This window comes from Acidovorax sp. 69 (genome assembly GCF_002797445.1).
In the GTDB taxonomy this organism is placed as follows: domain Bacteria; phylum Pseudomonadota; class Gammaproteobacteria; order Burkholderiales; family Burkholderiaceae_C; genus Acidovorax.
On record NZ_PGEP01000001.1, the window covers coordinates 1922501 to 1979611 of the forward strand.

Consider the following 57111-nt stretch of genomic DNA (forward strand, 5'->3'; position numbering starts at 1 on the left):
TGATGGCGATATCTTGAAAGAGATGTCAAAGTTATAGGGTCAAGTGACTAAGAGCATGTGGTGGATGCCTTGGCGATTACAGGCGACGAAAGACGTGATAGCCTGCGATAAGCTTCGGGGAGCTGGCAAATAAGCTTTGATCCGGAGATTTCTGAATGGGGAAACCCACCTCGCAAGAGGTATCGCATGATGAATACATAGTCATGCGAGGCGAACCGGGTGAACTGAAACATCTCAGTAGCTCGAGGAAAAGACATCAACCGAGATTCCGAAAGTAGTGGCGAGCGAAATCGGAAGAGCCTTCTAGTGATAGCACGACTGTTAGCAAAACGGAATGGAAAGTCCGGCCATAGCAGGTGATAGCCCTGTATGCGAAAACAGACGTGTGGTACTAAGTTAGAGACAAGTAGGGCGGGACACGAGAAATCCTGTCTGAATATGGGGGGACCATCCTCCAAGGCTAAATACTCGTAATCGACCGATAGTGAACCAGTACCGTGAGGGAAAGGCGAAAAGAACCCCGGGAGGGGAGTGAAATAGATCCTGAAACCGCATGCTTACAAAAAGTAGGAGCCCGCAAGGGTGACTGCGTACCTTTTGTATAATGGGTCAGCGACTTACATTCAGTGGCAAGGTTAACCGAATAGGGAAGCCGTAGAGAAATCGAGTCCGAATAGGGCGAATCAGTCGCTGGGTGTAGACCCGAAACCAAGTGATCTATCCATGGCCAGGATGAAGGTGCCGTAACAGGTACTGGAGGTCCGAACCCACTAGTGTTGCAAAACTAGGGGATGAGCTGTGGATAGGGGTGAAAGGCTAAACAAACTTGGAAATAGCTGGTTCTCTCCGAAAACTATTTAGGTAGTGCCTCAAGTATTACCGTCGGGGGTAGAGCACTGTTTAGGCTAGGGGGTCATGGCGACTTACCAAACCTATGCAAACTCCGAATACCGACGAGTACAGCTTGGGAGACAGAGCACCGGGTGCTAACGTCCGGACTCAAGAGGGAAACAACCCAGACCGCCAGCTAAGGTCCCTAAAATTGGCTAAGTGGGAAACGAAGTGGGAAGGCTAAAACAGTCAGGATGTTGGCTTAGAAGCAGCCATCATTTAAAGAAAGCGTAATAGCTCACTGATCGAGTCGTCCTGCGCGGAAGATGTAACGGGGCTAAGCCAGTTACCGAAGCTGCGGATTTGCAATTTATTGCAAGTGGTAGGAGAGCGTTCTGTAGGCCTGTGAAGGTGTCTGGTAACGGATGCTGGAGGTATCAGAAGTGCGAATGCTGACATGAGTAGCGTTAAAGGGGTGAAAAGCCCCCTCGCCGTAAGCGCAAGGTTTTCTACGCAACGTTCATCGGCGTAGAGTGAGTCGGCCCCTAAGGCGAGGCAGAGATGCGTAGCTGATGGGAAACAGGTCAATATTCCTGTACCGATCAATAGTGCGATGTGGGGACGGAGAAGGTTAGCTCAGCCAACTGTTGGATATGTTGGTTCAAGCCTGTAGTCGTGCTCGGTAGGCAAATCCGCCGGGCTTAGATGAGGGGTGATAACGAGTCTGCTTGCAGACGAAGTGAGTGATACCCTGCTTCCAGGAAAAGCCACTAAGCTTCAGCTATTGACGACCGTACCGCAAACCGACACTGGTGCGCGAGATGAGTATTCTAAGGCGCTTGAGAGAACTCAGGAGAAGGAACTCGGCAAATTGATACCGTAACTTCGGGAGAAGGTATGCCCCAAGTAGGTGAACCTGTACAAGGCGAGCCCAACGGGGTTGCAAAAAATCGGTGGCTGCGACTGTTTAATAAAAACACAGCACTCTGCAAACACGAAAGTGGACGTATAGGGTGTGACGCCTGCCCGGTGCTGGAAGATTAAATGATGGGGTGCAAGCTCTTGATTGAAGTCCCAGTAAACGGCGGCCGTAACTATAACGGTCCTAAGGTAGCGAAATTCCTTGTCGGGTAAGTTCCGACCTGCACGAATGGCGTAACGATGGCCACACTGTCTCCTCCTGAGACTCAGCGAAGTTGAAATGTTTGTGATGATGCAATCTCCCCGCGGAAAGACGGAAAGACCCCATGAACCTTTACTGTAGCTTTGTATTGGACTTTGAACAGATCTGTGTAGGATAGGTGGGAGGCTTTGAAGTGATGTCGCTAGATGTCATGGAGCCAACGTTGAAATACCACCCTGGTGTGTTTGAGGTTCTAACCTAGGTCCATTATCTGGATCGGGGACAGTGCATGGTAGGCAGTTTGACTGGGGCGGTCTCCTCCCAAAGCGTAACGGAGGAGTTCGAAGGTACGCTAGTTACGGTCGGACATCGTGACGATAGTGCAATGGCATAAGCGTGCTTAACTGCGAGACTGACAAGTCGAGCAGATGCGAAAGCAGGACATAGTGATCCGGTGGTTCTGTATGGAAGGGCCATCGCTCAACGGATAAAAGGTACTCTGGGGATAACAGGCTGATACCGCCCAAGAGTTCATATCGACGGCGGTGTTTGGCACCTCGATGTCGGCTCATCTCATCCTGGGGCTGTAGCCGGTCCCAAGGGTATGGCTGTTCGCCATTTAAAGAGGTACGTGAGCTGGGTTTAAAACGTCGTGAGACAGTTTGGTCCCTATCTTCCGTGGGCGCTGCAGATTTGAGGAAGCCTGCTCCTAGTACGAGAGGACCGGAGTGGACACACCTCTGGTGTATCGGTTGTCACGCCAGTGGCATTGCCGAGTAGCTAAGTGTGGAAGAGATAACCGCTGAAAGCATCTAAGCGGGAAACTCGTTTCAAGATGAGATCTGCCGGGGCCTTGAGCCCCCTAAAGAGTCGTTCAAGACCAGGACGTTGATAGGTCAGGTGTGGAAGCGCAGTAATGCGTTAAGCTAACTGATACTAATTGCTCGTGAGGCTTGACCCTATAACTTTGATAGCCAACACGCTGTGCGTGAAAGCTCAAAGATTGTTATGCCAAGTTGACGCAGTCAAAACACATAAAATCTGATTCCACTCTATGAATTCGTTGTCTTGCTCCAAGAGCAGGACGACTCCAAGTTATGCCTGATGACCATAGCAAGTTGGTACCACTCCTTCCCATCCCGAACAGGACAGTGAAACGACTTTGCGCCGATGATAGTGCGGGTTCCCGTGTGAAAGTAGGTCATCGTCAGGCTCTTATAGCCCCAAACCCCTCAGTCTCCAAAGGACTGGGGGGTTTTGCGTTTGGGGATAGGAAAATAATTGGTAGGTTGGTTCAATCCCATTTCCTTTATGCAGCTTCAAGATATTTTGTATTCGCAGGGCTTTGGTACGCGTCGGGTCTGTGCTGGACTGATTCAGCAAGGCTGGGTTTCTGTGTGTGAGTCGTCTTCGGCTGCCGAATACCTGCCCTGTACAGATGCCACTGCCGAGTACAAACCCGACGGCTTGCTTTTACGGGTGCAGGGCGTTGACTGGCCATACCATGCTAAGGCCTATGTGCTGTTGCACAAACCCGCTGGGACCGAGTGCTCTCAAAAGCCCTCTACGTATCCCAGCATCTACACCCTTTTGCCGGCTCCGTTGCGTCAACGGCCGACGAAAAGTGCTGTGCAAGGGGTGCAGGCGGTAGGGCGATTGGACCAGGACACGACGGGTCTGCTGCTTTTGAGTGATGACGGTCAGTTCATTCATCGAATGAGCTCACCAAAAAAACATGTTCCCAAGATTTACGAAGTTACCACCAAGCACCCCGTGGATGAATCCCAGGTGTCTAAATTGTTGGCTGGTGTTGTGCTTGACGATGACCCGAAACCGGTCCGCGCCGCTGCCTGCGAAGTGGTTTCGAACCATCGAATGGATCTGACCCTGACGGAAGGGAAATACCATCAGGTTAAGCGCATGCTCGCAGCCGTTGGCAATCGTGTCGAAGGCTTGCACCGCGCCCGCATCGGCGCGATGAATCTGCCGGCCGACTTGGCACCTGGATCCTGGAAGTGGCTGAGCGAGGATGATCTGTTGCTGTTGAATCGAATCCCCTAAAGGAAGATGTTCGTGGATTGGCAGCACCATGAACATGTCGGTTGTCTGCATGCGTGACCATGGGTATTTACGTGACTTTGGTCAATGTTCACGCCATATCCACGTTGTTACTTGTCCCGTATCGGGCAGTGGGCGGGTGCAGAGATACACTCGCAGGCTGTGTTGAAAGTGGTTCTGTGAAGATTTTCTCGATTGCGCGAGTGTGCGTTGCCCTCTGTGGGTTCTGGTTCTCTCTGGGAGGCGCTAGTGCAGCAGAGCCTCCTTTGTTCGTTCTCAATTCGCTGGAAGCCAATGTCAGCGTCATTGATCCGACGTCTTGGACCGAGACTGCCCGGATTCCAACAGGCAAAGAGCCACATCATCTCTACCTGACACCCGACGAAAAGTCGATCATTGTGGCCAATGCGCTTGGTGACACGCTGACTTTTGTCGACCCCCGTACTGCCCAGGTGCAGCGCACGGTGAGGGGTATTGTTGACCCCTATCACCTTCGATTCAGTCCCGACATGAAGTGGTTCATCACGGCTGCGAATCGGTTGAACCATGTGGATTTTTATCGCTGGGACGGGAAAGAACTGACCCTTGTGCAGCGAGTGGCCACATCGCGTACCCCTAGCCACTTGTGGATCGACAGTCGGAGCACCACGGTGTACTCGACCATGCAAGACAGTGACGAGCTAATTGCCATCGACATTGCCACCCAGACCATCAAGTGGCGGATCAAGACCGGTGCCATGCCCGCTGATGTCTATGGCAGCCCTGATGACAAGCGTATTTTTGTGGGCCTGACGGGCAGCGACAGTGTCGAAGTATTCGATGTCTCGGGGCGTGAGCCTGCCAGCATCAAGAAGATCAAGACGGGCAATGGAGCGCATGCCTTCCGTGCTGCGGGGGATGGTCGTCACCTTTATGTGAGCAACCGAGTAGCCAATTCCATCAGCAAGATCGACATGGTGACGCAACAGGTTGTGGAGTCGTATCCCGTGCCGGGCGGACCCGACTGTATGGATGTGTCAGCAGATGGCCGCTTCATCTACGTGAGCTCACGGTGGGCCCGCAAGCTTTCTGTGGTCGACACGGAAACCAAGAAGGTTGTCAGGCAAGTCGCGGTGGGCAAGTCACCCCACGGTGTCTGGACGCTTCATCACGCTCCGCGGTAACGGGTCGTGGCGGGTTTGGATCAGCAGAGGGGCGAGCGGCAGCTTATTGCAAAAAGCCGGCTGCGTTGGTTTGCTATATTATTTATAGCGTTGAATGCTTATGTTGCTTGCGCTATCGCCCAAAAAGACTGTAATAAGCCGCTGTATCTGACCTTTGACACTGGGCACATGGAGATCGCGCCTTTGGTTGCCGATGTGCTGAATCGGCAACAAGTCCGGGTGACGTTCTTTGCCGCGAACGAACGGACTAAGCAAGGGGACGGTAGCCTGGGTGAGCACTGGGCGCCTTGGTGGCACGCCCGTGCTGCGGAGGGGCATGAGTTTGCCTCGCACACCTGGAACCACACTTACTGGCGTGCCGATATGGGCAGTACCGAGAGCCCTTCATTTCGGGTGCGTCCTTCGGCTGGAATGCGCGAGGGGCAGGACTCTGTGATGTCGGCCGCCGACTATTGCGCAGAGATCAGTTTGGCATCAGATCGGCTCAAGATGGTGACAGGTAAATCCCCGTTGCCCTTGTTCCGTGCGCCAGGAGGCAAAACGTCCCCCCAGTTGATTGCCAGCGCCCGAGCGTGCGGGTACACCCACGTCGGATGGTCTCCCGCCGGTTTTTTGGGGGATGAGCTTCCTAGCGAGACGACCAGCAATGCCGCGTTGTTGCGCAAGGCACTGCGGGACGTGCGCAGTGGCGATATTCTCCTGGCGCACCTGGGGATCTGGTCGCGCAAAGATCCCTGGGCCCCTGCTGTGCTGGAGCCGCTGATTGTGGGGCTCAAGCAGCAAGGTTTTTGTTTCCGTACCTTGCGAGAGCATCCTCAATACGGCGCAGGCCGGTAGTACAGGTGTCACAGTGATGATCAGTCGCAAGGCAAGCGCATGGGGCGGCCCGGTTTTGTGCGTGTGTTGCAACCAAGGGAGCGCAATGTGATGGGATGGCTTGGCGGCTTGTTTGATGGTGTTCAGCAATGGCTTTTCGAGAGCGTGTTACAGCCGATGATGTTTTCGATGGGCCTGGCAAGTTTGCTGGAGAACGGCTACGAGGCCTCGGGCTGGCTGCTGGTGGGCTTGCTGCAACTGGCGGTGATCGTGGCTGTGATTGGGCCCCTGCAGCGCCTGTGGCCTGTGGAGCCGCTGACCCAGCGGGCAACCGTTCGCACGGACATTCTCTACACCCTGATTCACCGCTTGGGCGTGTTCCGGCTGGCTTTGTTTTTCACTGTCGATCCGCTGGCCGACTCCCTGTTTGGCGCTCTGCGTGTGGCGGGCGTCAGTACTTTTCAGTTGGATGGACTCTGGCCTGGCCTGACTGACCTCCCCTGGGTCAGCTTGTTGCTGTATCTGGTGGTGTTTGATTTTGTAGATTACTGGATTCACCGGGGGCAGCACCATTTTGAATGGTGGTGGCGGCTGCATTCTCTGCACCACGCGCAGCAGCAGATGACCATGTGGAGTGACAACCGCAACCACCTGCTCGACGACCTGCTCAGGGACGCGATTTTGGTGATCGTCGCGCAACTCATCGGTGTGGCGCCGGGCCAGTTCATCGCCATCTTGGCCATTACGCAGTTGAGCGAGAGCTTTCAGCACGCCAATGTTCGTTTGTGGTTTGGTCGCTGGGGTGAGCGCTTGTGGGTCAGTCCGCGTTTTCATCGCCTCCACCACAGCATCGGCATCGGCCACGAGACGATCAAGCCCTCTACAGGTGCGCCCTCTTCAGCCAAGGCAGGGGAACCCCACGTGGTGCTGGGTGGACACAACTTCGGCGTCTTGTTGCCCTGGTGGGACATGCTGATGCGGACGGCCAATTTCGAATTGCGCTTTGACCCTACCGGCGTGCGCGATCAGGTCGAGCCCGGTCCTGATGGCCAATTGCGTGACTACGGCACGGGCTTCTGGTCTCAGCAGTGGCGTGGCGTATTGCGGCTGTTTGGGAAGGCTTGACCCCTTGGGCGGGTGCTCGGGGTATGCTTGCTTCCATGGGATTACTGCTCGATTCTTTCTGGCGTGCAGCGGCGTATTGCCTGCGGCCTCGTGTCATTGTCCTGTCGCTGTTGCCGCTGTTGTTGATGGCGGCTTTGGCCCTGGGGCTGGGACATTTCTATTGGGATGCAGCAGTCCTGGGCATGCGCGCGCTACTGGATGCTTCTACGTTATTGGCCAGCATCTGGAGTTGGCTGCAGGGCTGGGGGATGGGGGATGTGACGGCCGTGATGGCTCCGTTGATGGTGGTTCTGGCAGTGGCTCCGGTGCTGGTGGTTGTCTCGCTGCTGATGGTGGCGGTGCTCATGACTCCGGCTTTGGTCGCCCTGGTGGCTGACCGGCGTTTCCCGAGCCTGGAGCGCAAGAAGGGGGGATCCTTCATTGCCAGTGTCGCTTGGTCGGTGGGTTCCACGGTTCTGGCGCTCATCGCCTTGGTGGTGTCGATTCCTTTGTGGCTCGTGCCGCCGCTCGTGCTTGTCCTCCCGCCTTTGATCTGGGGTTGGCTCACGTACCGTGTGATGGTGTTCGATGCTTTGGCAGACCATGCCAGCAAAGCAGAGCGCCAGGAGATATTCCGCCGCCACCGCAGTAGTCTGCTGAGCATTGGCATAGTCACGGGCTATCTGGGCGCTGCGCCCAGCATCGTGTGGGCCTCCGGGGTGGTCTTTGCGGCTGCGTTCTTTGTTCTCGTGCCGTTGGCCATCTGGATCTACACCCTGGTGTTTGCGTTCTCATCGTTGTGGTTTACCCACTATGGCCTGGCTGCGCTGCAACGATTGCGTGCCGAGTCTGTAGAGCCCGCTGGGCCTGGGGCCACACCCGCTGCCGTTGTGACGGGAGCTGCGCCCCCTGTAGCGTCTTTGCCCGTTTCTGAATCCCTTGCTAACGGAACCCCCACACCATGACCCCTTCTTTTGGCCTCATCATCGTGGGCGACGAAATCCTGTCGGGCAAGCGCGCTGACAAGCACATGCCCAAGGTGATTGAACTTCTCGCGGCACGTGGCCTTTCTCTCGCTTACGCTGACTATGTCGGGGACAACCCAGATCGGATCACTGCCACCTTGCAGCGAGCCTTCGCATCGGGCGATGTGGTGTTTTCATGCGGCGGCATAGGCGCCACCCCCGACGACCATACGCGCCAATGTGCAGCCCGGGCCCTTCAGCGCGAGCTTGCTCTGCACCCAGAGGCTGAAGCCTTGATCCGCGAGCGCATGCAGGATGTTGCCCAGGAGCAGGGCGTGCCGTACGAGGCCGATCGGCCCGACAACATTCACCGGCTCAACATGGGCATGTTTCCGGCCGGCGCCAGCATCATTTCGAACCCGTACAACAAGATACCCGGCTTCAGTTGCATAGGCGCAGGCGGCGGTGCGGTGCACTTTGTTCCGGGCTTTCCCGTCATGGCCTGGCCCATGATCGAAGGGGTGCTGGACCAGCGCTACACGGAGTTCTTCAATCGCACGCCTCAGACCGAACAGTCTGTGGTGGTCTATGGCGCGATGGAGGCTGCTTTGACGCCCCTCATGGAGCGCATCGAAAAAATGCATCCGCAAGTGCGGGTGTTCAGTCTGCCCAGCGTGGATCATCCACAATACGGGCGGCACATCGAATTGGGTGTCAAAGGGCCTGCTCCCTCGGTTCCTGCTGCTTGGCAGGAGCTGAAAAAGGGGTTGCACGATTTTGGTGCAAATTGTGGCCCTGAATTGGTGCGAAACCTGTGATGCCCTGTGTCGATTCATGAATTGCACTGTTTTGGTGCTTTTGAGCGGATGCCGTGCCAACCCATAGTCTGCGGCGCTCCTTCATAGTGCGGTAGTGCACTTGGCTGGCACGCAAACTGCTTTTATTTCGGCAAAATCTTTTTTCAACAAGCGCTTTACCCAGGAGAACCTGATGGCCAAGACCGTTGCAGACGTGATGAAGATGGTGAAGGAAAACGAAGTCAAATTCATTGACTTCCGTTTTACTGACACCCGTGGCAAACAACAGCACACCACGGTGCCCGTCTCTCACTTCGACGAAGACAAGTTCATTTCGGGCCATGCCTTTGATGGTTCGTCGATTGCCGGTTGGAAGGGCATCGAAGCCTCCGACATGCAGTTGATCCCCGATCCCAGCACGGCCAACATCGATCCTTTCTTTGAAGAAACGACGCTGATCCTGACCTGCGACGTGATTGAGCCCACCGACGGCAAGGCCTACGACCGCGACCCCCGCTCCATTGCCAAGCGCGCGGAAGCCTACCTGAAGGCGTCCGGCCTGGGTGATACCGCTTTCTTTGGTCCCGAGCCAGAATTCTTCATCTTCGACGGCGTTCGCTGGAGCACCGAGCCCAACAACACCTTCTACGAAATCGACGAGTACGAAGCGCCCTGGAACACCGGCGCCAAGCTTGAAGGCGGCAACCGTGGCCACCGTCCTACCGTCAAGGGCGGCTACTTCCCGGTGCCTCCGGTGGACAGCACACAAGACATGCGTGCTGAAATGTCCCTGATCCTCGAGTCGCTGGGTATTCCCGTCGAAGTGTTCCACCACGAAGTGGCGGGCGCTGGCCAGAACGAAATCGGTACCCGTTTCAGCACGCTGGTCGAACGCGCTGACTGGACGATTCTGCAAAAGTACGTGATCCACAACGTGGCCAATGCCTACGGCAAGACCGCGACATTCATGCCCAAGCCCTACCATGGTGACAACGGCTCCGGCATGCACGTGCACCAGTCGGTCTGGAAGGATGGCAAGAACCTGTTTGCAGGCGACGGCTACGCCGGTCTGAGCGACTTCGCGCTGTACTACATCGGAGGCATCATCAAGCACGCCCGTGCACTGAATGCCATCACCAACCCAGGCACCAACAGCTACAAGCGCCTGGTGCCTCACTTCGAAGCCCCGGTGAAGCTGGCCTACTCGGCCAAGAACCGCTCGGCCTCCATCCGTATCCCTTACGTGGCCAACCCCAAGGGTCGTCGCGTGGAAGCGCGCTTCCCCGATCCACTGATGAACCCCTACCTGGGTTTCGCAGCCCTGCTGATGGCGGGTCTGGACGGCGTGGAAAACAAGATCCATCCCGGCGAAGCCGCTACGAAGGATCTGTACCACCTGCCTCCAGAAGAAGACAAGCTGGTTCCTACCGTGTGCCACAGCCTGGACCAGGCCCTGGAACACCTGGACAAGGACCGCGCGTTCCTGACCAAGGGTGGTGTGTTCACCGACAGCATGATCGATGCCTACATTGATCTGAAGATGAATGAAGTGACCCGCTTCCGCATGGCTGTGCACCCTGTCGAGTACGACATGTACTACTCGCTGTAATCGTCTGCCTGCAGACTGTTACTCCAAAAAGGCGGCGCAAGCCGCCTTTTTTCATTGGGGCCCTGTGCGGCTTGTTGTCTGCGCGGAACCAAGGCCGCAGGTGTTGCATCCTTATATAAAGCCCCGCCAAGGTCAGCTATTGTCGGATTGGAGATGTGTAGTGATTGGGGGATACTCCTTGCTCCCCTGCATGTCAGTGCGAGGAAACCGAATGAAAAAAACGCTCATCACTCTGCTACTTATCGCTTCCACGGTTCCGGCCACCTGGGCGCAAGACCGTATTTACCGCTGCGGCAATGAATACACCAACAACGCCAGCCAAGCCAAGGAGCGTGGCTGCAAGCTGGTTGAAGGGGGTAACGTCACTGTCGTCCAAGGTAGCAGGCCCGCTTCGGGTGCTGCGCCTTCTGGTGCATCTGCTGCTACATCACCCGCCACGGCACCCAAGGTCAGCAACAATGACCAAAAAGCCCGCGACTCAGATGCCCGGGCCATCCTGGAGTCCGAGTTGCGCAAGGCAGAAGGGCGCCATGCCGACTTGGTGAAGGAATACAACGGCGGAGCCCCCGAGCGCAATGCGCTCGATCTGCGCAATCCCCAGCGCTACCTGGAGCGCACGGCCGAACTCAAGGCCAGTGTGGCCCGCAGTGAAAGCGACATCGCCGGGATCAAGCGCGAAATCGCCCGCCTGCCGGCGCCTGCCAACTAAATGTGGCCACTGCGTGTGAGTCTCCCGCATTCCCCCGATCTGCCTGGTACTGACACCGGGCGTTTTCATTCCCTGGACCTGATGTCCACCCTCGTGGCGGTGCTGCGTGCGGACGATGGTGCGGTGCAGTTTGCCAACGCAGCCCTGGAAAACACCCTGGGCCTGTCGCGGCGCACGCTCGAAGGTGCCGACTTCTCCACCTTTTTTACCGACCCGGCTCTGTTACAGACGGCCTTGGCGGGTGCGCGTGGCAAGGACTTTGCCGCGCTGCGCTACGAAGCCAGCTTGAAGCGCCTGCACCAGGACCCGGTGCCTGTGCATGTCAATGTGGCTGATGCCGAACAAGTGGGAGAAATCCTGGTGGAACTCTGGCCCCTGGAGCAGCAGGCACGCCAGGACCGCGAAGAGCGGCTGCGTGAACAGGCCCAGGCCAACAAGGAGCTGATCCGTAACCTGGCGCATGAAATCAAGAACCCGCTGGGTGGCATCCGGGGCGCGGCGCAGTTGCTGGAGATGGAGCTGGAAAGCCGCGAGCTGACCGAATACACGCAGGTCATCATCCATGAGGCCGACCGTCTGCAAAGTCTGGTCGATCGCCTGCTGGCGCCGCACCGTCACCCCCATCTGGTGGGCGACGTGAACATCCACGAGGTGTGTGAGCGCGTGAGATCACTCGTGCTGGTCGAGTATCCGCAGGGCCTCAAGGTCCAGCGCGACTACGACACCTCGATTCCGGAGTTCCGTGGCGACCGCGCACAGCTCATTCAGGCCTTGCTGAACATCGTGCAAAACGCTGCCCAGGCACTGACAGACCGCATTGCCGCAGGGGACGCCGTGATCACGTTGCGCACCCGCGTGGCCCGTCAGGTCACGTTTGGTCGCCAGCGTTATCGGCTGGCACTGGAATTGCATGTCATCGACAACGGACCGGGCGTACCCGATGCCATCAAAGAGCGGATTTTTTACCCGCTGGTGTCGGGACGGGACGGCGGATCAGGGCTGGGGCTGACGTTGGCACAAACCTTCGTACAGCGCCACCATGGGTTGATCGAATGCGACAGCGTACCGGGTCGCACCGACTTCCGAATCCTGATCCCCTTGCCTTAAAAGCGCACGATGGTCCCTGACACGCAACCACAGGGAAGGTAAGAAAAAGATATGAAGCCGATCTGGATAGTAGATGACGACCCCTCGATCCGCTTCGTCCTGGAGAAGGCGTTGGCCCGCGAGAACCTGCCCACGCGCAGTTTCACGCACCCCCGCGAAGTGCTCGACGCGCTCGCGGATGTCACCGCAGGTGACCCTGCCCGGCAGGGACCCCAGATTCTGGTAAGCGACATCCGCATGCCGGGTGGCTCCGGCTTGCAGTTGCTGGAAAAAGTCCGCGAGCTGCAACCGGGCCTGCCAGTCATCATCATGACGGCGTACTCCGATCTCGACAGTGCCGTCTCGGCCTTTCAGCGCGGAGCCTTCGAGTACCTGCCCAAGCCGTTCGACCTGCCCAAGGCGGTCGAGCTGATCCGTCGCGCGGTGGAAGAAAGCCAGCGCGAAGAAGTTACCGAAGAGCGCCAGACCGCTGCTCCGGAAATGCTGGGCCAGGCGCCCGCCATGCAGGACGTTTTTCGCGCCATCGGCCGGCTCAGTCAGAGCCAGGTCACGGTGCTGATCACGGGTGAATCGGGCTCGGGCAAGGAGCTGGTGGCGCGCGCGCTGCACAAGCACTCGCCCTGCGCGGATGGTCCCTTTGTGGCCATCAACACGGCGGCCATCCCCAAGGATTTGCTGGAATCCGAACTCTTCGGTCATGAGCGCGGCGCCTTCACCGGTGCGCAGACGCAGCGGCGTGGCCGCTTTGAACAGGCCGAAGGCGGGACGCTGTTTCTCGACGAAATTGGCGACATGCCGTTTGACCTGCAGACCCGCCTGCTGCGCGTGTTGTCGGACGGGCAGTTTTACCGCGTGGGTGGCCATGCTGCCGTCAAGGCCCATGTGCGCGTGATTGCTGCGACCCACCAAGACCTCGAAAGGCGCGTCAAGGACGGCGGCTTTCGCGAGGACTTGTTCCACCGCCTCAACGTGATCCGCCTGCGCCTGCCCGCGCTGCGCGAGCGCCACGAAGACGTGCCCATGCTCACGCGCCACTTTCTGCAGCAAAGCGCACGGCAGCTTGGGGTAGAGCCCAAGCGCATTGCCGATTCGGCGCTGGCGCGGCTGGAGCAGTTTGCGTTTCCGGGCAATGTGCGCCAGCTGGAGAACATCTGCCACTGGCTCACGGTGATGGCACCCGCGCAGGTGATCTCACTGCAGGACCTGCCGCCCGAGGTACTGGAAGCCCCTGTTTTTCAGCCGCCTGTGCGGGCGGCGGTGGCGGCGGGCGAGGCCCCGACCACCGTGACGTCCCTGCCCGTGGCCACGGTGGCCCCGTCGGCAGCCGCTACGGCAGCAACTGCCGCACTGGCACATCCTCCCGAGATGGTGGGAGGCATACACCCTGCTGTGGCATCGCCGGCAGCCTTGCCCTCCTGGTCTGCCGATGTGGCGGCAGCACCTGCCACGCCAGCCCACAGCTGGGAGCAGGCGCTGGAGGCTGAGGCACAAAAACTGTTGGCCGGTGGCCAGCCTGAGGTCTGGGATGCACTGACGCGGCGTTTTGAGTCACGGCTCATCCGCACCGCGCTCGTGGCCACCCACGGGCGCCGCATGGAGGCAGCGCAGCGCCTGGGTATTGGGCGCAACACCATCACGCGCAAGATCCAGGAGTTGGGACTCGATGCCCCGGATGAGGCATAAAAATGGCCGCTAGCGCATGATTTTATTGCGCTGGTAGCTATTTAATTGATAGCAATTTTTAGCGCCAACTTGCGCTGGTGCCTCCATCGGCGCCTGAGCGTGGGCGGGCCTTTGGTGGCCCGCCCGCGCTGGTCCATGTCCTACACGCAGGCCCTCCGTGGGCCGACCTGGCGCTCCGGTGGTCGCTTCAACAATGAAGTCACTGTCAACCAACCGGAGACTTCTTATGTCGGATTTCAACGATGCCAACCGTGACCCTTTGACCAACGAGCCAGGCGCTCATCCCGTCGGGACAGGCGTGGGAGCTGCCCTGGGAGGGGCCGCTGCCGGGGCAGCGGTCGGCGCTTTGGGCGGCCCTGTGGGGGCTGCCGTCGGGGGCGTGGCAGGGGCTGTTGCAGGCGGCCTGGCAGGCAAGGCCGCAGCCGAGGCCGTCAACCCCACCGAGGAGGACGCCTATTGGCGCGATACCTACCACCGCGAGCCCTACTACGTGGGTGGGCGCACCTATGAGCAGTACCGCCCCGCGTACGAGCTGGGTTGGTCGTCGGTGGGCCGCCACGATGGCAACTTTGACACCATTGAACCCCGCCTGGCCGACGACTGGCGGGCCCGCCATGGCGCCGATGGCCTGGCCTGGACCGATGTGCGCCCCGCCACGCGTGCCGCCTGGGAGCGTGCTGCAGACCGCCGCGCGCTGGCCGAGCAGCGCCCATTGGACCTGATTGACGCCGAAGACGTGGTCGATGTGCTCAATGACCTGCTGGAATCGGCGCGCGATGGCGAGTATGGGTTTCACGCCTGCGCCGAGCATGCCGAGTCAGGCCAGCTCAAGGGCATCTTCCAGCGTCACTCGCGTGAATGTGCGGCAGCGGCCATGGAGCTGGAGCATGAAATCCGCCGTCTTAACGGTGACCCTGTCCTGGGCGGCACCGTGGCGGGTGCGCTGCACCGGGGCTGGGTGTCGGTCAAGACGGCGCTGTCCACACAGGACGACAAGGCCGTGTTGGAGGAGTGTGAGCGGGGCGAGGATGCCGCTGTGGCCCGTTATCACAGGGCGCTGAAGACCCCCTTGCCGCTGGAGGTCCGCGCGCTGGTAGAGCGGCAATCCAGGGGCGCACAGCGCAATCACGATGAGGTGCGTGCGCTGCGCGAGGGTTTCTCCACGCAGCGCTGATGGTCCGCACTTGCGGCGCAGCGTGACCGCAGAATCTGGTGCGTGGCGGGGCTGGGTGGCACCGTCACCGCCTGCGGAGCACCCCTTGCGTAAAAAAGGCGCAAGGTTTTGCCTTGCAGCCTTTGGGTTTTGGCCACCGCTGTGCGGCGGGGGGCGCCCGATTCAGCCCAGCGTGACAACGACCGGTGTGTGATCGCTGGGCTGGGGGTTCTTGCGCGGGGCGCGGTCTACCACGCAGGCGGTCACGCCTTCGCGCAGCGCGTCGCTGACCAGGATGTGGTCGATGCGCAGCCCCCGGTTCTTCTGAAAACCCAGCATGCGGTAGTCCCACCAGGAGAAGCTTTTCTCAGGCTGCTCGAACATGCGGAACGCATCCGTCAGCCCCAGGGCCAGCAGGGCCTGGAAGTGGTTGCGCTCTTCGGTGGTGTGGTGGATGGTTTCGCGCAGGCCCACCGGGTCGTAGGAGTCACGGTCTTCCGGCGCCACGTTGAAATCGCCTACCAGCACCAGGCGGGGGTGGGCCGCCAACTCGGCGCGCACCATGTCCTGCAGTGCCTGCAGCCAGCGCATCTTGTAGGCGAACTTTTCCGACCCCGGCTCCTGCCCGTTCACGAAGTAGCCATTGAGCAGGCGCAATGGGCCTGCAGGCGTGTCCAGCGTGGCGGCGATGACGCGGGACTGCTCATCCCCGAAGCCCGGGATGTTGCGCACCACATCGCGCAGTGGGTGGCGGCTCAGGATCGCGACACCGTTGTAGGTTTTCTGACCGAAGGCCGCCGCTTCGTAGCCGGCCGCCTGGAGCGCATCGTGCGGAAATTTGTCGTCGGTGAGCTTGAGCTCCTGCAAGCACAGCGCATCGACCGGGTTGGCATCCAGCCAGGCCAGCACCTGGGGCAGGCGGACCGACAGGGAGTTCACGTTCCAGGTGGCGATTTGCATAGGTTTTTGGCCTGTAGCGCTTTTCTATAAAGCGCTGGAAGCTATCAATAAGTGAGTAAAAGACCCGGGTGCGCTCAGGGAGCGCGGACGTAGGTCACAAAACTGAAGGGCAGGCCATTGGTGCTGACATGGGGGCTGCGTGCGGACTCGGTCCATGCGGCGCCCAGCGCAGGGGCGTGGGCGTCACCGTCGAAGTCTTTGTCGATCTCGGTCACCTCCACACAGTCGGCCAGGGGCAGGGCCTCGGCATAGATCTGCGCGCCGCCGATCACCCACACCGTCTGGCCTGCGTCGCACTGCGCCATGGCCTCTGCCAGGCTGGCCGCGCGCAATGCGCCTGCGGCCTGCCATTCGCCCTGGCGTGTGACCACGATGTTGGTGCGTCCGGGCAGCGGGCGAAAACGCGGGGGCAACGAGTCCCAGGTCTTGCGCCCCATGATCACGGGGCAGCCTTGTGTGAGCCGTTTGAAGTGCGCCATGTCCTCAGGCAGGTGCCAGGGCAGGGCGTTGTCCTTGCCAATGACCCCATTGGCGGCGCGGGCGTAGATGAGGTGCAAAGGCATGGCGGGTGCTCAGTGGCTGGGCAGCAACTCAGATGTGCAGGAACGCCAGCGCGCCCACGCCCAGGCCCACAGCGGCCACACCATACATGCCGTATTCGAGCCACTTCTTCCTGGTCAGCAGGGCGATGGCCGCCAGTGCAATCGCTACCTGCAGTGCGGTGGTGGCCTGTGCCCAGCGGTGGTGCTGGTGCATCTGGCCTTCGCTTTGCTGGTCGAAGGCATGGGCATCGGCCTCCAGTTTTTCAGCCACCGTCTTGATGTCGTTCTTTTCTTTTTCGTAGCGGTCAATCTTGCCCTGGTACTTGGCTTTCTCGGGCTCGGCAGGGGTCAGGTCGCGGGCCAGCTCGGCCAGGGATTGTTTGGTGCTCTTGGCCTGGAAATAATTCCACTGGTTGGAGGCCTCGGTCTTCTTGATCGCTGCATCGTTCTTCATCAAGCCCGCAGTGGCCTGCGTGGCGCCACCCATGTACGAAAAGATGGCGCCCACCGTGGCCACGATGGCCGTGAACATGGCGATCTTGTTCATCGACGAGCCATTGCCGCCCTCGGTGCCGTGGTCCGATGCATGGTCGCCGTGGCCCTGGGTGGCATGTTCGACTGCGTGGTCGTGGGGGCCGTGTACGTGAAATCCGCCGGAAGACATGGATGAAAGTTCTCGATGTGGACTAAAAAAGGAGGAGGGGCGGGGCACCACGGCGGCACCATGCAGGTGGGCAGCCGGGGTCGCGTGGGGTCAGGGGTTCAGACCGCTACGGGGGCTTTGATGGCGGGGTGGCACTGGTAGTCCACCACGTCGAAGTCTTCGTACTGGTAGTCGAAGATGCTCTCGGGCCGGCGTTTGATGTGGAGCACCGGGTAGGGGTAGGGCGTACGCGCAAGTTGCGTTTGCACTTGCTCGCGGTGGTTGCTGTAAATATGGCAATCGCCGCCCGTCCAGATGAAATCGCCCACGTCCAGATCGCATTGCTGGGCCACCATGTGCGTGAGCAGCGCATAGCTGGCGATGTTGAACGGCACCCCCAGAAAAATGTCGGCGCTGCGCTGGTACAGCTGGCAGCTCAGCGTGCCACGTCCGCCCGCTTCTTGCGCAGGCGCCACGTAAAACTGGAAGAACGCATGGCAGGGCATGAGGGCCATCTTGTTCAGTTCGGCCACGTTCCAGGCACTCACGATGATGCGGCGGGAGTCGGGGTTGGTCTTCAGGGTCTGGATGACTTCGCTGATCTGGTCGATGTGTCCGCGGGGATTGTCTGGGGTGGGCGCGGGCCAGCTGCGCCACTGCACGCCATACACCGGGCCCAGGTCGCCGTCTTCGCGCGCCCATTCGTCCCAGATGCTGACGCCGCGCTCCTTGAGCCAGTTGTTGTTGCTGGAGCCCGTCAGAAACCACAACAGTTCCTGGATGATGGATTTGAGGTGCACCTTTTTGGTGGTGACCAGCGGGAAGCCTTCTTTCAGGTCAAACCGCATCTGGTGGCCAAACACGCTGTGGGTGCCCGTGCCGGTACGGTCCGATTTGTCCACGCCATGGGTGAACACGTGGCGCATGAAGTCCTCGTACTGAGAGCGCACGGGGCGGGCGGTGGCGGCAAGGGGCTGGTTCATGGCGAAAGAAAGAAGGCTCATCACAGGGGGCGGAGCGTGGCACATGCACGCGCACCACGCGCGAAGCCATCGGGGCTGTTGCAACGGTAGGCGTGCTGCTGGATTTTATGCGGCCCTGTGCCCGCGCCGACGGGTAGGTCGGCAATGGGCTTGGAGTGCTTGGTTTATCTATGCTGGTAGCTGCATATTTTGTAGCGACGCGGTGGCCTGGGTGACACCCACCGCGCCGGGATGGCATCGATAGATACCAAATTGATCTTTCTAGGTATAAATCCTGACCATCTGGTGCAAATTAGTATCTTTGTTGGCGGCTTGAGTACCAATCGAGCATTGCAGCATCGGTATCGTTCAGTCCGTCAGTGCCTGCGTGCTTGCACCGGCGTTGAACGGCAGATTCCCACACCTCATACCTATTACAGAGGAGACATTCCGATGCCACATTCCCACCGTGTCGCTGTGCCCAAGCGCCTGGCCCTGGCCGCTGCCCTGGCCGTTTCGCTGTGCGGCGCAGCCGCCCACGCGCAGACCGAGCTGGTGATCGCCACCGTGAACAACGGCCACATGATCGAGATGCAAAAGCTCGGCAAGAACTTCGAGCAGGCCAACCCCGACATCAAGCTCAAGTGGGTGACGCTGGAAGAGGGCGTGCTGCGCCAGCGCGTGACGACCGACATCGCCACCAAGGGCGGCCAGTTCGACGTGATGACCATCGGCCTGTATGAAGCGCCCATCTGGGGCAAGAAGGGCTGGCTGCAAGAGTTGAAGACCGACGCTGCCTACGACGCAGACGACCTGCTGCCCGCCGTGCGCAGCGGCCTGTCGGTGGACGGCAAGCTGTTTGCCGCGCCGTTCTATGCCGAAAGCTCCATGCTCATGTACCGCAAGGACCTGGCCGACAAGGCCGGCGTGCAGGTGCCCGAGCGCCCCACCTGGCCGCAGATCAAAGACCTGGCCGCCAAGATGCACGACCCCAAGAACGGCGTGTATGGCATCTGCCTGCGTGGCAAGCCTGGCTGGGGCGACAACATGGCCCTGATCACCACCATGGTCAACACGTTTGGCGGCCAGTGGTTTGACATGCAGTGGAAGCCCCAGCTCGAATCCAAGCCCTGGAAGGACGCCATCACGTTCTACGTCGACCTGCTCAAGACCTACGGCCCCCCCGGCTCGTCGTCCAACAGCTTCAATGAAATCCTGGCACTCACCAACTCCGGCAAGTGCGGCATGTGGATCGATGCGACCATTGCCGCCTCGTTCGTGAGCGACCCCAAGCAGTCCAAGGTGGCCGAGCACATGGCCTTTGCCCAGGCCCCCACCATGAACACGCCCAAGGGCGCCAACTGGCTGTGGTCGTGGAATCTGGCCATCCCTGCAGGCTCCAAGAAGGTCGATGCCGCGCAGAAGTTCATCACCTGGTCCACCAGCAAGGACTACATCCAGCTCGTGGCCAAGACCAATGGCTGGGCCAATGTGCCCACCGGCACGCGCAAGAGCACCTACGCGTCGCCTGAGTTCCAGAAAGCCGCCCGCTTTGCCGCCGCAGAAAAGACGGCCATCGACTCGGCCAACCCCACCGATTCGACCCTGCCCAAGAGCCCGTATGTGGGCGTGCAGTTTGCCGCCATCCCGGAGTTCCAGGCCATCGGCATCGCTGTGGGCCAGCAGATGAGTGCAGCCCTGGCGGGCAAGACCACGGTGGACGCGGCGCTCAAGGCCAGCCAGGTGACCGCAGAGCGTGAGATGAAAAAAGGTGGGTACTACAAGTAAATGGCCTGGAGCGGCCGAGCCACCAACGTGGTGAGGCCGCCATTGGATGGACTCACGGTCCCTCCACGAGGTTGCTTCATTCCATCCCCGTTCGCCCTGAGCCTGTCGAAGGGCTGGCCTTGGCTTCGACGGGCTCAGTCCGAACGGTGGCGGGATGGCCTGGAGTGACTTGTGGGTCGCCCCCGAGATCCGTGGGCTCGCCGCGCCCTTGTCAGTCTGTACCGGAAACCCCATGAACCGCCTGCTCCCCCGCCTGCTGCTCACGCCAGCCATGGCCACGCTCTTCCTGTGGATGATCGTGCCGCTGGTGATGACGATCTACTTCTCGCTCATCCGCTACAACCTCATGCAGCCCGACCAGTCGGGCTTTGCGGGGCTGGAGAACTTCGAGTATTTCGTCACCGACCCGTCGTTTGGCACTGCGGTGCTCAACACCATGTGGTTGCTGGGCAGCGTCATCCTCATCACGGTGGTGGTGGGCATTGCGATAGCGCTGCTGATCAACGATCCATTCCCGGGGCGCGGCATTGTGCGGGTGCTGCTGATTTCGCCTTTTTTCGTCATGCCCACGGTGAACGCGCTGATGTGGAAGAACATGATGATGAACCCCATCTACGGCGTGCTGGCGCAGGTGTGGATCTTCTTTGGTGCGCAGCCGGTGGATTGGCTCACCGACTTTCCGCTGTTCTCCGTCATCGTCATGGTGTCGTGGCAATGGCTGCCGTTTGCCACGCTGATCTTCATGACCGCGCTGCAGAGCATGAACCACGAGCAGCTCGAAGCCGCCCGCATGGACGGCGCCACCTACCTGCAGCAGCTGCGCTACCTGTACCTGCCGCACCTGGGTCGCTCGGTGGCGGTGGTCGTGATGATTGAGCTGATCTTTTTGCTCAGCATCTTTGCAGAGATCTACACCACCACAGGCGGTGGCCCGGGTGATGCGAGCACCAACGTCACCTTCCTCATCTTCAAGCAGGCACTGCTGAACTTTGACGCGGGCGTGGCCTCGGCCGGGGCGCTGTTTGCGGTGGTGCTGGCCAACATCGCGGCGGTGTTTTTGATCCGCATGGTTGGCAAGAACCTGGACAAATAAGAAAGAAAGCCCATGACTGCTCGCCGCCGTTCCAAATTCCCGCTCGGCCTCTTGGCCCTGCGCACCGCCGTGGCCTGGGCCGTGGCCTTGCTGCTGGTGTTTCCGCTGGCCTGGCTGTTCCTCACCGCCTTCAAGACCGAGCTGCAGGCCATTGCAGTGCCGCCGCAAATCCTGTTCACGCCCACGCTCGAAAACTTCCACGAAGTGCAAGAGCGCAGCGACTACCTGCTGTACGCCAAGAACTCGGTCATCACCAGCGTGCTCTCCACGCTGCTGGGCCTGCTGCTGGCCGCACCGGCGGCCTATGCCATGGCGTTCTTCAAGGGCAAGTACACCAAGGACATTTTGATGTGGATGCTCTCGACCAAGATGATGCCCGCCGTGGGCGCGCTGGTGCCCATCTACGTGCTGGCGCAAAAGAGCCACCTGCTCGATACGCAGCTCGCACTCATCATCGTGTTCGCGCTGTCCAACCTGCCCATCATGGTCTGGATGCTGTACTCGCACTTCAAAGACATCCCGCGCGAGATTCTGGAGGCCGCCCGCATGGACGGCGCCACGCTGTGGCAAGAGGTGCGGCTGGTGCTGCTGCCGCTGGGCATGGGCGGCCTGGCTTCCACCGGCCTCTTGTGCCTGGTGCTGTCGTGGAACGAGGCCTTCTGGAGCCTGAACCTCAGCGCCGCCAAGGCAGGCACGCTGGCCACGCTGATCGCGTCGTACTCCAGCCCCGAGGGCCTGTTCTGGGCCAAGTTGTCTGCGGCGTCGCTCATGGCGATTGCGCCCATCGTGGTGTTTGGCTGGTTCAGCCAGAAGCAGCTCGTGCAGGGCCTGACCTTCGGTGCGGTCAAGTAAATCCGCAGCCTGTCGTTCCCACAGTTTTTCAAGATTTCAGGAACCCGATTCCATGGCCTACCTTCAACTGCGCGGCATCGAAAAATTCTTTGGCGAGCACCGTGCCATCAAGGGCATTGACCTCACCATCAATCAGGGCGATTTCATCGTCTTCGTCGGCCCCTCGGGCTGCGGCAAGTCCACGCTGCTGCGGCTGATCGCGGGGCTCGAAGCCATCGACGGTGGCACGCTGATGCTGGACGGCCGCGACATCACCGACCAGCCGTCGAGCAAGCGCGACCTGGCCATGGTGTTCCAGAGCTACGCGCTGTACCCGCACATGAGCGTGTACGAAAACATGAGCTTCGCGCTCAAGCTCGCCAAGGTGGACAAGCAGGTCGTCGACGAGAAAGTACAGAACGCGGCGCGCATTCTCAACCTCACGCAATACCTGCAGCGCACGCCCAAGGAGCTGTCGGGCGGCCAGCGCCAGCGTGTGGCCATTGGCCGCGCCATCGTGCGCGCGCCCAAGGTGTTTTTGTTTGACGAGCCCTTGTCCAACCTCGACGCCGCCCTGCGCGGCCAGACCCGTGTGGAGATCGCCAAGCTGCACCGTGACCTGGGCGCCACCACCATCTACGTCACGCACGACCAGGTCGAGGCCATGACGCTGGCCGACAAAGTGGTGGTGCTGCGCGACGGCCAGATTGAGCAAGTGGGCACGCCGCTGGAGCTGTACGACCGCCCCGCCAACCAGTTCGTGGCGCAGTTCATCGGCACCCCGCAGATGAACGTGGTGCCGCTGGCGCAATTGCCTGCGGCGGTGCAGCAACTGGCGCCTGGCGCGGCTGCGGGGGGCTCCATCGGCCTGCGGCCCGAGGCCGTGACGGTGCAGCCCAAAGGGCAGGGCGCCATCACCGGCCAGGTCGAGCTGGTCGAAGCCCTGGGGGCTGAGACGCTGCTGTATGTGCGCACCGCCGAGGGCGCGCAACTGGTGGCGCGACTGAATGAACGCACGCTGCTGCTGCCGGGTGATGCCGTGTCGCTCAACGTAGCCACCGAGCAGGCCCACTGGTTTGACAACGCTGGCCGCGTGGTGCTGGCCCCGGCCCATGCCACTGCCCGTTGATTTCCCGTCGATTTGATTTTTGAGCCGCATTCCATGACCACCGCACAAGATACGCTCACCATCCTGCACCTCGGGCTGGGCTCCTTCCACCGCGCACACCAGGCGCTGTACCTGCACCAGTTGCACCAGCTGGGCGACACCCGCTGGGTGCTGGCCGGTGGCAACCTGCGCCCTGACATGCAAGACACCATTGCCGCCCTGCAAGCCCAGGGCGGCGCCTACACGCTGGAGACGGTGACCGCCCAGGGCGAGCGCAGCTACACCTGGGTCGAGTCCATCCGCACCGTGGTGCCCTACACGCCCGATCTGGCGGGGCTCATCGCCATTGCCGTGCAGCCCAGCACCCGCATCATTTCCTTCACCGTGACCGAGGCGGGTTACTACCTCGACAGCCACCACCAGCTCGACTGGGCCAGCGCACCTGATCTGCAGGCCGATGTGCAAGCCCTGCGGGAAGGCCGCGCGGGCAGCACCATCTACGGCGCGCTCACCACCTTGCTGCGCGCACGCAGGCAGGCCGGGGCAGGGGCCGTCACCCTGCTCAACTGCGACAACCTGCGCCACAACGGCGACCGCTCGCGCAGCGGCCTGCTGCAGTTTGTGCAGGCGCTGGGCGATACAGAGCTGGCCGCCTGGATCGAAGCCCACACCACCAGCCCCAACGCCATGGTGGACCGCATCACGCCGCGTCCCACCGCCGATGTCATGGCCCGTGTGCAAGCGGCCACGGGCCGCACCGACCCCGCTGCGCTGATGGGCGAGAGCTTTATCCAGTGGGTCATTGAAGACCGCTTTGCCAACGGCCGCCCCGCGTGGGAGCGCGTGGGCGTGGAGCTGGTCGAGTCGGTTGCGCCGTACGAAGAGGCCAAGATCCGCCTGCTCAACGCCACGCACAGTTGCATTGCCTGGGCGGGCACCTTGGTGGGCTACCGCTTCATCCACGAAGGCACGCACGACGCCGCCATCCGCCAGCTGGCGTTTGACTACGTGACGCAAGACACCATCCCCGTGCTGCAGCCCAGCCCCATCGACCTGGCGGCCTACCGCGACGTGGTGCTGGAGCGCTTTGGCAACCCGGCCATTGAAGACTCCAACCAGCGCGTGGCGATGGACGGCTACAGCAAGATCCCCGGCTTCATCGCGCCCACGATTCGCGAGCGCCTGGCCCGGGGCGAAAGCATTGCCGCCGTCGCGGTGCTGCCCGCGCTGTTTCTGGCCTACCTGCAGCGCTGGCACGCCGGGCACATCCCCTACACCTACCAGGACCAGGCCATGGACCCGGCCGCCGCCCATGCCATCTGCGAAGCCGCTGACCCTGTGGCCGCGTTTGCTGCCGACAAGGTGCTGTGGGGCGAGCTGGCGGGCGATGCGCGCCTGGTGCAGGCGCTGCGTGCGGCCAGTGTTCAGGGGGCGCAGTTGGTGGCAGGCCACCCCAGCACAGCACAATGCGGCAGATAGGGGCGGGCCATTCTCAGCCGCCGTTCGGGCTCAGGGCGAACGGATAACAATGCATTGAACGCTGTAACCCACGGATCCCTCCACCACGCAAAGCCACCGCCATGTCCTCCGTCCACGCACTGCCGCGCCAGACCAAGCCCGAGTTGGAGCATGCGTACTCCCGCTCGCCCGAACTGGGCTACGAGCCACCTGAAACGGCGGGCTTCATCCGTTGCCTGTCGCACGGGTTTCCCACCCCGCTGGCACGCTGGCACTACCACGATGAGTACGAGTTGCATCTCATCACCGCGTCGTCGGGCAAGGTGTTTGTGGGCGACTGGATCGGCCAGTTCGCCCCCGGCCAACTGGTGCTGACGGGCCCGCGCCTGCCGCACAACTGGATCAGCATGGATGTGCCCGAGGCCGGTTACCCCGAGCGCGATCTGGTGGTGCAGTTCCCGCACCAGCCGCTGGTCGATGCCAGCGAGGGCATTCCCGAGCTGCGCGAGGTGCTGCCCCTGCTGGAGCGCGCGCGCCACGGCATCGAGTTCTTTGGCCTGCAGGCCCAGGCCGCGGAGCACTGGCAGCGCATCAAGTCCACCCAGGGGCTGGCGCGCTTTGCAGCGTTTTGCGAATGGATGGGCGAGCTGGCCCGCTGCACGGACTATCGCCTGCTCTCCAGCGCCCAGCTGCAAAGCGAGGACAGCGATACCCAGCTCGCACAGATCAACGCCATCGTCAGCCGCATCACCGACCAACTGTCCGAGCCGTTGTCGGCCGCCGACCTGGCACAGGAGCTGGACATGACCGAAAGCCGCTTCTCCCGCTTTTTCCGCCGCGCCACGGGCAACACCTTCACCGATTTTGTGAACCTGGTGCGCGTGAACCGGGCCTGCCAGCTGCTGATGGAGACAGACCGCTACATCACCCACATTGCGTATGACGTGGGCTTTAACAACATGGCCAACTTCAACCGCCGCTTTCTGGACATCAAAGGCATGACGCCCAGTGAATACCGCAAGCAGGGCGTGGGAAGGTTTGGCAAGGTGTGAGGCCCGTCCTGCCCCACCGCTCGGGCTGAGCCTGTCGAAGCCAGGGCACTGCCCCTGTTTTTACACCGGCCTCGCTTTCCTCGGCTGATTCATTTCATCACCTGTCCATGTACCTCGGAATCGACTTAGGCACCTCCGGCGTCAAGCTCCTGTTGCTCGACGAAGCACACACCGTCATCGCCACGGCCGACGCAGCCGTGCCCCAGTACCGCCCCCAGCCCACCTGGAGTGAGCAGCACCCTGCCGACTGGCTGGCCGCCGTCGAGACCACCGTCGCCCAGTTGCGCGCGCAGGTGCCCACCGCATGGGCCCAGGTGCGCGGCATTGGCTTGTCGGGTCACATGCACGGTGCGGTGGTGCTAGGGGCGCAGGGCCAGGTGCTGCGCCCCGCCATTCTGTGGAACGATGGCCGCGCCAGCGCCGAATGCGCTGCGCTCGAACAGGCCGTTCCCACCTCGCGCCAGATCACCGGCAACCTCGCCATGCCCGGCTTCACCGCCCCCAAGCTGCTGTGGCTGCGCACGCATGAGCCCGCAGTCTTCCCTCAAATCCGCACCGTGCTGCTGCCCAAAGACTGGCTGCGCCTGCAGCTCACCGGCAGGGCGGTGAGCGATATGTCCGATGCATCCGGCACCTTGTGGCTGGATGTGCAGGCCCGCGCCTGGAGCCTGGCCATGCTGCAGGCCTGCGGGCTGGACGCCTCGCAAATGCCCGCCCTGGCTGAGGGCAATGCACCCACCGGCACGCTGCTGGGTGACGTAGCCCGCCGCTGGGGGCTGGGCGAAGGCGTGGTCGTGGCCGCAGGCGCGGGCGATAACGCGGCCAGTGCCGTGGGTGTGGGCGCACGCACGGCAGGGCAGGGCTTTGTGTCGCTGGGCACTTCGGGCGTGGTGTTTCGGGTGACCGACGCCTTTGCCCCTGCCACCGAACGCGCCGTGCACGCTTTTGCCCACGCGCTGCCCCAGCGCTGGCACCACATGTCCGTCATGCTCAGCGCGGCCAGCGCCTTTGGCTGGGTCACCCGCCTCACAGGCCGGGCCGACGAGGCACAGCTGTCCGCCGCAGTAAGTGCATTGCCCGCCAGCCGCCAGGCCCAGGCTCCGCTGTTCCTGCCCTACCTGAGTGGCGAGCGCACGCCCCACAACAACGCCGCCGCCACTGGCGTTTTCACAGGTCTGCGGGCCGAGCACGACGCGGACGACCTGGCCTACGCCGTGATGGAGGGCGTGGGCTTTGGCCTGCTGGATGGCCTCAACGCCATGCGCGCTGCGGGTGGGGAGGGGGGCAACGCCGCCCTGACACTCGTCGGTGGTGGTGCGCGCAGCGACCCCTGGGCCCAGCTGTTGGCCAGTGCCTTGGGCACCCCACTGCAACGCCCCGAGGGCGCCCACGCCGCTGCCGCGCTGGGCGCAGCCCGCCTGGCTGCCATGGCCTGCGGTGGTGACGAAAGCCACTGGTGCCAGCCTTTATCCGCCGACGCGACTTTCACCCCCCAGCCGGCGCAGCAAGCGCTGCTGGCCGAACGCTACGCCCGCTTCGTAGCGCTGTACCCCGCGCTGCAATCGCAGTTCTGACGCGCTGCCTGCACCCTCCAAGCCCACCATGACTTCTGCACAAGACGCCTCCAAGGCCACGGCCCCCCTCCATGCCGCGATCGCGGGCGAGGCACTTATCGACCTGATCCACCGCCCCGATGGCAGCTACCTGCCGTGCCCGGGCGGCGCACTCTACAACCTGTGTCGCGCGCTGGCCCGCCAGGGTGTGGGCACGCAGTACCTCAACCCCTTGTCCCGCGACCGCTTTGGCCGCGAGCTGGCGGCCCAGTTGGTGGTCGATGGCGTGCACCTGGCCCAGCCCGATCCGGTGCAGCAAGTCACCTCGCTGGCCGTGGTCAATCTCGACAAACACGGCCATCCCGACTACGCCTTCTACCGCGATGGCGTGGCCGACCGCGCCGTGTCCGCGCAAGGCCTGGGCGCTGCCTGCGCCGCCTTGCCCACCCTGCAGGTGGTCTGTACCGGTGCCCTGGCACTCGACGCGCGCGACGCTGCCACCTACCTGCCCTGGCTGGCCGCCCAGCGCGCCGCAGGCCACTGCGTGGTGGTCGATGCCAACCTGCGCCCCTCCGTCATGCCCGACCTGGCCGCCTACCGCAGCACCGTCCACGCGGCCTTGGCCCACGCTCACATCATCAAAGCCAGCGATGAAGACCTGGAGCACCTGGCCGTGCCGGGTGCTGACGCGCTGGCCTGCGCGCAGCACCTGCTGGCCGCCAACCCCCAAGCCCACCTGCTGGCCCTCACGCTGGGGGCAGAAGGTGCCTGGCTGCTGCACCGCAACGGCACGCAGTGTTATGCGAATGAAGCGCAGCCGCTGCAGGTCATCGACACCGTGGGCGCGGGCGACAGCTTTCTGGCCGGGCTGCTGGCGCATCTGCTGCGGCAGGCGCACGTTGCTGTTGGTGTGCGCTTTGCGCAGTTCGTTGCAGCCCTGACGGCCGATGCGTGCCAGCAGGCGCTGCGCCACGCACTGGCCAGCGCGAGCCTGTGTGTGATGAAGCAGGGCTGTGTGCCGCCAGGGTGGGAGGCAGCGAGCGAATGGAGTCGGCTGCACCCTGCGGCCCAAGACCCAGCCTGAGTGCCGGGCGGCACGCACGCCTCGTCATGTTGTGGCCGTCTATGATCCGTTGTCGAAAATTCGCTGGGGATGCAGATGACAGAGTTCGTTGTGGCGATGCTGTGGTCAGCGTTCGAAGTGCTGCTGGTGTTCACCGGTGCGCAGTTGGTGCGGGTGGCAAGCCTTGGCCGCTGGCGTGCTGTGCTGTGGGGCAGCAACGAAGCCCGTGTTTTTGGTGCTGCGGGCGCACTGTCGTTCCGTCACGAAGGTCAGCGCGTGGTGACCGCCAATGGATTGATATTCGTGGGCCTGTTGTTCTACGGAGTGCTTGCGCTGATGGTGGCGTCGGTGTGGGGGCTGGCCTCGGCATGATTTCTTTAGGCGCTGTGCCTCACGGCACACACACAATCACCGTCGGTGCCACTGCGGCGCAAGCCGCCTGCACTGTCGTGCGCCAGTCCATCACCCACTGCTGCACGCTCGACCACCACAACGACACCACCATCCTGGCGACATGGCTGGCCAACAAGACGCCTGAGAACCTGGCTGTGTGGATCTCCGCACCGGGTGCCATGGCATGGGGCGCTTACCGGGGAGACACGATGGTGGGTTTTGCACTGTTGGCGCGTTCCACGCTGGCCCTGTGTTACGTGGTGCCCGAGGCCTTGCACCAGGGTGTAGGGCGTGCCTTGCTGCTTGAAGCCGAGGCCCAGTCGCGGACGTGGGGGCTCGTGGCATTGGGCCTGGAGAGCACGCGCACCGCCGAGGATTTTTACCGCCGCCATGGCTATGAGCCAGACGGCGCCCTGCAAGCGTGGGCTGGGCTGCAGGCACAGCCCATGCGCAAGGTTTTATGAGGTGGCCTTTTCTGCCGCTTTATCGTCCAAGGGGACACGGGCGAGAGGGCGGATATTGATAGCCAAAATGGCCGGTAGCGCCCAATGTATATGCGCTAGCAGCTCCTGTTTTTATAGTGCCTGAAGGCGGCGCTCCTTCGCACACCCTATGTGCTGGTACGCACATGGTGGCCACGGTTGTCGGTCATTTCCAGAATCCACCACTGCGTTCCCGTGTGCTTGTCGATGAAGCGCATGTGCGAGGCGATGTCCGTCAGGGTGGGGCTGTCCGGTTGGAGGAGTCCCTGTACATACTCCACCAGGTCGTGCGCCCTTTCAATGAACTCGTAGCCATCGTGATCGAACTCGAACACGTGGCCCGCACACTCCCCCTGGGTGGCCATCAGGATGTAATTGCCCGAGTGGGGTGTCTCGCCAATCACCAGGCAGTGGTCGACCCAGTCGGGCAGGATGTCGGCGCGCTCTTCGTCGCTCAGGTGTTCGTTCCAGCCCTCAAAGGCTTCTTGCAGCACAGCCCATTCGGTGGGCGGGGCGATGTAGCGGGCGGCATCGCCCGAGTTGGCGTCGCGGTACAGCAAAACGCCGCCAAACGTCGCGTAGAACGCGGGCAGCTGGCCCACGTCGGGCAGGGGCGCATCCATCGCAACAGGCGGCTGGATGTGGTGCTGAAAATTCACCGTTTTGGTTTCTTGTGGCCTGTGGATGCGCTCGCAGGAGAACGTGCCGGTGTGCTCGGCAATGGCGCGGTACAGGTCGGGCAGTGTCATGGGTGGTCCTGTCGGGGGCTGCGGTGTGCGCGCAGCGTTCAGAGTTCTTGTGCGTACACGATGAAGCCGTGGTGTTTGGCCAGCTTGTCGTACAGCTGGCGCCCGGCCGCATTGGTTTCGTGGGTCTGCCAGTACACGCGCGAGGACTTGGCGGCGCGCGCTGCGTCGTACACGGCGTGGATGAGCGCGCGCCCCACACCCCGGCCGCGCGCAGCTTCGCGGGTGAACAGGTCGCTGAGGTAGCACACCGGCTCGATGCGCGTCATGCTGCGGTGAAAGAGGTAGTGGGCCAGCCCCAGTGTTTCGCCGCTGGCTGCGTCATGAGCCAGCAGGCAGAAAACGGGTTCCGCCGGATCGTGAAAGCGCTGCCAGGTGGTTTGGGTGATGTGCTCTGGCAAGGCCGTGGCGCCAAAGCGGCCATAAAACCCGTTGTAGCCGTCCCACAGCGGGCGCCAGGCGGCGAGGTCACCCGGCGTGGCGGTGCGGACAGAAATGGGGGGAAACGCCATGCCCGATGGCCTCAGCCCTGTGCCTTCAGCACCCGCCCTGGGTTCATCAGGCCCTGCGGGTCCAGCGCCTGCTTGATGGCTCGCATCATCGATAGCGCGACGGGGGACTGGTATTTTTCGAGCTTGTCGGCCTTGAGCTCGCCAATGCCATGCTCGGCCGAGAACGAGCCGCCAAACTCGGCCACGGCCTCGTACACCAGGTGGTGCACCTGCTGCTCATGCTCGCGCAGGAAGGCCTTGGCATCGCCCTCGGCGGGTGCCTGCACGTTGTAGTGCAGGTTGCCATCGCCCAGGTGGCCAAAGTTGACCAGGCGCACGCCGGGGATCTCGCGCTGCAACACCGCGTCGGTGTGGGCCACGAAGTCAGGGATGCGCGAGATCTGGATGGAGATGTCGTGTTTGATGTTCAGGCCTTCCTCGGCCTGCGCCAACGGAATGCTCTCGCGGATGTGCCACAGCTGGTGGGCCTGCGTGAGGTTTTCGGCCACGACGGCGTCGGTCACGCAGCCTGCTTCAAAAGCGGCTTCGAGCAGCGATTCAAACCGGGCGCGGGCGTGGGCTTCGGATTCGCTGTCGGAGTTTTCGAGCAACACGCACCAGGGCGCATCGTCTTGGCCCAGGAAGGGAACGCGCAGCTGCGGCATGTGCTTGCCCACCAGGCTCAGCGCAAACTGGCCCATCACCTCAAAACCTGTGAGGCCCGCGCCCAGCTGCTTGTGGGCCATGCCAAGCAGTTGCACGGCGTGATCCATCGACGGCACTGCAGCCCAGGCGGTGAGCTTGGCGGCGGGCTGGGGGTAGAGCTTCATGCTGGCGGCAGTGATGATGCCCAGCGTGCCCTCGCTGCCGATGAAGAGGTCGCGCAGGTCGTAGCCGGTGTTGTCCTTGCGCAGGCCCTTGAGACCGCTCCAGACCTCGCCCTGCGGCGTGACCACTTCCAGCCCCAGGCACAGGTCGCGTGTGTTGCCGTAGCGCACTACCTGCGTGCCGCCTGCGTTGGTGCCCAGGTTGCCGCCAATGGTGCAGCTGCCCTCGGCTGCGAGCGACAGGGGGAACAGCAGGCCTGCGTTGCGTGCCACCTCTTGCAGGTTTTGCAGAATGCAGCCGGCCTCCACCGTCATGGTGAGGTTGGCCGTGTCCACATGGCGCACGGCGTTCATGCGCGTGAGGCTGAGCACGATCTGTGTCCCCGATTCGTCGGGGGTGGAGCCTACCGCCAGCCCGGTGTTGCCACCCTGCGGAACGATGGCGGTGCCTGCGGCGGCGCAGGCCTTGACCACGGCGGCCACTTCGGGCGTGCTGGAGGGGCGCACCACGGCCAGAGCCTTGCCGCGCACGCGGCGGCGCCAGTCTTGTTCCCAGGCGGTGAGGTCGCCATCGGTCAGCACATGGGCATCGCCCACGATGGAGCGCAGGGTGTCAAGCAGGGTGGTCATGGGCAAGGGTCTTTTTCAATTTCAGTGAGCGGGATGGGCCTGGTTCTGCTGGCATCAGCGGGTGGCGGCGGTGGCTTGCGCCGCCTTGGCATTGCGCTGGCGCAGCCGCACGTGCAGCGTGCAGGCCACGAACAGCACCAGGCACAAAGCGACCTCGACCCAGGCGAGCCATTGCGAAGGGGGCTTGTCGCTCCAGCCGCGCACCACGCCTTCGGTGAAATACAACCAGATCACCAGGCTGACCCAGCGGTAGGTGTACATGCGGTTCTTGAGCAGACCTGCCAGCGGGATGCACAAAGGCAAGGCCTTGAGCGCCAGCCACGAGCCGCCGGGCCGCATGGGAGCCAGTACCAGCTCCCACGCCAGGCACAGAACAATCAGGGCCAGTACGCTGCCGGTGGCCAGCCAGCGGGTGGCGGCGACCCCTTTGTCGGACGGCAGGGGAGGGGAGTTAGGGGCTGTGGGGGATGCGGTCATTGGGGTGGCATCATATCGGCCATGCCCTTCTCCTTACAGACAGTAGCGTCGCGCATCGAGGCGCTGATGACCGAGCTGTCGCACTTCCCATGGAAGACCACGGCCCAGACGTTGCGTGAGCGCTTTCGGGAGGACCACCTGGGGCTGACGGCGAGCAGCCTGACCTTCACCACCATCCTGGCGCTGGTGCCTTTCTTCACCGTGGCACTGGCGGTGTTCACGGCATTTCCTATCTTTGGCAAGCTGCAGGATGCCTTGCAGGGCTGGCTGGTGAACAGCCTGGTGCCCGACAGCATCTCTCGCCAGGTGCTTGGGTATCTGACGCAGTTTGCGGCCAAGGCCAGCAGCCTGGGGGTGGCGGGGTTCAGCATTTTGCTGGCCACGGCGCTCGCGCTGATTCTCACCATCGACCGTACGCTCAATGACATCTGGCGCGTGCAGCGCTTGCGACCCTTGGGGCAGCGCGTGCTGATCTACTGGGCGGCCATCACGCTGGGGCCGCTGCTTTTGGGGGCGAGCCTGGCGCTCACGTCGTACGTGATGTCGGCTTCGGGCGGGCTGGTCAAGCGCCTGCCCGATGGCGTGCAACTGCTGTTCGACTCGATCCAGTTTGTGGTGCTGGCGGGCGGCATGGCGTCGCTTTACCACTATGTGCCCAACACGCCGGTGAAGTGGCGGCATGCGTGGACGGGCGGTTTTTTTGTGGCCGTGTGCATCGAGCTGGCCAAGAAGGTGCTGGCGGTGTACCTGGGCAAAGTGCCGACCTATTCTGTGGTGTACGGTGCGTTTGCCACACTGCCCATCCTGCTGGTCTGGATTTATGTGGCCTGGGTCATCGTGCTGCTGGGTGCGGTGGTGACGGCGTACCTGCCCAGCTTGCTGGCCGGCGTGGCGCGGCGCGGCACAGTGGCGGGCTGGACGTTTCAGCTGGCGGTGGAGGTGCTGCAGGCGCTGCACCGTGCGCGCCAGCAGCCCATCAAGGGCCTGCGCCCCAGCCAGCTGGCGCAGTTGCTGCGCGTGGATGGGCTGCAGTTGGAACCCGTGCTGGAAGCGCTGACCGCATTGGACTGGGTGGGGCAGGTGAGTGATGCCGCCGTGAGCGCTGCCGATGTGCCTGAGTCCCGTTACGTGCTGTTGGCCGACCCGACGCGCACGTTGCTCGCGCCCCTGGTTCAGCGCCTGCTGCTGCAGCGGGTGGAGAGCCTGGGGCCGCTGTGGACCCACGCGAGGCTCGAAACCTTGCACATGGCCGACGTGTTGCAGTCAGGCTGAGCCGTTCCTGTGGGCCAGTCGGCCCTCCGTGTCTGTGGTTCTGGTCGTGGGTACGATTTGCTATACAAAATATAGCTGCTTGTGCTTATGAATCAAGCGCTATAGGCCCGTTTGACGCAGCACGCTGTCACAGCGGGACTTTCCTTGTCCAGATGTCTCTGTACATCACCCAATCGCCCATGAAGCTGTAGAGCGGGCGCTTGAAGCTGGCGGGCTTGTTCTTCTCAAAACCAAAGTGCCCCACCCACGCAAAGCCGTAGCCGCAGAGCAGGCCGTACAGCAGGTACTGGGGCTTGCCTGTGGCCACCAGCATGGCCAGGCAGACCAGGGTGAGGGTCGATCCCACAAAATGCAGTCGGCGGCAGGTGCGGTTGCTGTGCTCGCTCAGATAGAACGGATAGAAATCGGCAAAGAGCTTGAAGGTCCGAGGGTCTGTGCTGGGCGCGGGTTGCGGGGTGACAGTCTGGGTGGTCATGGCGTTGTCTCCGGGTGGCGTTGGGGCTCTGCCCGGGTTATACGCCGCAGCCTCAGGGCGCACCAGCGGGGCAGTGCGGGTGTGCTGTCGCCAACGGGTCTGCAGCCTAAAGCCCCGGCGGGCCTGCCAGCGCGCCGGGGCTATGGGTGGGGTCAGCGGGCCAGAAAGTCCCGGATGGCCGCCAGTGTCTCTTCGGGCGCCTCGGTCATCTGGTTGTGCCCCACGGGAAGGTGGGCGATCTGCACCTGCTTGCCCGCCGCTTGGGCTGCTTTGACGAGACCCTGTGCGGCCTTGGGCGCCGTCATCTGGTCCTGGCTGCCCAGGGCAAACAGCACGGGGCAGGTCAGCTGCGCCATGGCAGCTTCGCCCCCGGCATAGCTGTCGCAGGCCACAAACCCCCGGTGGAAGACATTGACCGCCGGGTTGCTGCGCAGCACCTTGCGCCCCAGCGCCATGCCTGCGCCAAACACCCAGGTGCCAGGCCCTAACGCCGAAGGGGGCGCCGACAAGGTGCTGCGCGAGAACACATTGACCATGCGCATCGCCTTCTCGGGGTCGGTCTGTGACGCTTCGATCAGCGCGGGCGACACCTTCATCGGGAAGGCTGTGCCCACCAGCACCAGGTGGCTGACGCGGTCCTTGAGCCGTGCGGCCGCTTCCATGGCGATCAACGAGCCCCAGCTGTGGCCCACCAGCGCGGCGCGCTTTACGCCAGCGGCGTCCAGCAGCGCACCGACGAAGTCCGCGCCTTGCTCCACCGTGGCGGGAGTATCGCCGCCACTGCGGCAGTGGCCGGGCAGGTCGATGGCCAGCACGTTCCAGCCGTGGTTGGCCATGTAGCGGCTTTGCAGGGCCCACACGCTGTGGTCGTTGAGCACGCCGTGGATGAACACCACCGTGGGCTTAGTGGCATCAAACGCCTTTCCGCCGGTGTAGCAGTAGATGGCAGCGCCGTTGACTTGGATGTGCATGGTCAGGCTCCTGCTTTCTCGGCGGCTTTCAGCGCGCGCTTGAGGTCGTCGATCAGGTCATCGGCGTCTTCAAGGCCGATGGAGAGGCGGATCGTGCCCTGCGTGATGCCCGCGCCCGCCAGCGCTTCGTCACTCATGCGGAAGTGTGTGGTGCTGGCTGGGTGAATCACCAGGCTGCGGCAGTCGCCCACGTTGGCCAGGTGGCTGAAGACCTTGAGGGTTTCGATGAACTTCTTGCCCTGCTCGCGGTGGCCCTTGAGGTCAAAGCTGAACACCGAGCCCGCTCCACGCGGCAGCAGCTTTTGCGCCAGGGCGTGGCTGGGGTGCGACGCCAGCATGGGGTGGCCCACGCGCGATACAAAGGGCTGTGCGGCCAGAAATTCGACCACCTTTTCGGTGTTGCGCATGTGCTGTGCCATACGCAGCGGCAGGGTCTCTACGCCCTGCAGGATGAGCCAGGCCGTGTGCGGGCTCATGCAGGCGCCAAAGTCGCGCAGGCCCTCGCGGCGGGCGCGCAGCAGAAAGGCGCCCACGGTGCTCTCTTCGGTGAACACCATGTTGTGAAAGCCGTCATAGGGCTGTGTCAGCTCGGCAAACTTGCCCGCCGACTTCGGGCCATCCCAGTCGAAGCTGCCGCCATCGACCACGATGCCGCCCACCACGGTGCCGTGGCCCGAGAGAAATTTGGTGGCCGAGTGGTACACCAGATCGGCGCCATGTTCAAACGGCTTGATAAGCCAGGGCGAAGTCAGCGTTGAATCCACCAGCAGCGGTACACCGGCCTCGTGGGCCATCGCACTCACGGTGGGGATATCCAGCACATCCAGGCCCGGGTTGCCCACTGTCTCGCCAAAGAACAGCTTGGTGTTGGGCCGCACAGCCGCACGCCACGCGTCGATGTCGCCAGGTTTGACGAAGGTGGTCTCGATGCCGAAGCGCGAGAGCGTGTAGTGCAGCAGATTCTGCGAACCGCCATACAACGCCGTGCTGGCCACGATGTGGCTGCCCGCGCTCATGATCGTGGCGATGGCCAGGTGCAGCGCGGCCTGGCCGCTGGCGGTGGTGATGGCGCCTACGCCACCTTCAAGGGCCGCCACCCGTTGTTCCAGCACCGCGTTGGTGGGGTTGCTGATGCGGCTGTACACGTGTCCCCCACGTTCCAGGTTGAACAGCGAAGCCGCGTGGTCGCTCGATTCAAAGACAAACGATGTGGTCAGGTGGATGGGGGTGGCGCGTGCGCCAGTGGCGGGGTCGGGGCTGGCGCCTGCGTGCAGCGCCAGCGTGTCAAAGCCAGGGTCGGAGTAACCGGGCATCTTGTGTCTCCCATGTTGTCAATGCAGGCGGGCATTGTGGGCTATATTTGCTGGCAAATGGCCTGCAGCATGTGCGCACCCGATGCGGATGCGCATGTGCCCGTGGGCCCACACATACTCTTCCCGCTCTCCCGGAGACTCCGCACCATGAAAGTCAGCGACATCCTTCGCGTCAAAGGCAACACCCTCTACACGGCTTTGCCGGACGAGCCGCTGGCGGGTGCCGTGAGCCTGATGGCCGAGCGCGACATTGGATCGCTGGTGGTGATGGAGCATGGCGATCTGGTGGGCATGCTCACCTTCCGTGAAGTGATCCAGGCCCTGGTGAAAAATGGTGGCAGCGTGGGCACGATGCTGGTGCGCACGGCGATGGATGACGCGCCCCTGACCTGCACACTCGAAACCGACATGGACGAAGTGCGCCGCATGATGCTGGACCGCCACGCGCGCTACATGCCCGTGATGGACCGCAAGATGTTGATGGGCGTGATCAGTTTTTATGACGTGGCCAAGGCCGTGGTGGACAGCCAGAATTTTGAGAACAAGATGCTCAAGGCCTATATCCGTGACTGGCCCGAGGAAGAGCCGCGCGGCTGAGCCTCGCGACCGGGGGGCGACCCCGGCAGCCTGGTGATCAGCGGTGCTGACCAGGCGCCTGGGCGCAGAGCCAAGCCTCGATTTCATCGGGCGGCAGCGGCTTGCCAAACAGATAGCCCTGCATCACCGGACAACCGTGGGCCTGCAGCCACTGTTGTTGTCCCGTGGTCTCCACCCCTTCGGCAACCACCACCATGCCCAGGCTGTGCGCGATGCTCAGCACAGACACCGTGAGCGCGCGCGCTGTGGGGCTGGTGGTCAGGTCCTGCACGAATGCCATGTCCAGCTTGAGTTCGCTGATGGGCAGGCGGTGCAGGTAGCTCAGGCTGGAGTATCCGGTGCCAAAGTCGTCCAGCGACAGCTTGAAGCCCTGCTGGTGCAGCGTGTCGATATTGGTCAGGGTGACTGGCCTGGCGTCCATCATCACGCTTTCGGTGATCTCCAGCAGCACATCGCTGGCGCGCAGGCCGTGGCGCCGCAATGCTTCGCCAATCTCTTGCGCAAACTCGGGCAGGTGAAAGCTGCGGCCCGACAGATTCACTGCCACACAGGGCACATGGTGGCCCGCCGCGCGCCACGCCGCTAGTTGCCTGCAGGCCTCGTCCAGCAGCCACAGCGTCAGGGTGTGGATTAAGCCTGCTTCTTCTGCCACGGGGATGAACTGTGAGGGCGGCACCATGCCCCACTGCGGGTGGTTCCAGCGCGCCAGTGCCTCCACTCCGTGCAGAGTACCCGGTGACCGGCTCAGCACCTGGGGCTGGTAGTGCAGGGTGAGGGTCCGTTCGGCCAGGGCTTGTTGCAAGGCGCGCTCCAGCGAGGCGCGCTTTTGCGCGCGGCGGTTCATTTCGGCGCTGAAGAGTTGCAGGCTGTGCCGGTGATCGCTCTTGGCCTGGTGCATGGCCTGGTCGGCGTGGCGCAGCAGGATGTCGATGCTGGCGCCATCGTCCGGGAACATGGCAATGCCGATGCTGGCATGGGGCAGATTGACCTGGCCGTTGATCTCCAGCGGCTGGGCAATGGCTTCCAGCATGCGGTGGGCCGCCTGCACAGCCTGCTCGGTAGAGCATTCGGACAGCAGCAGCACGAATTCGTCCCCGGACAGCCTGCCAATCAGATCGCGCGCACGCAGGCACTGCGTCAGTCGAGTTGCCACCTCGCACAGCAGTGCGTCGCCCGCCGCATGTCCCTGGGTGTCGTTGACCTGCTTGAAGCGGTCCAGGTCCAGAAACAGCAGGGCGCCAGGGTGTGTGTCCTGCTGCAGTCTGGCCAGCGCACGCTCCGCACTGCTGCAGAACATGGCGCGGTTGGGCAGACCCGTCAGTGCGTCAAAAAATGCCAGCTGGTGAATGCGCTGGTGCGTGGCGTCGCGCTCGATTGCCAGGGCGCACAGGTGCAGGCAGACCTCCACCAGACGCTGGTGCAGTGCATCGGGCTCACGCTGCTCGCGGAAATAAAACGCGAAGGTGCCTATCGGTGTGCCCTGGTGGTTGCGGATGGGGCTGGACCAGCAGGCCTGCAAGCCGGTGGGCGCGAACAAGGCGCGGTAGTCGGTCCACAAAGGGTCTGTGCTGATGTCGGTGACTATGACCGGCTGGTTCCGGTAGGCCGCCGTGCCGCAGGAGCCTACCTGGGGGCCAATAGGCAGGCCGTCAAGGGCGTCGCAGACGGAGGGCGGCAGCCCTGGTGCTGCCAGGGGGTGCAGCTGGCCCTGCGCATCCACGGCAAGAATAGAAGCAGTGACCTCGGGGGCAATGCGCTCGACCTCGCTGCACACCAGCGCCATCAAGTCGCGCAGGGGCAGTTCGCTGACCATGCCCTCTAGCACCCGGGTCTGCAGCACTTCATGCATCTTGGTGAGCGTGATGTCCGTCAGGATCGTGACGCTGCCTCCCGGGCCGCCCGATGCCTCGTCCGAGGCATTGATCACCATCGATACCCAGCGTGGCTGCCCGGTCTTGCTGTACAGCAGGGTTTCGACGTGGAACTGGCCTTGCGTTGTGACGTTGTCGCGAATGCTGGCCAACAATGCCGGATCCGAGTACGGACCCAGCAGTACCTGACTGAGGTACTTCCCGAGCATTTCCTCGGGCTCAAAACCAAAAAGGCGTGTAAATCCCTGGTTGACGTACACCACGCGCTTGGCGCTGTTGGTCATCACAATCGCGTTGTCACTCGCATCCAGTGCATTGCGAAGGGGCGCATCTGCCAGCGTCGAAAGCTGGGATGCAGCGTCGGGGACTGAGGGGCCGGGCGTTGGCGGTGCGGAGACGGGCATGAATGTCCCAAAGATCTTTGACTGATCCTAGCAAGCGGGCATGGTGATGCCAAGCACCAAGTGTCCGTTCTGTCATGTTTATGTTGACTGTGCCCCCAAGGGTAGCGATTCTGGCGCTGATGGTGCGCTGCCGCAAAACCGGTGAGTGTTCTTGGGGGCACGGCTCTGGGACAAGCCTGCGTCCCGGGCGAAAATCCTTCCGGTGCCCTATTCGCAGTCACCCATTTGGTGAATCCCACGGCTTGACCATTGGCTGCGTGGCCGACAGTTGCCCGCCCGGTAAGCCGCTCGCGGAGGCCAACATTCAGTTGGACCTGGGCCGGCGCCGCCCCGGCCCGTGTGCAGGCCACCGGTGTGCCCAAGGGACCGTACTATCTTTGCAGTCCAGAAATATATCCTGGGGCAAGCGCCGATGCCCCCACCTCAGCGTGGCTTGTGGACGCGTGCAACTTCGCGGATCCAGCTGCTATCCAGGACCGTGCCATTGGGCCGGCTGATTTTGACGTTGCGGATGAATTTGATAACGCCACCGTTGCTGGCGACCCAATAGGTCAGTGTGCCGGAGGCTCCGAACTGCGTTCGCAAAGTGGCCTCAATCCGATATGCGTACATCGTGCCCGCCGCCACAGTGATCTGTTCGTAGCTCGCCACCTTCATGTCCTGCTCCACCCACCCTGCTTCACCGCGCAGCCCGGCGAGTCTGGGGGGACGGTCTGCTGTGACCGACTGACCCATCTCTTGCCAATCTGAAAATCATCAGCAGGCAGCGATTGGAGGGGCGGGTCGAATTCGCTGCCTATTTCATTGCGCACAAGACCGCCGTAGATCGTCAAGATCTGCTCACCATTGTTGAGTTCGACAACCCCGTCCTTGATCGATGTGACGCGCAGGGTCTCCCGGCGTGTCTCTAGCTTCGTGAGGTAGTCGTGATAGACGTACTCGATTTCATCGCCAAGCCGGACGTCCCGTTGTATCGACTGGCGCCCCTGCACTGGAGTGGCTGCGATCTGGGGCTTGGAGAGCTGGTCCAGTCGGCTTTGTGCTGCCTCGCTGATGGCGCTGCTGGGATAGGCTTGCAAGAAGGCATAGAAGTCGTCAGGGTTTTGCGATGTTTTGATGCGATCCCACTCGGCCTTCTCACGCAAAAACTTTTGATCAAGTTCTGCTGGTTTGGGTTTAGGTGGCCGTGCGAGGGCCAGTGTTTCACCCGGTCCCCGATCGTCATTGAATACAAAGTCCTCCTCCAGGCTCGTGCTTTCCCATGGAATCTGACTGCCGTTGCTCTTTTTCCGTACCTGCAGGCGCACACGCTTGAAGACATCCTCGATGCGAGTGGTGGGTTTGGCCAGCTCTTGCAACAAATAGGTGGTGTACAGGCCGTTGCTGCCTTCCCCATCGTCAGCAACATTGCCTGGCGCAGTGGCATAGGCGAGAAAAGTCCCCGGTATGGCATCGATCTGTGCCAACCCCTTGACCGACGCTGTGCCCTCAAAGGGGTTATTTCGGCAGGCGTCAAGGACCAAAATATTGACGCGGTTGCCCGCCTGCTTGAATGCGTTGATCACCGCATCCACATCGACCGCCTGTGCCACCACTTCAGTCTGGCTCCTGGGGCGCGCATCGACCGGCACCATGTAGTTGCGCCAGTCAATCTGCACTCCATGGCCAGCGTAATACAGCATGCCGACCCCGCTTTTGCCCTGAAGCCGTTTGCGAACATCGTCTATCGCCTCGGCCATCTGACTGCGCGATCCGTCACGCAATTCAAGAACCTGAAAGCCCAGTTTGCGCAGTTGCGCCGACATTGCCTTCGCGTCATTGGCAGGATTGGAAAGCGCAGCGGAGCCGGAGTAGGCTGAATTGCCGATCACGAGTGCAATGCGCACGTCCAGCGGAGCATTCGCCTGTGCAGAGGCTGCCAGCGCACCCAGGGCCACCAACGCGCGTGCCAGAAACCGTTGTGCGTACCGTGACGCTGCGAACACTTGTATCAATTGCGGTTCCTTACATTGTTCTCTGATTGACTATATCCCCCGCAAAGGCATTCGCCAATTGGGAAAAGGGAGCGGCAAACGCATCCTTGACGCTGCGTGTCTGGAATAATCGCGCCCCATGAGCGGCAATACTTTCGGCACCCTATTCGCAGTCACCAACTTTGGTGAATCCCACGGCCCGGCCATTGGCTGCGTGATTGACGGTTGCCCGCCCGGTATGCCGCTCGCTGAGGCCGACATCCAGGCAGACCTGGACCGGCGGCGCCCCGGCACCAGCCGCCACGTCACGCAGCGTAACGAGCCGGACGCGGTGGAGATCCTCTCGGGCGTGTACGAGGGCAAAACCACGGGCACCCCGATTGCGCTGCTGATTCGCAACACCGACCAGCGCAGCAAGGACTACAGCAACATTGCCGAGAGCTTCCGCCCCGGCCATGCCGACTACACCTACTGGCACAAGTACGGTATCCGCGACCCGCGTGGTGGTGGCCGTTCCTCGGCCCGTTTGACTGCCCCTACCGTCGCCGCCGGTGCGGTGGCCAAGAAGTGGCTGGCCCAGCAGTACGGCGTGCAGTTCCGCGCCTGCATGACGCAGCTGGGCGAGTTGGCCATCCCGTTCGAGAGCTGGGACCACGTGCAGAGCAACCCCTTTTTCGCCCCTGTGGCCGACGTGCAGCAATACGAAGACTACATGGACGCCCTGCGCAAGGCGGGCGATTCGTGTGGCGCCCGCATCCGCGTGCAAGCCACGGGCGTGCCGGTGGGCTTGGGCGAGCCGCTGTATGACAAGCTCGACGCCGACATCGCCCACGCCATGATGGGCCTGAACGCTGTGAAGGGCGTGGAGATTGGTGCCGGCTTTGCCAGCGTGGCCCATCGGGGCACGATGCACGGTGATTCGATGACACCCCAGGGTTTTCGCACCAACCATGCGGGCGGCGTGCTAGGCGGCATCAGTACCGGGCAGGACCTGGAGGTGAGCATTGCCATCAAGCCGACCAGCTCCATCATCAGCCCGCGCGAGTCGATTGATGTGCATGGCAATAGCACCGAGGTCATCACCAAGGGCCGCCACGACCCCTGCGTGGGCATCCGTGCCGCGCCCATCGCTGAGGCGCTGCTAGCGCTGGTAGTCATGGACCACGCTCTGCGCCACCGCGCCCAGTGTGGCGATGTGGTGCCGCCAGTACCGCCTATCCAGGCGTCGTTTCTCTAACCCCATCTCTTACCCTCCCCACGGGGCGGTCACTTCGCATGTGCAAACGTTGGTTCAGGGCCCCTGGCCGTCCCGCTGGCGCTCGCTGGTCAGTGTGGGGCGCCGCCAGTAGCCTAGCTCTGGCCTCCATGGCGCTGTCCCTGGCGGGCTGCAGCAGCACGACGCCTGCGCCGGGGGCGCGTGGCGCACCGTCGCACATCGAGATCACCCTCATTGGCTTCAATGACCTGCATGGCAACTTGGAGCCGCCGCACATGGCGCACTCAGTGCATGGGCCTGCAGGCCCGGTGCTGGTGCCTGCCGGGGGCATGGCGTATTTCGCCAGCGCCATGGCAGCCCTCAAGGCACAGTCCCAGCACCATGCAGTGGTGTCGGCGGGCGACATGGTAGGCGCATCGCCGCTGATGTCTTCGCTGTTTTTGGACGAGCCTACGATTGAGGCCGTCAACCGCATGCAGATCGACTTCAATGCGGTGGGCAACCACGAGTTCGACCGGGGCTGGCGTGAGCTGCTGCGTCTGCAGCATGGGGGCTGCGAGAAGTTCACCAACCGCCAGCCTTGCCGGATCAGCCAACCCTTCGAAGGCGCTCAATTTGGCCTGCTGGCCGCGAACACGGTGCGTGAGGACGGACACACGCTGCTGCCCGCCACGGGGCTCAAGCGGTTCACCGAAGGCGGTGTCACTGTCACCATGGGTTTTATCGGCCTCACGCTCCAGGCCACACCCACCATGGTGAGCCCTTCGGGCGTGGCGGGGCTCCGGTTTGAGGATGAGGCGGCCACGGCCAATGCCTTGATCCCTCAGCTCAGGGCCCAGGGGGCGGATGTGATCGTGGTGGCCATTCACGAAGGCGGCGGCACCAAGGCGGGTGTGCAGGAGAGCAGCTGCTCAGGCCTGTCGGGCGACATCGTGCCCATCCTGGAGCGCCTTGACCCGGCCGTGGATGTGGTGGTCTCCGGCCACACACACCAGGCCTATGTGTGCGACTACAGCCGCGTGAATGCCGCCAAGCCCTTCTTGCTGACCAGCGCAGGCCAGTACGGCACGCTGCTCACCGACATTCAGCTGCGCGTGGATACCCAGACCCGCCGCGTGGTTCGCAAAACAGCGCGCAATGTGGTGGTGCAGGGCGAGGCCTTCACGGGCGCCCAGGGTTTTGTGCCCCTGACCACTGCCGTGCCCGCGTTCCCCCCCGACGCAGGCGTGCAGAAGATCATCGACACGTACCGTGCCGCTGCTGTGCCGCTGGCCCAGCGGCCCGTGGGTCAAGCCCAAGGGCCTATGCGGCGCCAGCCCAATGCGGCGCTGGAGACCGTGCTGGGGAACCTGGTGGCCGATGCGCAACTGTGGGCCACGCGGGCGCCCGAAGACGGCGGAGCGCAGCTGTCGCTCATGAACCCCGGCGGTCTGCGCGCCGACCTGGTACCTGATGAACAGGGGCTGGTGCGCTTTGGCCAGTTGTATGCAGTGCAGCCTTTTGGTAACCAGTTGGTGGTGAAGACCTTCACAGGGGCTCAGATCCGCGCTGTGCTGGAGCAACAGTTCGCCAGTGCCGGCAATACCTTGCATCGTCCCCGTGTGTTGTCGGTTTCCAGCGGCTTCAGCTACCGCTTCGACCTGAGTCAGCCTGCCGGTGCACGCATCAGCCAAATGGTACTGAACGGCGTGCCGGTGGCGGACGTCCAGTCGGTGCGCGTGGTCATGAGCAGTTTTCTGGACAGCGGCGGCGACAACTTCACGGTACTGACCCAAGGAGTGAATCGCCGTGTGGGCGCGCTGGATCTGGATGCGCTGGAGGCTTATTTCCGTCTGCAAAGCCCGGTGGCCCTGCCTGCGACGGACCGCATTACGCGCGTTGCCCGCTGAGGTGGGTCAGTGCTGCACGCCAGTGGCATGGGGTCCATCTCTGCGGTAGCGCGGGGGCGCCAGCTATCGCAGGGATGGAAGCCGGTGACCAAGCCGGTAGCCACCAGTAACCGCATGCCGGGCCCAAGTCATTCATCCGGGACTCGCCGCCCCGGGCCACACCCAGCAGCGGGATCGTGAAGGCTGAATTTGTGGCTGTGTTGCACAGCCCAGGGCTACCGTCAGCAAGGCAGGGATGGCCCCACTGCACGATTAGGGTCCGGCCTTCGTCGCCGCAGATGCAGCCCAGGCAACAGTGCGGGCTCAGCCTCGCATTTCGCGTTCATGGCGCCGTTTCCACTATGCGCTGGCCTGCGGCATGATGCCCGCCAGATTTTGAGCAAAAAGTGGCGCCGGTGCTTTTATATAAAGCATTCATAGCTATTTATTTGATAGCGTCTGCCGTGCAGCGTCAGCGACAGCTGAGTTAGGCGGAAGGTGAACCCGACTTACTACAAGTTCAATTGGATCTTAAATTGATAGCTGTCGACGCATGCCGCAAAAGCGCTGGTGGCCAAAATGCTTGATTTATGCGCTCCAGGGGCAGGAGCGCAGGCTTAACGTGCCTATTTGCGCACTTCATCGACCATGGCGCGGAAGTCGTCAATGTCTTCAAAGCTGCGGTACACGCTGGCAAAGCGGATGTAGGCCACCTTGTCGAGCTTCTTGAGCTCGCGCATGACCAGTTCGCCGATGCGGCTGGAGATCACTTCGCGCTGGCCCAGGTTGAGCAGTTTTTCCTCGATGCGCTCGATGGCGCTGTCGATCTGATCGGTGCTGACCGGGCGTTTGCGCAGCGCCAGGTTGAAAGAAGCAAGCAGCTTGCCGCGCTCGTATTCGATACGGCGACCATCCTTTTTCACGATGGCCGGGAAGTTCACTTCCGGCCGCTCGTAGGTGGTAAAGCGCTTTTCGCACGCGCCGCACTGGCGGCGGCGGCGGATGAAGACCCCATCCTCAGACACCCGCGTTTCAACGACTTGCGTTTCGAGGTGGCTGCAGAAGGGGCACTTCATGGCTCTTGGCTGCGGATTTAGCCGTAGACGGGGAAGCGAGCGGTCAACGCATTGACCTTGGCGCGAACCGCGGCGATGTTGGCTTCGTCGCGCGGGTTGTCCAGCACGTCGGCAATCAGGTGGGCCGTGATGCGTGCTTCGTCTTCCTTGAAGCCGCGCGTGGTCATGGCGGGGGTGCCAATGCGCACGCCGCTGGTCACCATCGGTTTTTCAGGGTCGTTGGGGATCGCGTTCTTGTTGATGGTCATGTGGGCGGCGCCCAGCACGGCTTCGGCTTCCTTGCCGGTGATTCCCTTGGCGCGCAGGTCGACTAGCATCACGTGGCTTTGGGTGCCACCGCTCACGATGCGCAGGCCGCGCGCGGTCAGCGTCTCGGCCACCACCTTGGCGTTCTTGGCGACTTGTTCCTGGTACGTCTTGAACTCGGGCTGCAGCGCTTCCTTGAAAGCCACCGCCTTGGCGGCGATCACGTGCATCAGCGGGCCGCCTTGCAGGCCGGGGAAGATCGCGCTGTTGATGGCCTTTTCGTGCTGGGCCTTCATCAGGATGATGCCGCCACGGGGGCCACGCAGGCTCTTGTGCGTGGTGGAGGTGACCACGTCAGCGTGCGGCACGGGGTTGGGGTACACGCCTGCGGCAATCAGGCCAGCATAGTGGGCCATGTCCACCATAAAGATCGCGCCAACATCCTTGGCCACCTTGGCAAAACGCTCAAAATCAATGTGCAGGCTGTAAGCCGAGGCACCCGCGATGATCAGCTTGGGCTTGGTTTCGTGGGCCTTCTTTTCCATCGCTTCGTAGTCGATGGCTTCGTTGGCGTCGAGCCCATAAGAGACCACGTTGAACCACTTGCCCGACATGTTCAGCGGCATGCCGTGTGTCAGGTGGCCGCCTTCGGCCAAGCTCATGCCCATGATGGTGTCACCGGGCTTGAGGAAGGCCAGGAACACGGCCTCGTTGGCCGATGCACCGCAATGCGGCTGCACGTTGGCGGCTTCGGCGCCGAAGATCTGCTTGACGCGGTCGATGGCCAGTTGTTCGGCCACGTCCACATGCTCGCAGCCACCGTAGTAGCGCTTGCCGGGGTAGCCTTCGGCGTACTTGTTGGTCAGCTGGGTGCCCTGGGCCCACATCACGGCGGGGGAGGCGTAGTTTTCGCTGGCGATCAGCTCGATGTGGTGCTCCTGCCGGGCGTTTTCAGCCTGGATGGCGGCAAAGAGTTCGGGGTCGGTTTGTTCGACAAGAATATTGCGGTCGTACATGATTGGCAGTCCTATGAACTTGTGTCCCTTGAAACAAGGGCTGCCCAGGCGAACGGCTGAACGCAGAAGGGATGAACCCCCGTGCGGCACGCTTCCCAGTGGTTCACAAGAAGCAGGTTCTTGCTGGTTTCCACGTCAGCGGCAACACCCCGTATTCGAGAGCGCAGCGCCTATCGCCAGTCGCGTACCCCGTTAGTGTAGCCGACGCCGAGCGTCAGAGCTTTATCAACAAGAGGCATGGACGCAGTGCCTGCATGCGGGCCTCAAAGGCCTGATAAAAGGGCCACCTTGTCGGCGGCGGCTGGTGTCACAGCACGTGGCGCAGCAGCTGGAATGCTCTGCACGGGCGCTTGTGTTGACAAAGAGGGCGGAGGGCTGATGGGTATTGCCCGGCCACCTGCTATCTGGCGCAGGCGGAAATGCTCGGCCATGACCTTGGCGGCATAACCACCATCGTCGGCCATGTTGGCTGCACCCACGTAGTAGCGCAGCCCACCTTCCAGGGAGCCCGCACGCGCAATGCACTCCTGCAAGACCTTGACTCCCACGCGCAAATTGCTCACGGGGTCAAAAGCCGCAAAGTGGCCACCGAAATTCTGGTACTTGTCGGTGTGCACGCGGGTCATGACCTGCATGAGGCCTTGGGCGCCCACCGCGCTTTCCGCAAATGGATTGAAGCTCGACTCAATGGCCATGATGGCCAAGATCAACGTCGGGTCGATCTTGGCGCGGGTGCCGATCTCATAGGCTTCAGCGACCAGTACGCTGAGCGGCTCGGGGGCCACGCGGTATTTCTTGCTCAACCAGAATGCGACGGCAGCCTGCTCCTTGGGCAGATCCTTGGGGTTGGCTGCGGTGGCGCGTTCGCTGGCTTCGGGCTCGATGGGCATGCCCACCATTTCTACCTGCCGGGCCTGAAGCCAGCCCATGAGCTGTTCTTCGCCAGCCTGGCGCAGGTCCGGCCGAGCGGTCAGGGCAATGATTACAAAGGCAACAGCTAAGCCGATCAGTGCAAAGCTGTTGTGGGTGATTTCAAGAAAACCTTCGGTCACATCGGCCGCGAAAGTTCGCACGCCGGAGACTATTTTTCCTGACGCTGTCATAGCTCTTCCTTTCTGAAGCGGGACGGGAAAGCGAGGCAGTTTTGAGACTGCGCCTTCTCGGCTGGTCGCCTGGATTGGTACGCCATCAAGTCGGGGCTGCACGTCTGTGGAGTGCTTGGTGCCCTGGTTTGACTTAGCCGGGTTCGGCAGCGGGTTGGGGTTTTTACTAGCCCGTTTTTACGGCTGGCGGATTCTAGAAGCTCACTAAATGCATAGTCAATACTAACAAATTTAAATGTAATACATTTAAGTTATAAAAAACATGTAAAAAAGCACAGTTTTTAGCTGTTTTGAGGACCGGATTGACGACCAGTTGGGGAGGGGGTTGTTACGTGCTCATGTCAAATTCAATCGGCCTGATGGCAGCCATTGAGAATCCGATTTGAGTTGATGCGGGCACTTTGGTAAGGTTGCGTTGCCTGTCTAGTTCAGGCATCGCCAGACGAAGCGAAGTCTCCCTCCAAGGGCATTCAGTGCCTCGGTGCAGCAGATACCGCTTCCATGGCAACCCCCTGGAGGCAATACCTTGCCTCCTCGCCGTGTGGACCTTTATCTCCGCATTGCGACCGATGGCAAAGACCGTTGTGTCAGCCGTCAAGCCCGGTGGGCAGGCCCTGAGGTCCTGTCCATCGGGCTTTCTTATTGATGCTTCGCCCTGGTGTGTGGGCCATTGCTTCTTATATATAGATAATGGGGGCTGTTCCCTTGGGTGGCGATGCTCCTGTGAGGGGCCGCAGTATGTCAGTCCGTCTGGCAAAGCCTTGTGCCAGATCACCCTCGGGGTTTGGCATGGCACCAAGCTGTGGTCAGTTTGCCGAACCCTGTGAAAATAGCCTTTTGTTGTCCTGGCGCGCACTTGGTGTGACCGCTTGGGCAGGCCCTCAAGCGATCCGTTTGGGGGCGCCTTCGTTATCCATTGGATCCATGTTTCCATTTTTTTCCCGCAGCAAAATGTCCGACGCACCTGAAGTGAATCCGGCCCCGGCCAAAACCCACGAGCCGCATCCACTTGATGCGCTGACCGGCGGTGCTTTTTCTGCCGCAACCTCTGGCGAACGTGCTTCCCGCATCCGTGATTGGTTGGCCAGCCAGCCTGCGCCTGAGCAATTACAAGAAGTTTTTAAAGAACTGAGTGGGCGTGACAAGGGGGCTGCCCGCGCAGTCCGTGAGCGCCTGGATGAAATCCGCCGTGCAAAAGGGCAGGAGGCGATTGCCGCTGAGTGGGCCGAAAAGGCCCAAGCATTACTGGCCGCACCCAAGCTCAATATTGCAGACGCTCTCGCATGGCAGCGGGATGCCGCCAAGGCTGGTGCTCCTTTGTCGCGTGAGCCCCTTTCGCTGCTCAAGGTGCAGGTGGCTGACCGTGTGAAGGTGATTGAAGATCTGCAACACCGGGTTCAGGTTCAGCGCGAAGCCGCCGTATTGCTGGCTCAACGTATTGAAGTGCTCTCGACCAAGCCTTGGCGTGATGCCCACGCTGCGCTGGAATTGCTGCGCGCCGATGTTGCCCGTTGGCAGGAGCAGGCCCAGGAGTTGACGGGCGATGCGAGTTGGGCGAGCGTGGAGGCCCGCTTCCCGCCATTGCTTGACGCTTCGCGCACTCAACTGTTGGTGGTATGGGAGGCTTTCCAGCCTGCTGTGGCCCAGGCTGCGGCGGCCGCAGAAGACGCCACTGCGCCGTTGCCTCCCGTGCCCGTGTGGGCGGATGAGCTGCGGGCTGCGCGTGGCCTGCCGACCGAGGCAGCGGCTGCAGCTGCTGCCAAGCCAGCCCGCGTTGCGAAGCCCAAAGTCGCCCCAGAAGTGGTCGAAAAAGCCGCGAAGGTCGTGCGTGATGCTCTGGTGACTTTGGAAAAGGAGACCGCGGAGGGCCATGGCAAGGCCAGTGCTGGTGCTGCGGCCGCGCTGCGGGCGGTGCTCAAGGTACATGGCAAGCACATTGATACCGGCATGGAGCAGCAGGTGCATGCAGCGCTGGTTGCGGCTGGCGAGCTTGAAGGTTGGCAGCGTTGGAGTGCCGACCAGGTGCGCGAAGACCTGGTTGCCAAGGCCGAAGCCTTGCTTAACCGCCCTGAAGGTCAGGCACTGGGTGGTCGCAAGATGCAGGAAACCCTGCGCAATTTACGAGACCAGTGGAAGCAGGCCGATCAAGGCGGCGCGCCCAACCACGGGTTGTGGAAAAAATTTGACGAGGCGTGCAATGCGGCACACAAGGTCGTCGAAGTCTGGTTGGACAAAATTCGTACCGAGGCTGCTGAGCACAAGGCCCAGCGCCTGGCTCTCATCGAAGAGGTCAAGGCTTGGGCCCAGGAGCATGCGGCATCGGGCGACTGGAAGGGCATCAACCGGGCACTCTATCAATTTGGTGACCGCTGGCGCGAAGGTGGTCACGTGGGTGAAAAGCTTTTTGCTGAACTGCAACCGCTTTGGATGCAGGCCATTTCTCTCGCTGCAGCCCCGTTGGAAACCGCGCGAAAAGAAAGCCTGGCCCGCCGCCACGCCATGATTGAAGAGGCGGTGGCTTTGGGCGCCGCACCCGCTCTGCGCATCGACGCCGTGAAAGCGCTCCAGCAGCGCTGGCAAGCCGAAGCGCAGACAGTGCCCTTGGATCGCAAGCACGAGCAAAAGCTCTGGGATGCTTTCCGTAAGCCCATTGACGAAGCGTTCAACCGTAAATCAGCCGACCGCGATCGCGCGGTGACCGAGTTGAGCGCTCGTGACCGTGTGGTCTTGGATGCATCGAAAGCCCTTGAAGCAGCCAATGCAACGGGCGATGCACAGCAGATTCGTTTGGCTATGCAGGCGCTGGAGGCTGCGTTGCACGGGCAGGCCCAGGCGGCGGAGGCGGTGGCCTCTGCGCAGATGGATACTCAGAATCAAACACAGGTGCAGACAGACAATGCACCCCAGGCGACCGAAGGTGGCGCTGATGATGCGCCTGCTGAGGAGAAGCCAGATGAGGTCGCACATGCTGCTCCCAAGCCTGTCGCACGTCCTGTGGTTGCCGTGCGTGGCGATGACCGTCCTGGCATGAAGAAAGATGCCCCGGCGGCCCCTGGTCGTGGCGCGCGTCCTGGTGATCGTCGCGATGGCCGCCCTGGTGATCGTGATGCAGGTCGAGGTCCGCGCGTCGATGGTCGTTCGGGCGATCGAAACGACCGAGGCGGGCGTTTTGGTGATCGTCCTGCCTATGAAGACCGGGGCCCTCGCCTTGGCGACACCGCATTCCGTGCCCAGCGTGAGGCCATGGAGCACGCACAACTGGCATTGAAAAAGCTGGCAGCCCAGGCACATGGAGAAGCGTTGACCCAATTGCTGACCGCCTGGGAAAAGCGCGACCCTGCCCAGGTGCCGAGTACCCAAGACCTTGGTGGCCGTGTAACAGCTTCTGTGCGTGGTGCTTGGACTCAAGCGCTGTCCACAGCCCCTCAGGGTGATGCCTCAGAAGCGTTGCTGCGCCTTGAGATGGCGGCGGAGACGCCCACTCCTGCGGAGCACATAGCGGCTAGGCGCATGTTGCAGTTGCAATTGCTGACCCGTCGCAATGACCCCGCACCTGTCCAGACCTGGGGCCAGGATGCTGCTCGTGTGCTGGCGAGTGTCAGTGACGCAGCAAATGCCCGTCGTTTGCAGAACGTACTGAAGGCACTACTCCGCAAGTAAGCTCTGACCCGCGAGGGGGGGGGCATGGCCGACCGTGCCGGTCGGTGGGGCAGTCGCCGTTGCGCATTGGCGCGACTGCGAACTGCGCCTTCGTGTTGCCTTCAGAACGACATTCTCAGCAAAGGGTGTTTTGTTCGCTGGCGTATTCGTGGCATGGGCGCAGTGCCGTCTGGCATACAGCGGGCGGCTGCTATGTGGTATTCGGTTGAACGTATTGTTGCCGCTGCTTCGGTGGGGTGTCTCGACGCGAAGTTCGCCCCATGTTGTGGAGCGCTTGATGGAAGTCGACGTGCTGGTCGGGGCAGCATTCGCATGTGCGCTCTGTAGCCTGCAAATCAATGTGTCAGCTCGCATCAGAAGTGCATGGATGCGCAGCTTTTATGACTTCTGAGATGTGTGCTGGGCGGAGATGCCTTCGTCGGGGTGGCGAGGCTCCTGTGTACTGGTGCGCAAGTGGCACGGCAATCTACCCATGCAGTTCAAATGACGACCCAAAACAAAAAAGCCGTTGCAGTTGCAACGGCTTTTTATACATTTGGTGCCCAGAAGAGGACTCGAACCTCCACGATGTTACTCGCTAGTACCTGAAACTAGTGCGTCTACCAATTCCGCCACCTGGGCTTTCAGATCAGCTTTTGATTATAGAACAAAAAATTCAGGCTTCTGGCGATTTCTCAAAACTTTGTGTGATCTGCTCAATATTCGGCATCAGTCTTTGGTGATGCTGACGGTCCCGGAAAATAAAAAGCCGCTGTCGTTACAGCGGCTTCAATATTTTGAAAACCATCATTGGTTCTCGTTAAACTTGGTGCCCAGGAGAGGACTCGAACCTCCACGATGTTACTCGCTAGTACCTGAAACTAGTGCGTCTACCAATTCCGCCACCTGGGCATTTCAGGAAAGACTCAGATTGTATAACAAAAAAACCACCCCCGGCGCGCAGTCCGCGCATTTGTCGGACGAGATTGAAGGCAGCGTGCAGGGGCACCGTGATGGGCACGGTTTTGTCATTCGCGACGATGGCGAAGGCGACATCTATATCCCCCCCAATGAAATGCGCGCAGTGCTGCACAAGGACCGCGTGCGTGTACGCATCGTGCGCCAGGACCGCCGTGGTCGCCCCGAAGGCCGCGTGGTCGAGATCATTGAGCGCCCGCCCCAGCCCCTCATCGGTCGCCTGCTGCAGGAAAGTGGCGTGTGGCTCGTGGCGCCCGAGGACAAGCGCTATGGCCAGGATGTCTTGATTCCCAAAGGTGCCACCGGCGCCGCAAAAACAGGGCAGGTCGTCGTTGTTGAACTGACCGAGCCACCCGCACTGTTTGGCCAGCCCGTGGGCCGCATCACCGAAGTGCTCGGCGAGGTGGACGACCCCGGCATGGAGATCGAGATCGCCGTGCGCAAGTACGGCGTGCCGCACGAGTTCTCCGCCGAGTGCTTGGCGCAGGCCAAGGAGTTGCCCGACAAGGTGCGCGCGCAGGACAAGAAGCGCCGCGTGGACCTGACCGACGTGCCCCTGGTCACCATCGATGGTGAAGACGCCCGCGACTTCGACGATGCCGTGTACTGCGAGCCCGCCAAGGTGGGCCGCAGCAAGGGCTGGCGCCTGCTGGTGGCGATTGCCGACGTGAGCCACTATGTGGAGACCGGTAGCGCCATCGACATTGACGCCTACGACCGCGCCACCAGCGTGTACTTTCCGCGCCGCGTGATTCCCATGCTGCCCGAGAAGCTGAGCAACGGCCTGTGTTCCCTCAACCCCGAGGTGGAGCGCCTGTGCATGGTTTGTGACATGCTGGTCACCGCCAAGGGCGAAGTGCACGCCTACCAGTTCTACCCGGCCGTGATGTTCAGCCATGCGCGTTTCACGTACACGGAAGTGGCGGCCATCCTGGCCAATACGCGCGGCCCCGAGGCCAGCAAGCGCAAGGACCGCGTGAAGGACCTGCTCAACCTGCACGACGTGTACCGAGCCCTTCTGATTGCACGCCAGCAGCGCGGCGCAGTGGACTTTGAAACCACCGAAACGCAGATCGTCTGCGACGAGAACGGCCGCATCGAAAAGATCGTGCCGCGCACCCGCAATGATGCGCACAAGCTCATCGAAGAGGCCATGCTGGCCGCCAACGTGTGCAGTGCCGACTTCATCGCCCAGGGCGGACAGCCTGGCCTGTTCCGCGTTCACGAAGGCCCCACGCCCGAGAAGCAGGAGATCCTGCGCAACTACCTCAAGGCCATGGCCGTCGGCATGACGATTGGCGATGATCCCAAGCCCGCCGAGTTCCAGGCGATTGCCCAGGCCACCAAAGAGCGGCCTGACGCGCAGCAGATCCACACCATGCTGTTGCGCTCCATGCAGCAGGCTATCTACACGCCCGTCAACAGTGGCCACTTTGGCCTGGCGTTCGATGCCTACACGCACTTCACCAGCCCGATCCGGCGTTACCCCGACTTGCTGGTGCATCGGGTCATCAAGGCCATCCTGAGCAAGACGAAGTACGCGCTGCCGTCGCTGCCTACACCGGGCGAAGCCCACGCCAAGCTGGCCAAGCGCCTGGCAGCCCGTGTGGCCGCGCCCGGCACCAAGCCGCGCAAGGACGTGACACCCCCTAGCCGCGATACCCAGGCCTGGGAGGCCGCAGGCCTGCATTGCAGTGCCAACGAGCGCCGCGCCGACGAGGCGAGCCGCGATGTGGAGGCCTGGCTCAAGTGCAAGTACATGCGCGAACACCTGGGCGAGGAGTACAGCGGCGTGGTGAGTGCGGCGACGAGCTTCGGCATCTTCGTGACGCTCGACGCGATGTATGTCGAAGGTCTGGTGCACATCACCGAACTCGGCGGCGAGTACTTCAAGTTCGACGAGGCGCGCCAGGAGCTGCGTGGTGAACGCACCGGCATCCGATACGCCATCGGCGCGCGCGTGCGGGTGCAGGTCAGCCGCGTGGATCTGGATGGCCGCAAGATCGACTTCCGCCTGGTGCGTGAAGGCGAGGAACTGCTCGGCCGCGCGCTCAAGGACAAGGGCGTGGGCGCAGAAGGCGCAGGCGGTGCTGCCCGCAAGACCGGAGGCCGCTCCAATGGGCGCAAGGCTGACAAGGGCGCAGCCCCATCAGCCACCGAGCAAGCGGGCCTCTCGCGTGAGCGGGCAGCGCGCTCACCGATCCAGTCCCTGAAAGCGTCCGTCAAGAAGGCGGTCGCAGGCAAATCCAGCAAGGGCAAGGCGCGCAAGCCGCGCCGGGGATGACAGGGGCGTATCTCTGAGGTGACCGGGCGCCAGCGGGCGTGTCCCCCGCTATGATCCGCCCATGATCTCCCGTCTGCCTGGCCTGACCCTGCCTGAACGTGTGTGGAACATGGCACGTCGTTGGGCGGTGGCCTGGTGGCGCATCCTGTACCTGGGGGCTGTGGTGCTGGTGCTGGTGTTGTCGCCGTCCAGCTATGGCAAAGGCACCCGCCGGGCGCTCGCCCGCCACCTGTATCTGGACACGGCGCCAGTGCTGCTGGGTTTCACGGTGCTGGCTGCGTTGATCAGCCTTGTGCTCACGCGCATCGTGGTGGTCACGGCGCTGAGCTATGGGCTGTCGCGCTACGCTCTGGAGATGGTGATCCGCGTGCTGGTGCTGGAGCTGATTCCGCTCACCGCAGCGTTGTTTGTGGCTATGCGGTGCACCATTCCCAACGGATCGCAGCTTTCGCGCCTACATCAGACAGGTCGCTTCGACGCGCTGCGCCGCCAGGGCTCTGATCCTGTGCGCATCGAGCTGCTGCCCCGCGTGATTGCCGGGGTGTTTGCCTGTGTCACCCTGGCCGCACTGAGTTGCGTGGTGGCGCTGGTGCTGGCCTATCTGGGTGTGTATGGTTTCAATTTGGCGGGGTTGCCCAGCTATACGCGCATGTTTGGCCAAGTGTTCTCGCCCAGCGTGACGATGGTGTTTGTGCTCAAGACACTGTTCTTCAGCCTGGCCGTGGCGCTGATCCCCATGGCAGCGGGCCTGTACGACATCGGTGAGCGCACCCAGACCGATTCTGAGCTGGGCGGTCTGGCCCGCATGTTTGCCGTGCTGTTGCTGATCGAGGTGACTTCGCTCATGGGCAACTATTACTGACGGCCCGCGCAGTTCGCCATCACCCGCCCACCCCTACAACATGAACGACACCCCTCCCAAGCCATCGCATGGCTCATCTGCGCCTTCCGCTGCGGCCGATGTGCCTCCGGTCGAGACCCTGCGCCCGGTGGCCTATCTGGAAATCAAGGCGGCCGCGCTGCTGCTGTTCACCCTGGCCCTCATCCTGGGCTCGGGTCTTTACCTGCTCTATGCACGAGGTGCGTTTGAGCCTACGCAAACGCTGGTGCTGACGGCCGATGACTCCGAAGGCGTGGTGGTGGGCATGGACATGACGTTCTCTGGCTTTCCCATCGGTCGCGTGCGGCGCATCGAGCTGGCTGAATCGGGCAATGCCCGCATCCTGGTAGACGTGCCCCGCAAGGACGCCCACTGGCTGCGCGAGTCCAGTGTGTTCACATTGGTCCGGGGCCTAGTGGGGGGCACCAACATCCGGGCCTACTCCGGCATCCTCTCCGACCCCGCGCTGCCCGATGGCGCAGTGCGGCCGGTGTTGCGCGGGGATGCGACGGCGGAGATCCCGCAGCTCATGGCCACAGCGCGCGAGCTGCTCACCAACCTGAATGCACTGACATCGCCAGACGCGGCCTTGGGCCACACCCTGACCAACGTCAAGGCACTCACCGAGCGGCTCAATGGCCCGGGCGGCGCCCTGGGCGTGCTGATGGGGAACGAAGCTGACGCGAAGAAGATTGTGGCCACCCTGGAGCGCACCAACGCGCTGCTGGCGCGGCTGGATGGCATGGCCGCCCGCGCTGACACGCAGGTGTTCGGGAGCGAGGGTAACAAGGACGCCCTCGTGCCCGAGGTGCGCGCCACCGTGGCCCAGCTCAATGGCTTGCTGGCCGACACCCGCACCAGCCTGAAGAAGGTGGACGCCGTGCTGGTGGAAGCTCAGGCCATCGGTGCCAACGCCCGTGAAGCCACCACCGACCTGGGCGCGCTGCGCGCCGAGGTAGAAGGCAACCTGCGCAAGGTGGAAAGCCTGGTCAACGAAATCAACCGCAAATGGCCCTTTGCACGCGATACGGAGCTGAAGCTGCCATGAAGAACTCATCTGCTCCCCCTCGCTCGCGGGCTGCGTTGCGGTTCCTGTCGATTGGCTGTGCCTCTGTGTTGGCGGCGTGCTCCAGCCAACCCCCGGTGCCTGACTGGCAGATGAATGCCCAGGGTGCATCCCAAAAGGCCATTGATGCTTATCTGTCCGGCAATGCGCGCGTCGAGAAGCTCGAATGGGACCGCGCCCGCGCCGAAGTCTCCCGCACAGGCCGCCCCGATCTGCTGGCGCGCCTCGAACTGATGCGGTGCGCTGCCCAGGTGGCCAGCCTGGTGACCGAACGGTGCGAGCGCTTCGAGGCATTGCGGGCCGATGCCGCCGCGCCCGAACAGGCCTATGCCGACTATCTGGCGGGCCGCGCGCAAACCGCCCAGGTGGCGCTGCTGCCACCGGCGCAGCGTGCAGCCGCAGTGTCAGGGGATGCCGCCAGCCTGACCGGTATCGCCGACCCACTCTCCCGCTTGGTGGCTGCGGGCGTGCTGCTGCAGACGGGCCGCGCCAGTCCGGCCGTCATCGCTACGGCCACCGATACCGCATCGGCACAAGGGTGGCGCAGGCCGCTGATGGCCTGGCTGTTGCTGCAGGTGCAGCGAGCCGAAGCCGCTGGCGATACCCAAGCTGCCGCCATATTGCGCCGCCGCGTTGGGGTCGTGGA

General features: G+C 62.3%; 47 protein-coding genes, 2 tRNA genes, 2 rRNA genes, 1 pseudogene and 1 riboswitch (1 of these 53 running past the window's edge). Of the genes and pseudogenes, 33 read left to right on the top strand and 19 right to left on the bottom strand.

Features of this window, described 5'->3' with window-relative positions; translation table 11 throughout:
- Window positions 1–37: 37 nt before the first annotated feature.
- The 13 genes from CLU85_RS08785 to CLU85_RS08845 all read left to right on the top strand — a co-directional run bounded on the left by CLU85_RS08785 (window position 38) and on the right by CLU85_RS08845 (window position 15139).
- Window positions 38–2915, top strand: a 23S ribosomal RNA gene (locus tag CLU85_RS08785).
- 139 nt (window positions 2916–3054) lie between these two features.
- Window positions 3055–3167: ribosomal RNA gene (gene rrf / locus CLU85_RS08790) — 5S ribosomal RNA — on the top strand.
- A 98-nt stretch (window positions 3168–3265) separates the two neighbouring features.
- A complete protein-coding gene (locus tag CLU85_RS08795) occupies window positions 3266–4015 on the top strand; it encodes a 16S rRNA pseudouridine(516) synthase (protein WP_100409933.1) in 750 nt (249 codons plus the stop codon).
- Between the two features lie 176 nt (window positions 4016–4191).
- Window positions 4192–5175 (top strand): YncE family protein, encoded by a 984-nt coding sequence (locus CLU85_RS08800; RefSeq protein ID WP_100409934.1) that lies wholly within the window; start codon window positions 4192–4194, stop codon window positions 5173–5175.
- Window positions 5176–5250: 75 nt separating this feature from the next.
- On the top strand, window positions 5251–6012 hold the full coding sequence (locus CLU85_RS08805) for a polysaccharide deacetylase family protein (protein WP_255409687.1): 762 nt from the start codon (window positions 5251–5253) through the stop codon (window positions 6010–6012).
- 90 nt (window positions 6013–6102) lie between these two features.
- Window positions 6103–7116 (top strand): sterol desaturase family protein, encoded by a 1014-nt coding sequence (locus CLU85_RS08810; protein ID WP_100412447.1) that lies wholly within the window; start codon window positions 6103–6105, stop codon window positions 7114–7116.
- Between the two features lie 35 nt (window positions 7117–7151).
- Window positions 7152–8060, top strand: coding sequence for an EI24 domain-containing protein (locus tag CLU85_RS08815; RefSeq protein WP_100412448.1), 909 nt, complete (start codon window positions 7152–7154; stop codon window positions 8058–8060).
- Window positions 8057–8878, top strand: a complete 822-nt coding sequence (locus CLU85_RS08820; RefSeq protein WP_100409935.1) for a molybdopterin-binding protein — start codon at window positions 8057–8059, stop codon at window positions 8876–8878. The genes CLU85_RS08815 and CLU85_RS08820 overlap by 4 nt, the downstream gene beginning before the upstream one ends.
- Window positions 8879–9050: 172 nt before the next feature.
- Entirely contained in the window at window positions 9051–10466 is a 1416-nt protein-coding gene (glnA, locus tag CLU85_RS08825; RefSeq protein WP_100412449.1) for a type I glutamate--ammonia ligase, read from the top strand.
- A gap of 211 nt (window positions 10467–10677) precedes the next feature.
- Entirely contained in the window at window positions 10678–11175 is a 498-nt protein-coding gene (locus CLU85_RS08830) for a hypothetical protein (protein ID WP_100409936.1), read from the top strand.
- Window positions 11176–11256: 81 nt separating this feature from the next.
- Window positions 11257–12282, top strand: coding sequence for a nitrogen regulation protein NR(II) (glnL, locus tag CLU85_RS08835; protein ID WP_100412450.1), 1026 nt, complete (start codon window positions 11257–11259; stop codon window positions 12280–12282).
- Window positions 12283–12333: 51 nt separating this feature from the next.
- Window positions 12334–13965: a nitrogen regulation protein NR(I) gene (gene ntrC, locus CLU85_RS08840; RefSeq protein WP_100409937.1), complete on the top strand. Its 1632-nt coding sequence runs from the start codon at window positions 12334–12336 to the stop codon at window positions 13963–13965.
- A gap of 226 nt (window positions 13966–14191) precedes the next feature.
- Complete coding sequence (locus CLU85_RS08845; protein WP_100409938.1) at window positions 14192–15139, top strand: PA2169 family four-helix-bundle protein; 948 nt, start codon at window positions 14192–14194, stop codon at window positions 15137–15139.
- Between the two features lie 162 nt (window positions 15140–15301).
- On the opposite strand, the gene xth is transcribed toward CLU85_RS08845, so the two are convergent.
- The 4 genes from xth to CLU85_RS08865 form a co-directional block, all read right to left on the bottom strand.
- On the bottom strand, window positions 15302–16078 hold the full coding sequence (gene xth / locus CLU85_RS08850; RefSeq protein ID WP_100409939.1) for an exodeoxyribonuclease III: 777 nt from the start codon (window positions 16076–16078) through the stop codon (window positions 15302–15304).
- Between the two features lie 74 nt (window positions 16079–16152).
- Entirely contained in the window at window positions 16153–16641 is a 489-nt protein-coding gene (locus tag CLU85_RS08855) for a dihydrofolate reductase (protein ID WP_100409940.1), read from the bottom strand.
- Window positions 16642–16669: 28 nt separating this feature from the next.
- Window positions 16670–17284, bottom strand: coding sequence for a DUF4337 domain-containing protein (locus CLU85_RS08860; protein WP_100409941.1), 615 nt, complete (start codon window positions 17282–17284; stop codon window positions 16670–16672).
- A 98-nt stretch (window positions 17285–17382) separates the two neighbouring features.
- Window positions 17383–18246: a thymidylate synthase gene (locus CLU85_RS08865; protein ID WP_100409942.1), complete on the bottom strand. Its 864-nt coding sequence runs from the start codon at window positions 18244–18246 to the stop codon at window positions 17383–17385.
- A gap of 432 nt (window positions 18247–18678) precedes the next feature.
- Here CLU85_RS08865 and CLU85_RS08870 point away from each other — a divergent pair, with 432 nt between their 5' ends.
- The 10 genes from CLU85_RS08870 (at window position 18679) to CLU85_RS08915 (ending at window position 29028) form a co-directional block, all read left to right on the top strand.
- The gene (locus CLU85_RS08870) at window positions 18679–20013 is read left to right on the top strand and encodes a sugar ABC transporter substrate-binding protein (RefSeq protein WP_100409943.1); all 1335 of its coding nucleotides are present in this window, start codon (window positions 18679–18681) and stop codon (window positions 20011–20013) included.
- Between the two features lie 232 nt (window positions 20014–20245).
- Window positions 20246–21106, top strand: a complete 861-nt coding sequence (locus tag CLU85_RS08875) for a carbohydrate ABC transporter permease (protein ID WP_100409944.1) — start codon at window positions 20246–20248, stop codon at window positions 21104–21106.
- 12 nt (window positions 21107–21118) lie between these two features.
- Complete coding sequence (locus tag CLU85_RS08880; RefSeq protein WP_099656238.1) at window positions 21119–21958, top strand: carbohydrate ABC transporter permease; 840 nt, start codon at window positions 21119–21121, stop codon at window positions 21956–21958.
- 52 nt (window positions 21959–22010) lie between these two features.
- Complete coding sequence (locus CLU85_RS08885) at window positions 22011–23066, top strand: ABC transporter ATP-binding protein (RefSeq protein WP_100409945.1); 1056 nt, start codon at window positions 22011–22013, stop codon at window positions 23064–23066.
- A 33-nt stretch (window positions 23067–23099) separates the two neighbouring features.
- Entirely contained in the window at window positions 23100–24524 is a 1425-nt protein-coding gene (gene dalD / locus CLU85_RS08890) for a D-arabinitol 4-dehydrogenase (RefSeq protein ID WP_100409946.1), read from the top strand.
- Between the two features lie 101 nt (window positions 24525–24625).
- On the top strand, window positions 24626–25555 hold the full coding sequence (locus tag CLU85_RS08895; RefSeq protein ID WP_100409947.1) for an AraC family transcriptional regulator: 930 nt from the start codon (window positions 24626–24628) through the stop codon (window positions 25553–25555).
- Window positions 25556–25662: 107 nt separating this feature from the next.
- Window positions 25663–27129, top strand: coding sequence for a xylulokinase (xylB, locus tag CLU85_RS08900; RefSeq protein ID WP_100409948.1), 1467 nt, complete (start codon window positions 25663–25665; stop codon window positions 27127–27129).
- A gap of 28 nt (window positions 27130–27157) precedes the next feature.
- Window positions 27158–28192 carry a PfkB family carbohydrate kinase gene (locus CLU85_RS08905; protein ID WP_100409949.1) on the top strand — a complete coding sequence of 345 codons (1035 nt, stop codon included), beginning with the start codon at window positions 27158–27160 and terminating at the stop codon, window positions 28190–28192.
- A gap of 75 nt (window positions 28193–28267) precedes the next feature.
- Window positions 28268–28543, top strand: a complete 276-nt coding sequence (locus tag CLU85_RS08910) for a hypothetical protein (protein ID WP_100412451.1) — start codon at window positions 28268–28270, stop codon at window positions 28541–28543.
- On the top strand, window positions 28540–29028 hold the full coding sequence (locus tag CLU85_RS08915) for a GNAT family N-acetyltransferase (protein ID WP_100409950.1): 489 nt from the start codon (window positions 28540–28542) through the stop codon (window positions 29026–29028). Before CLU85_RS08910 ends, CLU85_RS08915 begins: the two co-directional genes overlap by 4 nt.
- 146 nt (window positions 29029–29174) lie before the next feature.
- On the opposite strand, the gene CLU85_RS08920 is transcribed toward CLU85_RS08915, so the two are convergent.
- Genes CLU85_RS08920 through CLU85_RS08935 form a run of 4 tightly spaced genes read right to left on the bottom strand, consistent with a single transcriptional unit; the run spans window position 29175 to window position 32217 of the window.
- Complete coding sequence (locus CLU85_RS08920; RefSeq protein ID WP_100409951.1) at window positions 29175–29795, bottom strand: SMI1/KNR4 family protein; 621 nt, start codon at window positions 29793–29795, stop codon at window positions 29175–29177.
- A 38-nt stretch (window positions 29796–29833) separates the two neighbouring features.
- Entirely contained in the window at window positions 29834–30304 is a 471-nt protein-coding gene (locus tag CLU85_RS08925; protein ID WP_100409952.1) for a GNAT family N-acetyltransferase, read from the bottom strand.
- 11 nt (window positions 30305–30315) lie between these two features.
- Complete coding sequence (locus CLU85_RS08930) at window positions 30316–31740, bottom strand: FAD-binding oxidoreductase (RefSeq protein WP_100409953.1); 1425 nt, start codon at window positions 31738–31740, stop codon at window positions 30316–30318.
- A gap of 54 nt (window positions 31741–31794) precedes the next feature.
- A complete protein-coding gene (locus CLU85_RS08935; RefSeq protein ID WP_100409954.1) occupies window positions 31795–32217 on the bottom strand; it encodes a DUF2069 domain-containing protein in 423 nt (140 codons plus the stop codon).
- Window positions 32218–32238: 21 nt separating this feature from the next.
- Here CLU85_RS08935 and CLU85_RS08940 point away from each other — a divergent pair, with 21 nt between their 5' ends.
- Window positions 32239–33489, top strand: coding sequence for a YihY family inner membrane protein (locus CLU85_RS08940; protein ID WP_100409955.1), 1251 nt, complete (start codon window positions 32239–32241; stop codon window positions 33487–33489).
- A gap of 127 nt (window positions 33490–33616) precedes the next feature.
- On the opposite strand, the gene CLU85_RS08945 is transcribed toward CLU85_RS08940, so the two are convergent.
- The 3 genes from CLU85_RS08945 to CLU85_RS08955 form a co-directional block, all read right to left on the bottom strand.
- Window positions 33617–33964: an Mpo1-like protein gene (locus tag CLU85_RS08945; RefSeq protein WP_100409956.1), complete on the bottom strand. Its 348-nt coding sequence runs from the start codon at window positions 33962–33964 to the stop codon at window positions 33617–33619.
- Window positions 33965–34116: 152 nt separating this feature from the next.
- Window positions 34117–34935: an alpha/beta fold hydrolase gene (locus CLU85_RS08950; protein ID WP_100409957.1), complete on the bottom strand. Its 819-nt coding sequence runs from the start codon at window positions 34933–34935 to the stop codon at window positions 34117–34119.
- Window positions 34936–34937: 2 nt separating this feature from the next.
- Window positions 34938–36248, bottom strand: a complete 1311-nt coding sequence (locus CLU85_RS08955) for an O-acetylhomoserine aminocarboxypropyltransferase (RefSeq protein ID WP_100409958.1) — start codon at window positions 36246–36248, stop codon at window positions 34938–34940.
- Between the two features lie 147 nt (window positions 36249–36395).
- Here CLU85_RS08955 and CLU85_RS08960 point away from each other — a divergent pair, with 147 nt between their 5' ends.
- Window positions 36396–36845, top strand: coding sequence for a CBS domain-containing protein (locus CLU85_RS08960; protein WP_100409959.1), 450 nt, complete (start codon window positions 36396–36398; stop codon window positions 36843–36845).
- A gap of 37 nt (window positions 36846–36882) precedes the next feature.
- Here the strand turns inward: CLU85_RS08960 and CLU85_RS08965 are convergent, their stop codons facing one another.
- Complete coding sequence (locus tag CLU85_RS08965; protein WP_100409960.1) at window positions 36883–39120, bottom strand: EAL domain-containing protein; 2238 nt, start codon at window positions 39118–39120, stop codon at window positions 36883–36885.
- A 165-nt stretch (window positions 39121–39285) separates the two neighbouring features.
- On the opposite strand from CLU85_RS08965, the pseudogene CLU85_RS23320 reads away from it, so the two are divergent.
- Window positions 39286–39455: pseudogene (locus CLU85_RS23320) on the top strand (chorismate synthase); the annotation flags it as partial.
- Window positions 39456–39543: 88 nt separating this feature from the next.
- Here CLU85_RS23320 and CLU85_RS23105 read toward each other — a convergent pair.
- Both CLU85_RS23105 and CLU85_RS08975 read right to left on the bottom strand, forming a co-directional pair.
- Window positions 39544–39777 (bottom strand): hypothetical protein, encoded by a 234-nt coding sequence (locus CLU85_RS23105; RefSeq protein ID WP_198509290.1) that lies wholly within the window; start codon window positions 39775–39777, stop codon window positions 39544–39546.
- The gene (locus CLU85_RS08975; RefSeq protein WP_232727932.1) at window positions 39774–41105 is read right to left on the bottom strand and encodes a caspase family protein; all 1332 of its coding nucleotides are present in this window, start codon (window positions 41103–41105) and stop codon (window positions 39774–39776) included. Before CLU85_RS08975 ends, CLU85_RS23105 begins: the two co-directional genes overlap by 4 nt.
- A 127-nt stretch (window positions 41106–41232) precedes the next feature.
- On the opposite strand from CLU85_RS08975, the gene aroC reads away from it, so the two are divergent.
- Both aroC and CLU85_RS08985 read left to right on the top strand, forming a co-directional pair.
- Window positions 41233–42330 (top strand): chorismate synthase, encoded by a 1098-nt coding sequence (gene aroC, locus CLU85_RS08980; protein ID WP_100409962.1) that lies wholly within the window; start codon window positions 41233–41235, stop codon window positions 42328–42330.
- A gap of 128 nt (window positions 42331–42458) precedes the next feature.
- Window positions 42459–44198 (top strand): bifunctional UDP-sugar hydrolase/5'-nucleotidase, encoded by a 1740-nt coding sequence (locus tag CLU85_RS08985; protein WP_232727772.1) that lies wholly within the window; start codon window positions 42459–42461, stop codon window positions 44196–44198.
- Window positions 44199–44803: 605 nt separating this feature from the next.
- Here CLU85_RS08985 and nrdR read toward each other — a convergent pair.
- The 3 genes from nrdR to CLU85_RS09000 all read right to left on the bottom strand — a co-directional run bounded on the left by nrdR (window position 44804) and on the right by CLU85_RS09000 (window position 47618).
- Complete coding sequence (nrdR, locus tag CLU85_RS08990) at window positions 44804–45253, bottom strand: transcriptional regulator NrdR (RefSeq protein WP_100409964.1); 450 nt, start codon at window positions 45251–45253, stop codon at window positions 44804–44806.
- 17 nt (window positions 45254–45270) lie between these two features.
- Window positions 45271–46515: a serine hydroxymethyltransferase gene (gene glyA, locus CLU85_RS08995; RefSeq protein ID WP_100409965.1), complete on the bottom strand. Its 1245-nt coding sequence runs from the start codon at window positions 46513–46515 to the stop codon at window positions 45271–45273.
- 35 nt (window positions 46516–46550) lie between these two features.
- Window positions 46551–46709: riboswitch (ZMP/ZTP riboswitch) on the bottom strand.
- A 69-nt stretch (window positions 46710–46778) separates the two neighbouring features.
- Entirely contained in the window at window positions 46779–47618 is an 840-nt protein-coding gene (locus tag CLU85_RS09000) for a lytic transglycosylase domain-containing protein (protein WP_100409966.1), read from the bottom strand.
- Window positions 47619–48542: 924 nt separating this feature from the next.
- On the opposite strand from CLU85_RS09000, the gene CLU85_RS09005 reads away from it, so the two are divergent.
- Window positions 48543–51278, top strand: coding sequence for a DUF349 domain-containing protein (locus CLU85_RS09005; RefSeq protein WP_100409967.1), 2736 nt, complete (start codon window positions 48543–48545; stop codon window positions 51276–51278).
- 536 nt (window positions 51279–51814) lie between these two features.
- On the opposite strand, the gene CLU85_RS09010 is transcribed toward CLU85_RS09005, so the two are convergent.
- Both CLU85_RS09010 and CLU85_RS09015 read right to left on the bottom strand, forming a co-directional pair.
- A tRNA-Leu gene (locus tag CLU85_RS09010) sits at window positions 51815–51899 on the bottom strand.
- A gap of 185 nt (window positions 51900–52084) precedes the next feature.
- Window positions 52085–52169: transfer RNA gene (locus CLU85_RS09015), tRNA-Leu, on the bottom strand.
- 19 nt (window positions 52170–52188) lie between these two features.
- On the opposite strand from CLU85_RS09015, the gene rnr reads away from it, so the two are divergent.
- From rnr to CLU85_RS09035, 4 genes are all read left to right on the top strand, one after another.
- Window positions 52189–54519: a ribonuclease R gene (gene rnr, locus CLU85_RS09020; protein WP_100409968.1), complete on the top strand. Its 2331-nt coding sequence runs from the start codon at window positions 52189–52191 to the stop codon at window positions 54517–54519.
- A 61-nt stretch (window positions 54520–54580) separates the two neighbouring features.
- Window positions 54581–55381 (top strand): ABC transporter permease, encoded by an 801-nt coding sequence (locus CLU85_RS09025; protein WP_100409969.1) that lies wholly within the window; start codon window positions 54581–54583, stop codon window positions 55379–55381.
- 40 nt (window positions 55382–55421) lie between these two features.
- Window positions 55422–56447 carry an MlaD family protein gene (locus CLU85_RS09030; RefSeq protein WP_232727773.1) on the top strand — a complete coding sequence of 342 codons (1026 nt, stop codon included), beginning with the start codon at window positions 55422–55424 and terminating at the stop codon, window positions 56445–56447.
- A protein-coding gene (locus tag CLU85_RS09035) for a hypothetical protein (RefSeq protein ID WP_100409970.1) crosses the window boundary here: on the top strand, window positions 56444–57111 show its 5' portion. It continues 25 nt past the right edge of the window; only the first 668 of its 693 coding nucleotides appear in the window; its start codon is at window positions 56444–56446; its stop codon lies beyond the right edge, outside the window. The genes CLU85_RS09030 and CLU85_RS09035 overlap by 4 nt, the downstream gene beginning before the upstream one ends.

Excerpts from the sequence above, each read along its gene's own strand:
- dalD (WP_100409946.1), top strand. The coding sequence starts at position 23,100 with ATGACCACCGCACAAGATACGCTCACCATCCTGCACCTCGGGCTGGGC.
- CLU85_RS08955 (WP_100409958.1), bottom strand. The coding sequence starts at position 36,248 with ATGCCCGGTTACTCCGACCCTGGCTTTGACACGCTGGCGCTGCACGCA.
- CLU85_RS09025 (WP_100409969.1), top strand. The coding sequence starts at position 54,581 with ATGATCTCCCGTCTGCCTGGCCTGACCCTGCCTGAACGTGTGTGGAAC.
- CLU85_RS08810 (WP_100412447.1), top strand. The coding sequence starts at position 6,103 with ATGGGATGGCTTGGCGGCTTGTTTGATGGTGTTCAGCAATGGCTTTTC.
- CLU85_RS23105 (WP_198509290.1), bottom strand. The coding sequence starts at position 39,777 with ATGAAGGTGGCGAGCTACGAACAGATCACTGTGGCGGCGGGCACGATG.
- CLU85_RS08905 (WP_100409949.1), top strand. The coding sequence starts at position 27,158 with ATGACTTCTGCACAAGACGCCTCCAAGGCCACGGCCCCCCTCCATGCC.
- CLU85_RS08935 (WP_100409954.1), bottom strand. The coding sequence starts at position 32,217 with ATGACCGCATCCCCCACAGCCCCTAACTCCCCTCCCCTGCCGTCCGAC.
- CLU85_RS08880 (WP_099656238.1), top strand. The coding sequence starts at position 21,119 with ATGACTGCTCGCCGCCGTTCCAAATTCCCGCTCGGCCTCTTGGCCCTG.
- CLU85_RS09030 (WP_232727773.1), top strand. The coding sequence starts at position 55,422 with ATGAACGACACCCCTCCCAAGCCATCGCATGGCTCATCTGCGCCTTCC.
- CLU85_RS08830 (WP_100409936.1), top strand. The coding sequence starts at position 10,678 with ATGAAAAAAACGCTCATCACTCTGCTACTTATCGCTTCCACGGTTCCG.
- CLU85_RS08910 (WP_100412451.1), top strand. The coding sequence starts at position 28,268 with ATGACAGAGTTCGTTGTGGCGATGCTGTGGTCAGCGTTCGAAGTGCTG.
- CLU85_RS08870 (WP_100409943.1), top strand. The coding sequence starts at position 18,679 with ATGCCACATTCCCACCGTGTCGCTGTGCCCAAGCGCCTGGCCCTGGCC.
- CLU85_RS08985 (WP_232727772.1), top strand. The coding sequence starts at position 42,459 with ATGGCGCTGTCCCTGGCGGGCTGCAGCAGCACGACGCCTGCGCCGGGG.
- CLU85_RS09005 (WP_100409967.1), top strand. The coding sequence starts at position 48,543 with ATGTTTCCATTTTTTTCCCGCAGCAAAATGTCCGACGCACCTGAAGTG.
- CLU85_RS08920 (WP_100409951.1), bottom strand. The coding sequence starts at position 29,795 with ATGACACTGCCCGACCTGTACCGCGCCATTGCCGAGCACACCGGCACG.
- CLU85_RS08860 (WP_100409941.1), bottom strand. The coding sequence starts at position 17,284 with ATGTCTTCCGGCGGATTTCACGTACACGGCCCCCACGACCACGCAGTC.
- CLU85_RS08950 (WP_100409957.1), bottom strand. The coding sequence starts at position 34,935 with ATGCACATCCAAGTCAACGGCGCTGCCATCTACTGCTACACCGGCGGA.
- CLU85_RS08895 (WP_100409947.1), top strand. The coding sequence starts at position 24,626 with ATGTCCTCCGTCCACGCACTGCCGCGCCAGACCAAGCCCGAGTTGGAG.
- glnA (WP_100412449.1), top strand. The coding sequence starts at position 9,051 with ATGGCCAAGACCGTTGCAGACGTGATGAAGATGGTGAAGGAAAACGAA.
- glnL (WP_100412450.1), top strand. The coding sequence starts at position 11,257 with ATGTCCACCCTCGTGGCGGTGCTGCGTGCGGACGATGGTGCGGTGCAG.
- xth (WP_100409939.1), bottom strand. The coding sequence starts at position 16,078 with ATGCAAATCGCCACCTGGAACGTGAACTCCCTGTCGGTCCGCCTGCCC.
- CLU85_RS08845 (WP_100409938.1), top strand. The coding sequence starts at position 14,192 with ATGTCGGATTTCAACGATGCCAACCGTGACCCTTTGACCAACGAGCCA.
- CLU85_RS08815 (WP_100412448.1), top strand. The coding sequence starts at position 7,152 with ATGGGATTACTGCTCGATTCTTTCTGGCGTGCAGCGGCGTATTGCCTG.
- CLU85_RS08940 (WP_100409955.1), top strand. The coding sequence starts at position 32,239 with ATGCCCTTCTCCTTACAGACAGTAGCGTCGCGCATCGAGGCGCTGATG.
- CLU85_RS08855 (WP_100409940.1), bottom strand. The coding sequence starts at position 16,641 with ATGCCTTTGCACCTCATCTACGCCCGCGCCGCCAATGGGGTCATTGGC.
- CLU85_RS08885 (WP_100409945.1), top strand. The coding sequence starts at position 22,011 with ATGGCCTACCTTCAACTGCGCGGCATCGAAAAATTCTTTGGCGAGCAC.
- nrdR (WP_100409964.1), bottom strand. The coding sequence starts at position 45,253 with ATGAAGTGCCCCTTCTGCAGCCACCTCGAAACGCAAGTCGTTGAAACG.
- glyA (WP_100409965.1), bottom strand. The coding sequence starts at position 46,515 with ATGTACGACCGCAATATTCTTGTCGAACAAACCGACCCCGAACTCTTT.
- CLU85_RS09000 (WP_100409966.1), bottom strand. The coding sequence starts at position 47,618 with ATGACAGCGTCAGGAAAAATAGTCTCCGGCGTGCGAACTTTCGCGGCC.
- CLU85_RS08795 (WP_100409933.1), top strand. The coding sequence starts at position 3,266 with ATGCAGCTTCAAGATATTTTGTATTCGCAGGGCTTTGGTACGCGTCGG.
- CLU85_RS08965 (WP_100409960.1), bottom strand. The coding sequence starts at position 39,120 with ATGCCCGTCTCCGCACCGCCAACGCCCGGCCCCTCAGTCCCCGACGCT.
- CLU85_RS08915 (WP_100409950.1), top strand. The coding sequence starts at position 28,540 with ATGATTTCTTTAGGCGCTGTGCCTCACGGCACACACACAATCACCGTC.
- ntrC (WP_100409937.1), top strand. The coding sequence starts at position 12,334 with ATGAAGCCGATCTGGATAGTAGATGACGACCCCTCGATCCGCTTCGTC.
- CLU85_RS08865 (WP_100409942.1), bottom strand. The coding sequence starts at position 18,246 with ATGAACCAGCCCCTTGCCGCCACCGCCCGCCCCGTGCGCTCTCAGTAC.
- CLU85_RS08925 (WP_100409952.1), bottom strand. The coding sequence starts at position 30,304 with ATGGCGTTTCCCCCCATTTCTGTCCGCACCGCCACGCCGGGTGACCTC.
- CLU85_RS08875 (WP_100409944.1), top strand. The coding sequence starts at position 20,246 with ATGAACCGCCTGCTCCCCCGCCTGCTGCTCACGCCAGCCATGGCCACG.
- CLU85_RS08960 (WP_100409959.1), top strand. The coding sequence starts at position 36,396 with ATGAAAGTCAGCGACATCCTTCGCGTCAAAGGCAACACCCTCTACACG.
- CLU85_RS08930 (WP_100409953.1), bottom strand. The coding sequence starts at position 31,740 with ATGACCACCCTGCTTGACACCCTGCGCTCCATCGTGGGCGATGCCCAT.
- xylB (WP_100409948.1), top strand. The coding sequence starts at position 25,663 with ATGTACCTCGGAATCGACTTAGGCACCTCCGGCGTCAAGCTCCTGTTG.
- aroC (WP_100409962.1), top strand. The coding sequence starts at position 41,233 with ATGAGCGGCAATACTTTCGGCACCCTATTCGCAGTCACCAACTTTGGT.
- CLU85_RS08820 (WP_100409935.1), top strand. The coding sequence starts at position 8,057 with ATGACCCCTTCTTTTGGCCTCATCATCGTGGGCGACGAAATCCTGTCG.
- CLU85_RS08945 (WP_100409956.1), bottom strand. The coding sequence starts at position 33,964 with ATGACCACCCAGACTGTCACCCCGCAACCCGCGCCCAGCACAGACCCT.